Raw genomic sequence first — 57,671 nt, forward strand, 5'->3', positions numbered from 1 at the left:
TGCCCCGAGCGTGTGGCGACGGTACTGGCAAGGCGGCGCTGCTGAATCGTCGGAGAGTTAATACCAGATGTCGATGTTTCGGCGACGTCGCTGACCTCCTGGGAGATGTCGAGGATAATTGTCCCGCTGTCATTGACCCTCGGTGTGACCTGCAAGATCACTCCGGTATCGCGTAGCTCGATGTTGTTGATGATAGGCGCGCCGGGCGATACAACGCCTTGTGATTGTTGGGTCACTATGGGCACCTGATCGCCGACCTGTAGCGTGGCTGGCTCATTGTTTAGCGTCAAAATTTTCGGTGCCGATAAAACCCGTACATTTGTTTTCGATTGCAGTGTATTGAGTACAGCAGATGCGGTTGATCCGATCACAGATACAGAAAACCCGGGAAAGCTAGGAGATGGAGTACCGCCAGTCGTTCCGCTGCTCGTGATTGTATTGGAACCATTTGAGCCTGAGCGAAAAACTGAAAAGTCCACGCCGAAACGAAGATCGTCGGAAAGGGTAACTTCGGCCAACGTCGCTTCAATAAGAACTTGCGCTACCGGTTGATCAAGCTTTTCCAAAGCATCACGTAGAAAACCATATTCTTCGCCATTCGCGTAGATCAGCAAGCTATTGTTATGGGCATTCGGAACGATCCGTAATCCGCGAGAGGAGAAGGCGGACGTACTTTGACTGACCGACGCATTTTGATCTTGTTCACCCTCGCCTTGCGTAGCGCCTCCTGAACCACCCACATTTACCGTCGACGTTTCAGGGCTCGGCCCGGTGCTCCCTCCACCACTTCCGAGAACAAGTTGCAACGAAGCTGCGATTTCGGCAGCACGACTATTCTGTACTGCATAACTATAGAGTTTCCGCTTCCCCGATCCACCAGCATCAAGCCGTCTGATCCAAGGCTCGATGCGTGTTAGGTCAGTGCGGCTGCTGGCAATTCCTAATACAGAACGCAAGCGCGGTAACGGAACCAGCCTTATACGCGAGCCGATAATGTCAAAAGGCGGCTCGAAAATCTTGTCGAGCTCTGCAACAACCGTATCAGCATCAACGTTTTCGAGCCTATAGATTTCAAAATTCATCTCCGCCAAGGTATCGACATCAAAACGTGATACGAGTTTTTTTGCGGCATCGCGTTCGCTGGCACTCCCTGCGATCAAAAGCTGATTACGTCCATCATTGGAGGGTTCAACAATCTTGCCACCTAAAAACCCCTCGATGAGTTTTGCGATTTCGTCAGCGCTGCCATATAGTAAAGTGACTACTTCAGTCGTAAAGCCGGGCGCCGAAGGTGCGAAGCGCCTTGGCTGTTCGATCGAAGCATCAATCGGAAGATTGCCTGCCGAAGTAATGCGAGATGTATCTATAGGTGCCACGCTTCTTGCTTTTGAACGGTTCACTACCCGATATGTGTCGCCCTGTTTGATTATCACGGCATCAATGCTGGTAAGGGCCTCTTCCAGCAGCGGTATTAAAGATGCTTCCGTTACAGGCTTGACAGTACGTAAGGTAATGTTGCCAGAAACATCGCCGTCAACCGAATAACTTACCCTCAGCATCGAACCCATTACAGCTTCAACCACTCGTTTTACGTCCGCTTCGACAAAAGCCAATGAGTAACCATTGGTTTCGTCATATTGTATGCGCGTACTTTTTGGCGTTTGCGCGACCGCTGGCCCGACTGCGACAATTGTGCACAGCAGGGCCGCGCTCAACCTTAGAGCATACCCCTTCCGGATGACTTTTGATTGATCGCCACTATATTTATAAAAAATCAATTCGGCTCTCCATCTGATATAAAATTGTCTTGAATATTTGATACGGCAACAGGCGAGTTGGAGGGACCTCCGATGGCTTTGTTGCCATAGTAGAGGTCAATGGTCCTCTGCTGACCTGCGTTCGCAAATGTCGCGTCATTTTTTCCAACCTTGATGAGCCGCCAGCCATCACTGCTATCGCCTGCGCTTAAGGTTTTGGTTTCACCGTCATGTGTTTTCACAATTGCAACGGCTTTGCCGCGCCTTTTCGATACTAAGCCTACCAGCGTAGGAATTGGACTGACTGGTTGAGCGATCTCGATTTCTTGTGGTTCTTGTCCAATCACTTCGTCAGCAAAGGCTAGGGGCGCGCGTTCTGCATTGAATATTGGTTTTGCTAAAAATGTATCGACCGCACCGATCTCTTGGATTTGCACCTGAGTAATCAAAAGGGGTTGCGGCTCAGATATGTGGTCCGGCTCGCCTGTGAGCAACCACCATGGCACGACGATCATCGATACAGCAATGGATGCTAACCAAATCCACTCGGACTTTATCTGAGCTGTCATAGCTTAATCCAGGCACCCACGGCCTGTCCTGAAAATTGAACATTCGGGTCACCCGCGTCACCCGCGGTAATCTGCCAGCTGCGAAACCGGATCATCGGCGACCCAAGTTCTGCTTGATTGATGAACCGAGCCACTGAAACCTCTTCACCGATCAGCGCCAGATCAAATGCCAGCATTTTATCCCCTTTTTGACCCGGGCGAGCGGTAATACTGGCAACCTGAAGCCCATTTTGGATTGCTAAACCAGATATAATGGCTTCAAATCCAGCAGCCGCCTCTTCCCGGGTTTTTGAGCCAAAGATAACATCCGCAGGCAATACCTCTGCCCTTTCTGGTTCTGGCCGCGCTTGCAATTTTTCTAACCGTACACGCTGAAAACGGACATCTTCCAATTCAGTGAGACTGCTTTCCATTTGTGCCACAATGGGTGAGAGGATCATCGTCCACACTAAAAGGAGCGCGAGCATCAAGAAGCCAAGCGCGAATAACCTCTGCGTGAGCGGCGAGAATTGAGAAATGAATGCCATCATCGCGATGTCCTGTAACGAATACGAGAGCGCAGACTTTCGCTTTCCAATTCTTCTGCCAGCTCTAGCCGCGATAGAATTGGTATTTGCTTAAGCGCTGATTCCGCTTTTTCGCGGTCCCGCATGTCGGCCACAAACTCAAAGCTCCCATCTGGTTGCTGGGCAGCAGAAACAGTCCAATCCGTTTCTGGGAGACTTCGTGCAAGACTCTCCAACCTGTTGCTTGCACTTGGCATATTCAACAGAGGAGAGGCGGCGCGCCGGATCATTTCTTCCCGGGCAATGGTTTTTTCGACGGCAAAGCGGGGCGCAAGTTCTTGTCTTAAACTTTCAGCACGGTCGTTTTCTATCGAAGTCATCATCTTGGCGCCACCTATGGTCAGCGCCGGTATCATGGCCAGCATCGCCGCGATCAGGATCGCAAATTGCATTTTGCGCTCTTCTAACGGCTTGTGCGATATCTCTAGCGGTCTCCGAAGGGTTAGTACTTTGCCTTCGAGGCGCACGCAAAAGGCAGGCGGCATAAGATCATGCTGTGCGAACAGGCTTTCAAGGACATCTAGCCGCGCGCATTTTGCCATCACCAGCACCAGTTGAATATGAGCAGCGTCGCGGCTCAGCTCGATAAAATCCCACTCGAGCAAATACGGATCCAACGGCACCAAGCTTGGCAATTGCAACTCTAGCGCGGAACGAATCTGCCCGCCCCCCACGCGAGGGAGTTTAACCGGAACCACCAGTAAGTCGTGTTCACCCAGGAACAAACGGGCTTTCCGAACATCTGATAACGCCGCGACTTGCTTCCAGCTCTCGGCAGGAAGATTTTCTAACGCATATGCTTCGCGCAATTTTCGACCGGAGCCGTTATCCACTGACTCTACGAGGGTTTCCTCAGGCAATATAAACAGATCCAACCTGTTTCGCTCAGTTGCTCCTCCTCTCCAACGTTCAGGAAGGATTGAACACAGTTGATCGCTCCACCAGGCCCAGAAAGCAAAGACCGCTTGACCGGCTATTGCGGCTTTGCCCTTCATGTTCGGCACTGCTGAGAAATAAGATCAAACACGCAAGCGCCAAGAGCATTTACATGGGGATGAACGACTATGATTTGCGGCTCAGACCCACTAGAATCATCAACTGCTATTTCGATTTTCTTTAGAAATATGAGTTCCACATTCGCGCTTTGATCCACTGCGTAATGGAATACTATCTCTTCCATCTCCGACAAAAGAACGGTTTCCGATATTTCCTGCCCCGGAAAATCCAATTTCAGACTTTCTCCTTGCGCGTCCCGCTCCACTACTAGCCGCGCATCGATATACCCGCTCTGGCCAATTGAAAGGGGCGCGCGCATTTGAAACTCTAGAATTCGGGGAGAGCGTAAAAGCGGTCTGGACGACGCATCTGAAAAGCGCCCGTCCGCAAGGAGATCATCAAGCAAGTTAGCGACTATCGATGTTTGAAAGTCTCGATCAGACTGTTCTGTCACCTTCAAATCATTGCTTAATCCTGCGATTACCCAACTTATAGACCCAAGCAGCAGGCCACCTACAACGAGTGCCACAAGCGTTTCAACAAGAGTGAAGCCTTTTTCATTCATTGCAAAGTCAAATTTTTGAGATAGCGTTTTTGCAGCGTGACTAGCGCTGGTTTATCTTGATTCCCAGCGCTTATACTGACTTCAACTAGCACGAAGGCCCCTCTCGGATCACGGGCAATTTCCGTTTCCTGTAACTGCCAAGTCAAATGATTCTCAGTTCCATCGAGCCGCGAGGGAACTCCAGATATATCACGTAGATCGTCAATGTGAGATTTCGCTATGGCGAGGGCTTGGCCATGCAATATCTGGGTTACCTGCCTAGACTTTGCAGTCACCGCTCCATCCATAAGGATCGTGACCAAAAAGGATGTGACAATTAGCGCAACAAGCACCTCAATGAGTGTAAAGCCGTTTTCAGATTGCATTTTCATTGGGTGATGCGCCCATCGATCCAGCGGACTGTGAATAGCTGTGTCTCGGCTTGTAATATAACACCGCCATTGCTCGATCCATCCGCATGAAAGATCAAGCTCTTAGAAGCGCCCCCAATAGTCGGACGCAGGTCGAGGGCGTAGTCGGCAACGATCACTTCCTGGACTGCGGCAGACGAAATTGCTTGCTGTCGCGCAGAAGCTATCGCGCTTTCCAATTTCGCAAGATCGCCTTTTGCGGTCGCGCCGGTGCTACTGCCACTAGCACCAACAAACAGCACTGCCGCAAGCGACATAATCGCCAGCACAACCAGGAGTTCGACCAAGGTAAAGCCATACTCGCCGTCCGTCTTTTCGGTATATTGATCGGCTTTAAGGAATTGCGACATGATCAGCATTCTCGCCAGTGCCTCCTTCCTTGTTATCGGCGCCATAGGTGATCAGTTCAAAGGGCTGCCCTTCAGCGGGCGAGCGGTAGATGAAGTCAAAGCCCCACGGGTCTTTCAGCTGTCGCTCCTGACGAACATAAGGGCCATTCCACGCCGGATCAGGATTGGTCATGCTCCACAACACTTGTATACCTTGTTCGGTCGTAGGGAACGCGCCGGTGTCCAACTCAAAATAGCGCAAGCTCGCCGATAGTGTGTCCAATTGAATTTTGACAGCTTTTGATTTCGCGCTTCCTAGCAGATTTGTGATTTGCGGAATTGCTACTGCAGCAATCAATCCAATCACAACTAAAACCACCAGCATTTCCATCAACGTAAAGCCGTTTTCCCGCTGCAGATTAATTTTCCCCTTTGAGGTGCCACCTTTTTTGTGTTTGTCCATTATCACCCTACAAAATCTCCTAAAGCAAATATGCCCAGCATGACACCAGCGACTAACATCGCAACCATTCCGCCGAGCACAATGATTGCTATTGGATTAACCAGCGATACGATCCGTTCAATCCGCGCTGCCGCGGCCTCGCTTATGATTTCAGAAGCATGCCCGCACGTTTCACCTAACTTGCCAGTGCGCTCACCAACTTCGATCAAGCGGCTAGCCGTGTGGGGAAAAACTGTAGTTTTTTCCAAAGCGAATGACATACGACTACCTTCACGGATTTGCGTTTCCACTTTCAACAGTTCTATTTGCCAACGTCTACTAGAAAGTGTTTCGCGTGCGAGTGGCAGCGCTTGGACCACGGTCAATCCATTGCCTATCAGCGTGGCCAATATTCCAGTAAACTGACCAGCGAGATATTGATTACGCAATTGCATGCCGGGAAAGTAGTGCGCTGCGGACGAAAGTATTTTTTGCAATGCAGCAGATTTTAACAGCAGCCACACTATAAGGATGATAATCAACCCGGCGGCCATGATCATCAGTCCGTAGTTTCGGACAAAACCGGATAGCAACAGCACGAAATTAGTCAGCGCAGGTAGCTTGTCTTCATTACCGGTAAAGATAGGTTCGAATTGTGGTACGACATTTGTCAACACAATGAACAATGCAATCATGGTAGCGATCAGCACTGCTACAGGATACGTAAGAGCAGTAGTTAGTTTGCGCCTTGTTTCCGTTGCCTTGGTCATACGCTGTGCGACAGAAGTCAAAGCCGCACCAAGCCTCCCACTTTTTTCAGAAGAGCGGACAACACCGACTACATATGTTGGAAAAATTTTGGAAGTCTCCAATGCTACTGCAAGTCCTCGGCCATCCTTTATCTGAGACAAAATATCGGCGAGCAATTGTTTCTGACGCGCATTGGGGGCTTGGTCGCGCAAGAGATCGATTGATCGATCGACCGGCAATCCTGAGCGGACCAGCAATGCCAATTGATTGAGCATCAGCGCTTGTTCGTTGAGACCTACACCAATAGAAAGATGCATGGGTTGATTTAGGCGCTCCGACAAGGTCATAGCGCCGGAAGTAACTTGAAGCGGGGTAAGTCCGCTGCTCAACATCATCTGAACACATGCTTGCTCATTGGCAGCTTCAACTTGCCGCCATTTTTTCTGACCTGATCCATCAATGGTGAGACAGCGATATTCGGTCATGTAAAGCCGACCACGCGCTGCACTTCTGCAAGGCTTGTCGCGCCCTCGTTGACCAAGGTCAATCCATGACCAAGCAGAGTTTCTGAAGGATTGAGTTCGTAACTCTCTGCACTGCTTTCACGGATTTTGGTGCGCAGTTCTTCGTCAACGTTAACGATCTCAATCAGAGGACGGCGACCGGCATAACCAGTTTGATGGCAGTTTTTGCACCCATTGGCGCGATAAGTTACAGATGGGGATTGGAGGTCATAGGCGGCAAATAGTGCAATCTCATCAGCGCCTATATCCATAGCGATTTTGCAGTCATCACAAAGACTACGGACCAGACGCTGGGCTATGGTCGCGATGACTGTGGAGGCGACCAAAAATCGCTCCACCCCGATATCATTGAGCCTGGTATAAGCTCCCAACGCACTATTAGTGTGGAGGGTCGATAAGACCAGATGGCCGGTGAGAGCAGCACGGTGCGCAATCTCTGCTGTTTCACCATCACGGATCTCTCCGATCATGATAATATCCGGGTCCTGCCGCAAAAATGCCCGCAAACTGTTTGCATAACTTAAACCAATTTCTGGATGGACCTGAACCTGATTAATCCCATCCAGCATGACTTCGACTGGATCTTCTACGGTTAGTATTTTTACTTCAGGACCTCGAAGCGCATTCATCGCCGCATAGAGCGTGGTAGTTTTTCCGCTTCCCGTTGGCCCGGTCAGCAAAATGATCCCGTGCGGTTTTTGCAAGGCTTCTCGTAATTTTTCTAAAGCCAGCTTCGGCAATCCCAAGGAATTCAGCTCCAATGGCAAACTTGCACGGCCCAACAGCCGCAAAACAATGCTTTCACCACTGGCGATCGGAGAGGTTGAGACGCGGATGTCCACGTCCTCACCGCGCACGGTCAACTTGATGCGGCCATCCTGCGGCAGCCTGCTTTCGGAGATGTCTAGGCCTGCCATGACTTTGATCCGCGACGCAATCGGCTCGGCAAGACCCACGGGATGCCGCCCAACTTCGCTAAGCCGCCCATCAATCCGGTATCGCACAGAGAGATGCCGTGCCATAGGTTCTAAATGTACGTCCGACGCCTTGCGTTTAACGGCCCCGGTCAAGATCTCATGGACTTGGCGAATGATCGGTGCCTCGCTAATGCCATCACGCAGGCGTCCCAGTTCTTCATCCAGATCTGTGCCATATTCATTATTCAATTCACCAAGGGAATCGGAGCCCTGACAACTTGCTAGCCGGTCTTCAATATCGCCAAGGCGCGCCAATCGGGGTTCACAATTTATCCCGCAAGCAAAGTTCATGGCTGATAGAGCGACTTCATCAAATGGGTCGCTGGTTAACAGGTGCAAGCCGTGGGAATCTGACTCAATCGGCACTATCTTGTGTTTCTTGAGGAACGCCGTGCTCAGACCTTCAATCATGGCCGGCTCCTTTGTCAGTAGTTCGTCCGATGCAATGGCGCAGCCGCTCGCTTTTTGCAGACAGTCGAGCAAAATATCGTCGCTCACCAAACCCATCTGCGATAAAATCCAAGGCAAACGCATGCCGGTTTCGGCTGCTATTTCCAGCGACCGATCCAGTTCTCCCGAACCGATAATTTGTTCCGCCAAAAGATGCTCAGCAAGATTCGTCAACACCAGCTCCCTTAATAACTGATACTCGCCTGAATCTCTTCTTTTTGCAATGCTATTCCAGGGAATTTTGGTGTAGATTTTGCTAAAGAACTATTTGATAGTTATTGGTCAGACTACAGCATGGCCGTAATATCGGCGGAAGCAGCAATTGGGCGTTCAATATGGCCTTTAAAACGGTGGAAACATGGGAGGTTGAACGGTCTTTTCTACCGGCGATGAACCTTGACCGGTTGCCATCCCTGCCCTCTGAAATGCCCTATCGTAATCATTTGCTAAAGACGCTGAGCGGCGGCTTCAGCATCCTGTTCAATGGTCTCTTCTTCTATTTTTTGATCACCGCTGCCTTTAACCGCGCTTATGATGAGGGGCAGGTGCAGACAAATAGTGACAAAAATACAATCACGGTGATTGAATTGGGAAACAGCTTGGCAGATTCTCCTGAGCCTGAGTCGGCCGCAGGCGGAGGAAACGGCCAACCGGCGCCGGCCAGTCAAATCCCGAGCGATATCGATACAACTATTGAAACTGAGCTACCAGCTGAATGGTCTGTTGGTCGTATCCGGGTTCCACGGGCGATTGCGGTAACCCCTGGTACCGATATCGTGAATGGAAATAGCTCGGGCTTCGACGATGGAGGCAGTAAAGGCGGCGGGGTATATGATCCCTTCGCGGGAGCCGCACCCAATCGTAAGCCGGAAGAAGAGCTGGCCAGGCGTAGCGGAAAGCCGAAGCAGCCATCTTTGGTCGAGCAGGTTACTGGATTTTTTGGTTTTGGTATGGGCGAGGAAGGAATTGATCCCAGCGCGTTTGAACAGCTCGTCGAAGGTTTAAAACGGCGGCTTCCTCGGGCTAAGGGAAGCGTCGAACTGACTGTTGTCGTTGATAGCGAGGGGATGGTGCTGTCTGCCGAGATTATCGGCGGTACGGCATCGGCGCAGGTGAAGTTTTTTGTGCGCAATGCAGTCGTTGGCAAGCAGCTAGCCAGCAGGCGATGGTCGCAGCAGGACGGCGTCAAGTTGCCAGCCATCAATTTTGGTTGAGGCTGTTGATTTGACCAGCGATGCTGTCGAATCTGGAACCAATAGGCGGCTCGGACATCAACTCCTGAATAGGAGGGGGCATCAGGATGAAGGAAATGGTTTTACCAACGCAGCGGCCAGCTGCACAAAGGAGGGACTAAATGAAAAAGAGGTTGTTACAAATAACCGCAGGAGCAATTTTGCTTGCCACTGCGGCTCCAGCTTTCGCTTTACAGTGCTTAGGTACACTAACTAATGTATATCTCAATGACGCTGGGGCTGTCATTATCCTGCCAAGCTATGCGCCAAGCTATACTCAGATTTGCAATATAAAGACTGACTGGAAAGGGATATCCAAGGATATTTGTTGGGGTTGGTTTTCGCAGGCCAATAATGCCGTTGTTGAGTCTCGTCAGTTCCGAGTTTCCTATCAAGACACATCAGCGACTTGCGGTACTTTGCCGGCCTACAGCAACGCGCCGGCGCCCTATTATATCATGCTTTATTAACGCTTCGACAAGACGCGTGACCGGAAGCACCGTTCTTCTTCGGTTTCTCGTCGCAATGTATGATGTATTTAGTGCAAAGATATAGGGATTCCAACCATGATAAAGTTAATGCAATTCATCACATTATTTCTGGGATTGGCCGGCAGTACCGCCGCAGCAACGACCACCGGTCCCCTTGCAGAGCCGTTAAAGGTAGCTTCGATTTATCACACAACTGGCCCCGCCGTATACGTCTCGTTTCCAGCCGGCACGATGCCGCAATGCTATAATAATAGTGGGGGTTACCTGTGGAAGTCCCATCCAAATTTTGATCAGCTCTACGCGCAAATCCTGACGATGATCGGAACTGGTGGAATCCGTGGCCATGTGATTTTTGACACAATAAATCCAAATGCAGGACAATGGGATGACTGCAATATTTTGGGGTTCTACTTAAAACCAGAATGATTGATTTTCAGGACGAAATCCATGGCGCGAACATTTCGGGGGCTGAGCCGGCTTGGTTCGACAGGATCATCTGCGTCGCCAAAATGCGGTGAACCGGGCTGCTTCTACAATCCAAATTTTCATTTTGAGTGGTCACTCAGCTAAAGTGACATGACATACCCCGGAGCCGGTGCATTTCCGTACGATGGGATTGTACTACATTGACCAGAAGGGATTGTCGGATAATTTACAAGCACGTTCCGGGATTCCATCAGAGCATTATTGACTTGCGCAAACCAACCCCAGCAAGCTTGTACATCCACACCCTTCCACACGGCCTGCAAATTACAGATTTGCGTATAGTCGCTAGCATAGCTAAATCTCGCATATACGTCGCCGTTGGCTGTTGTGTAGACATTAGTGACCTGTCCTTGGCAGTAGGCGACTGCCATCGCCTGCGTTGAGAATGTCATTCCCATTGTTAGCACGGCTATCATTCCATAGATATTTTTCATTAGATATCCTCTTGTTTGTTTGTCGGCTGACCGGCCTGGGTTGGACAACAAGCACTACCCTGAAATGGCAAGCCACCACCCCAACTTTAGTTAGTGAGCGAACTGAGATAAAGGCCGTAGTCCGCTTCGCTAACGAAAGTCTGTGCATGGCCATTTCCGCACTGCACCTGTCAGTTGGCTCTGCATTTTAATCATCTGGATACAGTTATCTTCGTTTTTGAGCAATATCTTGATATCGAATATCAGTTTACCGCTTTCCAAGGTCTGGTTTTCACGCTTTAGCGTCACAGCTCGACCCCAAGCGCATTGTCGAAACGCGACATCATGGTGAGAGAGTTCAACAGAAGGAGCCACAAGAGACGTAGACAGATAAATCCCTGTATCAGTGCCGCCGTCTCCATCACGGACGGTATTGGGTGATGGAGGTGTCAAAACTTAGATTGGTCAAAAACAATGTCGGTCCGTTACTTATCGTCACCAAAACTCCGGGTCCGCTTGCACGAATCACTGTCAGGATATCATTGTCGGGATCAGTGTCATTGACGGCCCTCGACTCCACTAGAAATCGGAAGCAAACCGGTATCTTCGAACCAATCTGACCCTTCGTTTCCGCTTGACCCCAAGTGATCTGTAACCCACGCGACGTCTGATAAAGGCAATGGGAATTGCGGCAAGCAGCCGATGCGCAACAAGCCAGCATATCCGTCGCTGCCAGAGCGTCTCTGGCACCCGAGCCATTGAACCAACGGCGCGCAACCCACGAACATTGCGCGACAATATTCAGGCATCCCCTCCAAATCTAAGTAGTTGTTTTCAAAGGAGACAGAATGGTGCGCGACGCAGATCGTTGAGAACGGGTCTCAGGTGTAAATTTCTCCGTTAATCGGGGAATGTGCAGGGAAAACTCCGCAATCACCCATAAATCCAAGCTGCACCGACGTCCTAAACGTCAAAATTCCGCGAGCAATGCACTCCATGTGGATTCCTAGACCCCAGCAAATGGAGACTGGACCGCGGCATCGCCATGACCAGCTTTGACTGGCGCGGCATGAGATTACCACAGCGGTCATGCCCTATCGTTTCTTCCTGCTCCAGCGCCTGACCGATTGGGTCGAAGGCCTGGGCGAGGCAGATCAGCGGTCCGTTCGAGCGCTCTTTGCCGAAACCGACCTTGAAGCAATTCTGGACCTGAAAACCAGCCGCCGAGTTGAACGGAAGAACCACTTGGAAGTCTGGGCGGATTGATCAACAGACCTTTGCTTTCGGGACATAGCGGACGTCAGGGCGGCGATAATCCTATTTTGTTAAGTCTGGAACTGGGCCGATTGCGGACAGTCTAGTTCTGACTGCCTCGGGCGCAGAAAGGGACTTAAGCTCGGCATTTATTAGGTTCCGGTCGCGCGATCAGCTTTTGATCAAGAATGACAGCTAACCTCAAGCCAAGCCTGACATGCCCAAAATGGCATGCGAGCTATAGAAGAATCCCTGCCGCAATAGCTTGTCGCTGGAATTTGGGGGATAGACCCCATTTTCTGCCGGACCTGTATCAGGCAATAAAGCTTCAATCTCGGGAGTTTGATTGATGATATTTGCAAAAAAAAGCGGGCGTGGGTTCGGGTTCTGTCTTGAATTGTTTCTTCTGTTTGCCCTTCTGATTGGGCAAATAGGCCCCGCCATGGCGCAGGATGGCCGTCCGTTGGCGGATCTGGTTCAAATTGATGAAGTAGACCCCGAGCAACCACTCCCGATCGATGGTATCTGGCGACTTCGCGAGTTAAACAAGCAGGTGGCTATTGAAAATGGTCATGTGTTCGCACTGGAAGGATGGACGCATCTATTCATTTGGACCGTCGAACCCGGCATGGTCACATCCACCAGACTGCGTCAAACCGACCGGCAAAAGCTGACGGCCTATGACGCGTTGTTGAAGCGCCAAATGGAATGGACCGTTCGGGAAGATGGTACGATTTTCGCCTCCGGTGGCGAAGGGCTACTTGCACCGAAATTCTCGCTTGAACCCGTAGAGCTTTCTTATCCGGAGGCGTTCGAAGCGGTTCGACTGGGGCACGAATTGCTGCTCACGCCCGATGGTTTCGCCCTTGCCGATAGACCAGATCGGCTTGAGATTGACCTTGATTTCACTGGCCCGGTTACCAGCGCAGACGGCATGTGCCTAGACCTGCATAATCCCGACGTCGGCAAGCAAGGTGGCCGGATCCAGGTCTGGAAATGCCTTGGCAGCGAGAACCAGCGGTTTATCTTTCTGCCCGATAATGGGCTATTGGTCGCCGCCAGCGGCATGTGCCTGGAGGCCGTCGGTCCCGACAAAGGAGCCCCTGTTCGCGCCTTTGGCTGCGATGGCAAAGAGACGCAAATATGGGAAGCTCGAGAGACTTCTGAGGGGGGTATCGCCTTTGTCCATAAGTCCACCGGACGCTGCCTTGATGCCCACGGTCCTGAATCAAAACGTAACGGCGGAAGAATTCACATCTGGGACTGTTTCTATGGTAACAATCAGCGGTGGAGCATGTGATGTTGAACCGTTTTACAGGCCTGGTTGCAGCCGTCATTATATGCGGTGCGAACGTGGCTGTAACCCCCGTCAGTGCAGGATCGAAACACCGACCAATAGAATTGGTCAAGTGCAAGGATACGCTGGGCACGATTGCCGTTATCGAAGGAGAGGCCCGCAGTTGGGTCGACAAGAATCTGGGTAGCCCTAAAGCGATTATCGAGGCCCTGATCAATCAGTCAGGCTGCTTTACTCTTTATGACCCCAATAGCGCACAAGCGGCAAATTTTCTACTGACTGTCGTAGCAGGGGATAGGTTTGAAGTCGCAAAAGCGACCAATTTGAACAGCGCGGGATTCGCCAATGCCGCTGCGCTTGCGCAGAACAGCAGTTATCGCAGCGGGATGGGAACCGCTGGCGATATTGCAGGGGTGGTTCCTCTCGCCGGAGCCGTTGTAAACGGCCTGGCGGGGATGGTCGGGATTGGTAAGAAGAACACCGTGGTCACCGGCCTGACATTGATTGAAACCTCGCAAAGTAGCGCTATCGCTGCCGGAACCGGACTGGTTCAAAAGACCAAACTCAAATTTCACGACGATGACGATGATGCCATGGCACAAACGCCGGAAGGCTATTGGATGCACGGTGTTGAAACAGCATCCGCAGAACTGCGCTATACCAAGAAGGAGTCCGGACGGGAAATGGTTCAGAGCTTTGTCATCGCCTATAACAACATGGTCCGGCAGGCCAGGGCTCTTGGAGTAGGACAAAAACTGGACGAGCAAATTGAAGAGACTTCAACAGTTGAAGAAGGACCAACTCCCGTACTCGCGGCGGCAGATTCCTTTCTTTATCTGGAGCCATCGCGCGAGGCGGAAACTATCCGAGCAATCCGCCCCGGTGTTGCGCTAATACCAATAGGAGAGTTGAACGGCATTTTTCTGCCCGTCAAAGACGCTTATGGTGTGTTGGGCTGGGTCAGCGTCGAAGATCTGCAATAGGTCTTTTGTGCACTGGTCGTCAGATTTTGGCTTAAGAAACGCTGGGGTCCACCAGCCCTTCCCGCAGCGCATAAGCGATCAGTTCCGCCGCCGATCGGGCATTGGCTTTATGCATCACATTGGTGCGATGCCGATCAACGGTCTTCACGCTGATTCCAAGAGTTTCGCCAATTTCGCGATTGGTCTGCCCGGAAACCACCAGATTCAAGATTTGGCGTTCGCGGGCCGTCAATGGTTCGACATCGCCGACAGCCTCAAGCATCTGCGAAAAGCGAGAACAAATAATGCGCGCGCCTTCCATGATTTTTGGGATCGCATCTGCCAGTTCATCCATCTCATCGGATTTGCAAAACACGCCGTCCGCACCGGCCTCAACAAGTTCGGCTATTTTTCCGCTGGCCTGAACTGCCGTAAACACTATGACTTTGGTGTCAGGCGACCATCGCCGGGCTTCAATCAAAACTTCCGTCCCGCCAGCATGCGGCATGGTCACGTCCAGCATCAGAAGGTTAGGCTGATGCTTGCGCATGGCACCAATCGCACGGATTCCATCCGACACCTTATCGCAAATGGTAAAATTATATCCGTCAAGCGAGTCCGCATTATAAAGCAGTTGGGACAGCGCATCTCGAACTATCGCGTGATCATCTGCGATTATAGCAGTGCGATTGCGATCAAAGCTCATCGTATCCAAGCCAGCATATCCCACACCCCCTTCTGCCGATCGGAAAGATGTGTAAACATAACATGATGTCAAGTCAGCATATAATATGGCGAGCGTTCGCATTATGGATCATTTTGTGCGCAGTCGATGCTGCCCCAACAGCTGTTTTTGCACAACCTTCCGATATCGACCCTGTCATTGTCCATGAAGGACAGCCGACCGAACAGGTGGAAGGCAAGGCGCTGTATTTTTCTAACACTCACGAGCAAACCGTCGATGTCAAAGAGGCGTTTGCTGCTTATAAAAATGGCAAATTTTCGACCTCGTTTCGTCCGCAAAGATCGGAAATCAAAGAGATACGTGATCTTTGGATTGCACTCCCGATCAAGGCCGCGTCCACCAACCAGGGATCTATTCGTCGTAGCATTGGCCTCGGCGGAATTTTCTATGTTGTTCCTGAGATTTATATTGCACGGCAAACTAGTGACTCAGAGAAAATTCTTGGGGGTTTGGCGAGTAGGCGCGGTGAGCTGTTGCCGCGCAAGCTGACTTATCTCCATTCGGCAAGCTTTGAGTTGGATCCCGGTCAATCGGAACTGATACTGATCAATCTCGCCGGGGTAGATCGTCCATCAATCGGCTTGTTTCGTGAGGGTGAACTGGGCCGAAATCAGATTATCGGAACGCTCCTGAAAGCAGGAGTGATCATAACTTTTCTGGCGGTTGGCATTTCACTTATCATCCTTGGGATATTGGCCAGAAGATGGGTGACCATATTGATTGCCGTCGGGTTTTCACTGGCCGCCATTCAAAGTGATGTTTCGTTGTTTACAACCATATTGGCCAATGATTTTGAGCAGGCCCGTCTCGTATGGCGCAGCTGCATCACATTTGTGTCATGTTCACTGACAGCCATCATTTTTACGGCTTTTTGGGAAAAAATAGCCGCCGCAACTAGCAGAGTTGCTCAGGCTTTTTTGATTTTACTACCATTCGCGGGCTTAGGCATACTTTTCTGGTATAGACTGGACTCAGAGCTGGTCGCGGTATTCTATTTTCTTGTCCTCGGATTGATTGCGGTCATCGCATTCCGGCTAGAGACGACGAAAAGGCTGAGATGGATCGCGGTCGCCGCCATAATGATTGGCTCGGTCGCGATAATATTGGTCGAACCAGCTCTGGTCGGCACGGTTGTCCCCGAGTTATTTTCAAATTTCGTCAGAGACATGATGCGACTGATCATCGCGGCTACTCTGCTGGTGATTGTCATTGTCGATATCCAGCGCAATCTGAAAGAACGCGACCGGTTAACCCACGAACGCATTGATGCCCTGAAAGCGCAGTCCGAGTCTGATCGTCGGCTTCTTGTGACAGAGCGTCGCTACGCCCGTGCACGCGATACCGCCCGGATGCGCAAACAGCAGCTTGCTTCTGCCAGCCATGATATCCGCCAACCCCTGATGGGACTGCGTGCCGCAATCCGCGAAGAAGCTGATAATCTCTCTCAGGGCCTGCAGGGACGGCTTGGTGAGGCCATCGACTATCTGGAGGAGTTAACGCACGAATATAGCGACCGTGATCAGTCAGCGATGGCGTTGCACGAGATCGAGGAAGACGCCTATTCGCTCGAACTAATCGTAGAGACGGTCGATGATATGTTCAGCGGGGAAGCAGCCAAGCTCGGCATCTCGCTTGAAACACATCGCGCTCCATGTCGCACCCAGCTACCAGCGCTAGCTTTGATCCGGGCGACAAGCAATCTGGTAGCAAATGCTCTACGCCATGCCGATGCAGAACATGTCACGCTTGCAGTGTTGCATGAGGAGCACTGCATCATCGAAGTATCGGATGACGGCTGCGGCATGGATGCTGAACAATTGGAAGAAGCGCAGCAGCGCGGAACAAAAAACGAAGATTCACAGGGAGATGGACTGGGGCTTGCCATTGTTCACGAACTGGCAGTCCGCCATGGATTTAAGATTTTAATTACATCAACGGTAGGTCACGGAACGATCGCCCGGATCATTTTGGCGGCCGCCTGATTTTCCCATCCTGACAATTGGGGTATTCACCTCATTCTAGACTTATCGTGTCTCGGCTACACAAAATGCCAAGGGACCCCATTTGGCGGGCCGCTACGAAGGATCGAGGAGCAGGACTGTGAGAAATTCAAAGATGTTTTGGGGATTGGGCGCGTCCGCCCTGGCGATGTCGATGGCTTCAACGCCCATACTTGCGCAGGCATCTCAAGGTGCCCAGCAATCGGCCAACACAGCGATCGATGATGAGTTGAGCGACGAAGAAAAAACGCAAATTGGTGTGATTGTCGGCGGCGGCGTTTTGGCGGCAGCTGCAACAAAGCTACATTCAGACCCCAAGCCAAAAATGCGTAAGATTTCCAAGGCGGAGATGAATCGCTTTTCAAAGACCTCTCAATCAAGCGCAAGCCAATCACGTCCAACGAGCCTCAAACAGTTGAAACAGCGTGGTGACGCGGCGCGCGCCGCTCGCGCAAACAGAATTGCAGGGTCAGCCGACGATATGGCAGAACTTGAGCGTCGCGGAAACGCCGCAAAGAGTGCACGTCAGGTAAAGACCGCGCCCCGAGCTCGCCCGGCCAATATCACAAATTCCAATCTTGCGCGCATGATAGAGAGGGGCGAAAATGCCCAACGTGCCCGCGTCAATCGCGTTGCTGGCTCAGCTGATGATCTCACCGAATTGAATCGTCGCGGCAATGCTGCGAAAAATGCAAGGCTGAATAAAACCGCACCGGCTCGCAAGGGTAACGGCATGAAGGTTACCTTCCGGGATCAGGTTCGGGCAAAACCAGCGCCGTCGAAACTCTCGACCAAAGGGGCGGACAGCTTCGGACGGAAGCTCATTAGTCCCAAAGGTGCAAATGCCGACGTTGCGCGTCTGGTCCGCAAAGGAGACGCCGCACAGGTGGCTCGCGGTAGAATGGTCAATGAAGGACAGGTAGTACGCAATATTGCCAATAAAGGCGGCGATATCTCGAAGTTGAACAAAGCGGGCCGTTCGGCACAGGTCGCTCGCGGTGCTGGTGGTTTGAAAGCTGCGTCTAAGGCGACTGATGCTGCCAAAATGGCAAAAACCGCAAAACTGGCCAAGACTGCCAAAGTTGGAGCGACGGCAGCGAAAATCGGCAAAGGCGGACGTGCTGCGTTGGCTGGCACCGGCGTTGGAGCAGTGGTTATCGCAGCGGAAATTGCCGGCAAAGAAAGTGTGAAAGCTCTTACTGGCGCTGAGGTGCAGGATCCAATCAGCACCGGCTTTCAATATGGAGCTGCAATTTTTGACAAGGACGTCTCCTTGCGCGACGTCGCTGCACAGCGGCGGGCGCATCACCGCGAGAATTTCCGCAAGCTTGGCCAGACTTTCACGACCAAAGGCAAGCTGAAAGAAAATCTGAGTACATACGGTCAGGAAAAGGGTGCGCAAATCAGAAAAACGGCGGTGAAGGTCGATCGATTTGATCGTAATGTTCGTACAGGAATCAAGGACAAAACCGGCCTGACATTGGAACGTGGGAGTGATGTCAGAAAGCGCTACGGAGCGGCGGCAATGAGCAAAAAGCCGGTAAAGGCTGTTGCTCAAGTCGCAAAAGGTCGAGCCGAGCATCATATCAACAATGCTAAAGCCGTAGGCAAAAAAACGAAATGCGGCATCGGCAATCTGTTCCGGTCAAAAAAGAAAGACAAGAAGTGCTGAACTCCAGTCGCTCTTCCGGAACAACTTAATGAAGAACCGCTTTCTCAAAAAATGCGCCGGCCTGATCCTCTCCTTTGCAATAGCGATCTGGATCTCGCCGGTACAAGCCCAGATATCAGCTTTTTTACCCATGAAGGAGAAGGTTGCTGCAGGCGAACCGAGTGCGGTGGACGGCACCTACCGAATTTCGAGCATTAACAAGCGCATCACCATTGCCAATGGCCGTGCCTATGCAATTGATCCCTGGGTCCATGCGCTAGTTTTACAGGTAAAGCCCAATATGGTGGTTATGCGGAATTTTCGACAGGCAGCGCCTAATCGTTTCATTGCTGATGATCTGCCACTATTAGGTCAGGCGGCATTTGTTCGTCAGGCTGACGGTGTGCTCGACGTTAAAGTGGCCGGCGCGTTAGGTCCGGTGCGCTACAAGTTAATCCCGGTCGATTATGTTGAAAATCCCGTGGTCGATGACCTCCCGGCGGACGATACTCCAATAACCCCAGAGCAGGACCGTGAGTATCATCTTTATGTTAATGTCATATCATGCGACGGGACTGCACTGCTGAGGAAACGATATCGCGGATATTATTCTCTCAGTGTGACCGATGCTGAAGGAAAGGAAATTCGTTCCGGCAATCGCAACTTCGATGTCCGTTGCACCAAAAAGGGCTCCCGAAGGCAAACACTCAGCCACGATGCAAATGGAAAAGGATCGCTTAGAATCGCCGTTCCGCCAGAGCAGGATGGATTTTCCAATTTTGTGATCTACACAACGCTCAACGATCTGCTCGGGCCATTGGATCTCAAGAACGACAAAAGCAGCCTGTTGCTCAAAGCAAAAAATTTGCGACGCGATCTCGATCCCGGAGAATCAATAGAAAATGTAGAGCGTATCGCCAGCGGAAAGGCGCAACTGCTTTTCCGCGTGCAGTTAAAACGTGTGAGATGAGCACCGCAAGGCTTCGAAAGTGTAATATCGGCTCTTGTGCCCAAAGCGCATTGGATACGCAAAATCAACTTCTAGCGGACTCCAGCAAAGTCGTTACAACTCCGCGAATCTCAGCAAGTCCCTTCATTCGTCCGATCGCAGAATAGCCGGGATTGCTATCACCGTTAATGTCACTCATCATCAGATGACCATGATCCGGGCGGATGAATATTTCCCGCTTCAGGCGCTGCTCGTTTTCCAGCAGATGCCGAATAACCCGTATCATATCGATATCACTGTCCAGGTGACTAGCTTCGTAAAAGGAACGCTGTTCCTGAGGGTCGCGGATCACACCGCGCAGATGGGCGAAATGGATGCGTTCTGCATAGTCGTGGGCCATTTGCGGTAGATCGTTATCGGGCCTGCTGCCATAGGTGCCGACGCACAGAGTGATACCATTGGCGGGGCTGGGCAACGCTCCAAACAGCTTGTCGAGATCGGCAGGTGTGCAGATGACACGTGGCAGACCAAACATGTCCCAAGGCGGATCGTCGGGATGGATGGCCAATTTGACGCCCGCTTTTTCCGCGTGTGGGAGGACCTGTGCTAAAAACGAAAACAGGTTCTGCCGCAGCCCGTCATGGTCAAGATGGGCATAACGCTCTAGCACCCCGCGAAAATCCTCAAGCGAATAAGCGTCGGTCATTTTCCCCGGCAGGCCGGCAATGATTGTGCGGGTCAGTTCGCCCTGTTCATCTTCAGACATCGTGTGATAAACACGTTCGGCGCGATCTACTTCGTCCAACGTGTAATCGGCTTGCGCATTTTTGCGCCGCAAGATGAACAGGTCGAACGCCGCAAACCTGTCCTGATCAAAGCGCAGTGCGTATGCACCGTTTGGCAGTTGATACTTCAAATCCGTGCGCGTCCAGTCGATGACCGGCATAAAATTGTAGCATATCGTTTTGATACCTTCTGCCGCCAGATTGTTCAGTGTCACAATCCAATTATCTATATATATTTCATGCCCGTGTGCCGCGAGTTTGACGTCCTCGTGCACGGGGATGCTCTCTACCACGGTCCAGTGCAGCGGCGTCATTTTGTCATTATGTTCTTCAATCAATTCCTTGTGGGCTTTGATGGCATCCTGGTGCCAAGCATCACCGATCGGAATATCGTGAAGTGCACTGACAACATCGGTTGCACCGGTCTGGCGGATGTCAGCCAGGCTGACCGGGTCGCTCGGACCAAACCATCGCCAGGATTCACGCACTAATTTCTCTCCTCAGTCAGCCTGCCAGCATGTCCGTCAGGCCTTGGTATCCCATATAGCCCGTTACCAGCGAAAACAGGAATATCCCCGACAGACCGACATTGGTAAGCAAGCTATTGCGATGTGTTCCCATCAGGTCCGCGCGATTGCCAAGATAGAAGATACACGCGACCGTCAACGGTAGTAGTACCACGTTAAAAGCTTGTGACAGGATCAACACAAAGACGGGTCTGGCGTCAAACAACGGGACGATAAGACCGAGAAGTGAGATTAGAAACACAAAGATCCGATATCTCCACAAGGTCATGTCACGGGTTGTGCCAAGAAAGTCGCAGAGGAGCCATGGGACCATAAGCAGATTTGGAAACTGCGATGAAACGCCTGCGGCAATGATACCGACGGCGAAGATTGTAACCGCTAACGGGCCAGCGAGGGGCTCCAGCAAGCCAATCATTTGTGACGCGCGGTCTAGTCCAATTCCTTCGACAAAAAGGCTGCCTGCCGCCGCTGCCATAATTGAAGCGCTGATTACGAACATCATGATTGCGGCAAAAGCTGCGTCGCGCCGCTGCTGTTTGTCCTGTTCGATTGTCCAGCCGGCTTCCTTGACCAATGTGGTCCTGATGATGAACAAACCGGAGAAAATCGTTGTGCCGACCATCGATGCGATGAGCAGAAGTGGCCCTGTATCGTTGGATGACACTTCCGGCACAGAGGGCACTAGTCCCGCCGCCATATCTGCCACCGGCGGCATCAGAATGAAGAAGTTGAGGACAAAGCAACCAACCATGATCGCAACAATCACGGCCAGGGCCCGTTCAAAAGCTTGCGTGCGTCCACTCCAGAAGATGAAATAGGCAATCGCACAGAAAAACGCCGCCCAATAGATCGGCCCGACACCGCCTTCTATAAAGGTTTTTGACCATTCATAACTGATTTCAGCCACGATCCCCATCACGCCCATCACACTGCCGCAAACACCTACGCCAAGCGCAAGAATGAAGAATATGCCGACAGCTGGATGAATATGTTTACGGAACGCCTCGAGCGCAGTTTGGCCTGTCACTAAAGTGAATCTGCCGTAGGTGGCGATCATCAGATAGGTCGCTGCGCACGAGATTAACACAGTCCAAAGAAGAGTCATCCCGTAATTGGCACCCGCAGTCGCCATGGTTGTGACACTGCCAGTACCGATATTGAAACCTAAGAGGAAAATTCCGGGTAGGAATGCCGCTAATGCTGTTTTCCACCTACCCTGCGATCGTGATGCAACCATATAGCGCCGTCCGTATATCGATAAGGTTGGAAGGGGACTTTGTCTTGGTCACTTGTTTTTCTTGTTATTGTCTTTGACTAATCCACCCAGTTCACGTTGTACGCACTTTTCAAAAAGCTCCTGCTCGCGGCACAAATTGTCATTCGCGATAGGATAGCCATGTTTTTGTGGCTTGCCTGCCGAACGGCCGACGGTAACGAGGAACCTAGTTGGGGACATACACGTCTTACCTTTGAACCCGGCCGGATTCATCACCGGACATTAGTTTTTCAACTTCACCTACCGATACCCGGTTGAAATCACCAAGAATGGAATGTTTCAGACAACTGCCCGCCACCGCAAATTCCAGCGATTGCTGACGATCTTCATAAGCATTGAGGCCGTATATCAACGCGGAAGCAAAGCTGTCGCCTCCGCCGACCCGGTCGACGATATCGGTGATTTCATAGCGACGAGATAATTTGAAATCGCTCCCGCGTTCGCGCAGGCAGGCAGACCAGCCGTTGCGATCGGCACTCATGCTTTCGCGCAATGTGATCGCGATTGTGGACATATCAGGATAAAGTTCGAGAACTTTTTCGGACAGTGCTTCATATTTCTTGGTGTCAAGTTTGCCGGCTTCGACATCGACATCGACACTGATACCCAAGGACTTCTGGCAATCCTCTTCGTTGGCAATGCCCACGTCGACATATTTGACCAGCTCCGTCATCACTTCCGGTGCGGCCTTTCCATATTTCCACAACTTGCCGCGAAAGTTGAAATCGCAAGATACAGTCACTCCAGCCTTCTTCGCTGCCTTCACACATTCTAAACTAAGGTCTGCGGCAGATTGACTTAACGCCGGCGTGATACCGGTGATGTGCAACCATTTTGCACCAACATAGATTTTCTCCCAGTCAAAATCCCTAGGACCACATTCGCAAATCGAAGAGGCGGCGCGGTCATAGACGACTTTGGATGGTCGTTGGTTCGCGCCCGATTCCAGGTAGTAGATACCCACCCGGTCGCCGCTACGGCGGATCATCGAAGTATCAACACCAAAGCGGCGTACTTCATTAATCGCGTGCTGACCGATATCATTGTCTGGCAGCGCGGTCACAAAACCCGAATTCAAGCCGTAGTTGCTAAGCGCAACCGCGACATTGGCTTCGCCGCCGCCAAAGGTTGCTTCAAATTCCGGTGATTGGAAAAACCGTTCATGGCCGGGCGCCTTCAGGCGCAACATGATTTCTCCGAATGACAAAAATTCTGCCATGATATCTTCCTTATGGTCGTGCAGCGCCGGCGATTTCCACCGCTTCGCGCGCCAAATTTGTGATAACTTCATAGTCTCCAGCATCGATGGCTGCTGCGGGCGTTAACCAGCTGCCCCCGCATGCGATAACCGATGGTAGGGCCAGAAACTCGTCAAGATTAGATGCCGAAACGCCGCCGGTCGGCATGAAGCGCATTTCACGGAATACCGACGACAACGCCTTGAGCATCGGCACACCGCCTGCCAGCGAGGCAGGGAAGAATTTCACTGTGCGTAAGCCCAACGCATAGGCGCGTTGCACTTCACCCGCAGTCATAGTCCCCGCATAAAGTGGGACGTTTTGCTTCAGGCAATATTCCGCCACTCCGTCGACCAGTCCCGGGCAGACCACAAACTGCGCGCCACGTGCGATAACTTCTTCCGCCTGAGCGACTGTTAAAACCGTTCCGGCACCTACTATCAGGCCAGACGTTTGCTTGACGATCGCTTCCATGCAATCGACAGCCTCGTCGGTGCGCAGAACCACTTCGATGATACTCAGGCCACCGGTGCTCAAGGCATTCGCTGTTTGCACTGCAACGCCAATATCGCTCGCGCCAATAAGCGGCACAACGGGCGCAGAGGCGAGCCGGGCTTCGAGATCCTGTTCTATGCTCATCTTCTTTTCACTACCGTCCTTCGATCAAGAGAAGAATAGACCGCCATTGATGTCAATGTTGGTCCCGGTGATGAATGACGCATCATCCGATGCCAGATAGGCCGCCGCATCAGCTGTCTCTTCTGCAAGACCCTGTCGACGTAATGGAGTGGAATTGGCTACATTCTCGCGCACAGCGTCGGCAGTAAACGTGTCATGAAATGACGTAGCGATCATGCCGGGGCAGAGCGAATTGCAACGGATGCCTTTTGGTCCGAGATCTTTCGCCATTGCCCGCGTGAAGGTCATCACAGCTCCTTTGGAAGTTGCATATGCCGCTGCTCCAGGCCCACCACCATCACGGCCAGCTAGGGAAGCAAAGTTCACGATTGATCCGCCTTCTTTCATATGCGGAACCACGGCCTTGGTTGCGAGGAATGTCGAGGTAACGTTGAGCCGCATTACGTGCTCAAAGAACTCCATGTCCATTTCGTCTAGCCCTTTGCGTTGAACCATCCCGCCCGTCACGTTGACCAAAATGTCTACGCCATCACCAAAGGCAACCTGTGCAGCAGCGACCATGCCATCCACATCTTCCGGCTTCATCATGTCGCCTTTATATGAGATGGCCGTCCCGCCAGCTGCCCTAATTGCAGACAGAGTTTCATTCGCAGCTTCTTCATTGTTGCAATAGTTTACAACGACCTTTGCGCCTTCGCTCGCAAGCTTCTCCGACACGGCCCGGCCAATATCGCGACTGCCCCCGGTCACGATTGCTACCTTATCTTTCAATTTAGTCATGTTTTCCCCTGTCTATAAATATAATAAGATTTTTATGCGGTTGCAGTTTTCGGTTTTAATGGTCTGATCTCGCCGCACAGCACCCAGACACTGGCAATGGCCGTGAGTGCGAGAAATGCGCCGAGGACGAAAACGGAAAAGTAATTGGCTCCAGCGGTCATAATCGGAACAAGAAATGTCAATGCCGCCGCGGTTAGCTTAGCCGCCATGCCTGAAATTCCTGACAACGTGCCGACTGTCTGCTTGCCATAAAGGTCACTTGGAAGAGTTTGCACATTCCCAATAGCGGTCTGGAAGCCAAACAATATCGTGAACATTAAACCCAAAGCCAACCACGGTGTCGATGCCCCCGCCAATGCCAAAAGCGCGGGTAACATGATGAGGCAACCAAGCGTGATGGTGAATTTTCGTGTCTTGTTGACCGTCCATCCCGCATTGAGTCGGTTTTGCGCCAGCAATCCGCCGAACCATGCACCAAACATTGCACCCACATATGGCAACCAGCCGGACGCAACCAGATCTTTGACGTTAAAGTTATGGACTTCGAACAGATATGTCGGGATCCATACAATGAACAACCACCAGATCGGGTCAATTGCGGCGGATGCTATGATAACGCCCCAACTTTCCTTGCGTGCCAGAAGCTCGCCAGTTGTCGGGTTGTACCCGTCATCATCCTCACCACCCGCGTCGTCAGCTTTTTGTCCGGTGAGAATGTAATCGCGCTCTTCATCCGACAGCCAATCGTGATATTGGGGCGGCGCTTTCACGATGACCATCCAGGGCACAAGCCAAATCAGTCCCACAAGGCCAACCAGGATGAAGATAATCTTCCAATCAAAAAAGAGCGCCATGTAGCCAATCAGGGGAATCGAAATAATTCCGCCAATAGCGGCACCGGAATTGAATATCCCTTGTGCCAGAGCGCGCTCTTTTGTTGGGAACCATTCGGCATTCGCCTTAGTAGCGCCCGGCCAGTTACCGGCCTCTGCGACACCGAGAACGGCACGGAAAAAGCTAAAGCTCAGAACGCCCTGTGCAAAGGCGTGTGCCGCAGTAGCCAATGACCAAACCCCGATCGACAGGACGAAACCCAATCGAGTACCGATCCAGTCAAAAATTTTCCCGAAGATCGCCTGGCCAGCCGCATAGGCAAATATAAACACCGTGGAAACGATACCCAGAATATATTTATGGCCATCGGCGTCCATTTCTGGAAATAAATCCGGAGCGATATGTGCGGGCCACAAGACATTGATCGTTTGGCGATCAATATAGTTGATGATTGTCGCCAGCGCGACAAGCCCAACCACCCACCAGCGAAGTCCGGTCATTTTCATTCCTGTTCCCCCTCACCCATCGAGAAAATCTTCTCTGACGGGATTGAATATATCGAGCAGTGACCCTGCCTCTATGCATGTAATTCCATGATCGGTATCTGGCGTGATGGCGACGCTGTCACCAGCGACCAGTTCGCGTTCCTTACCGCGCATCATTGCTCGAAAACGGCCGGATTCTATATAGCTGATCTGGCTGTGAGGATGTTGGTGAACAGTGCCAGCGATGCCGGAATCAAACCACAATCGGCAGAGCATCAGATCTGGACCATAGGTCAATATCTGCCGCTTGATGCCGGGCTCCAGGTCTTCGATCGGAGAAGCTGATGCGTGAACAAACGTATCGCTTTGACGCGCCTGCGTTGCTGTGTCGGTCATTTGGCGCCTCCGCCCAAACGGATATGATCTGCGAAACCTGTCCAGCTCACCTTCTTGCCATCAATCGTCGCGTTATGCTTTTTTGCTTCGTCCTGATCATAGGAAATCGCGAGCACCGATTTCTCACCGGCCAGGGTTTCGATCAGAAGTAAATCTGCTTCACCGTCGCGCACATGCTGAATGGTCTTGATCTGGCTATCACTGTCGGTCGTGCGTTCAGCGGCACCGTCATAGCGGCCATGTGCCTCGAGAACCCCAGCGAACACGGTGTTCTTTCCGTTCTCTAACCGCTGAATAAGCATCTGTTCTCGGCGCAGGTTGAACTTCGGATCGTTGGCACCACTCTCGGCAAGAATGGTCTCAGCGCCAGCCTGAGGCACCCAGCGCGATGTGTAAAACCTGTCGTCCTTGATCCATGTCACAAAAGCAGTATCCGCACCGGCAGGCTTGCCCTTCGCGTCGACCCAGATATGCTGATAGCCATGATCTTCGCCGAGCACCGGACGGCCCTCGACGTTAGAATTCACATCAAAACCAACCCGCATGATATGACCATTGTAGTGAAGCGGCAGATCATATTGATGACGCCCCTCGGCGTTCACACGCATCACATCGGCGACCAGCGGTTGACCCAGTCCTTCGACATCAAGCAATGCTAGAGTCCGGGTAAACTCGACCCCGGGATAGGCACCGGTCATTTTGGCGCTACTGATCTGACTTCCCATTTTGTCGGAGAAGTAGAGTTGCTCTGGGGCCAGTTCGCTGGCAATTTTCACATCGCCGCCAAAATGACTTTTCTCGTCTACAACCAGAGAGTTATGCGCGATGCTCTGCTTCGCCCAACTCTCGTTCTCCGGCAAATAGCGCCCCCCAAATTTGGCTTCGATATTCAGGAACCTTGCGGCACCATAATCACCGACAATCTCATAGCCATTGTCATAATATTGCCAGCTCATTTTATCGAAATGGCCGTGCCCCATGCCCTGCGAACTATTCTTTGCGACCAGCGCCTGTCCGGTCATGCCATCACCTTTACGCATGATGGCAACCGCACCCTGCTTGCCTTCCGGCCCGTCGGAAAGCAGCTTGGATTTGAATGGAAAAGGCTTGGCCCTACCCGCTGCCAAATCACTGGCGAGCAACATTCCCGCATCTGTCAGGACAGTACGCCCCTGCCAGTTTGCAATATTCAACAGCCCGGGCTCACGCGTCTTACTGTAGGCCACAGCAACACCGTGAAACAGTTCGTCGGTCTTCAAACTCTTATCCCGAATAGCGTCATTGAACGGGAAGAAACGACCCTCATAAGTCAACTGAACCGTGGTCGTCAGCGCCTTCAGCAATATCCCGTCGCGATGTTCGAAAATCTTGCGTGCCGGATCATTCCTTTCGATCGCCCCAGCGAAAACAATGAACGGCTTAAGCGCAAAGCGTTGATAATAGGGGCCTTCAGTATAATAACCATCCGGCGAAAAGAGCAGTTCGCTCTGACGCAAAAATCCGCTCTCGCCTGATTTGTCTAGCCCCAACAAGGCTATGTCCACCAGCTCCTTGTCATCCAGAACATAGCCCGTCATCCCGACGCCGGCCGTTGCCCATGTGGCATGATTGTGAATCTTGCTGAAGGTCAATGCCGATCCAGTGGACAGGAACGCTGCTGCTTTACGGAACAGATTATCATCGATATTTTTACGATCAGCTTCTGAAAGCGTATCGCGAATGGCTTCATAGCCTTGAATGCTGTCGACCATCCACATGGCATCGTTCAAAACTTGCCAGAATATCCTACCAGAGCCTTGGGTATTCTTGCGGGCAGGATGTTCACCCAGTGTCGGATACAGCTTTGCATAGGCCAGCAATATGTCACGCACATAGTCAGCATATTTCGGCTCGCCAGTCAGTTTGAAGAGCTGGCCGCCCTGATAGATGATCTTGAAATTCTGCTTATGCTGCTCGTGGGTATAGCCGCCGCCCGGGTCTTTCGGAAACGGGACCACAACGCCGGCTTCCATCATCTGATCGACAAACGCCCGCGAGCGATCAATTTCGTTCTGGAATAACGGCGCATATTGCTGTGCCGCCGTGGAGGACCCAGTCTGGGAGGACTGAACTGGTCCAGCCACAGCGACCGAAGATGCAACTCCGCAAAGTGCGATCGCTAGGATCTTAACCCTCATGGCTTTGCTGCGCCTTCAAACTGATTGCCGGAAACTATGGCGCGATGGGCGCCTTCGTAGTTCAACTCTTCAAGAACCGGCATCGGCATATTTTTTGCTTTGTTATTTGATATGCGCGTTTGTGGACGCCCTACGGTGTGCACCACCTTTATCGAGGCGGCGTCGAGGAAATTATTGTTGCTGATATCCGCATGTTGAACGCCATGAAGAATCATGGAAAAGCTAGATGGGTTGTTTTTGCTTCGTCCGACATTCATGAAATTTGAATTCGTCACCAAAAAATGCGGCCCGAACGTGCTTTCATCTCGCCCCCCGCGATAGACGTTGAATAGCGCACCGCCGATGTCCTCAAAGTTCGAATTTGAAACGTCGAAATATTCGACATTATACTGACCGTAATCCTCTGTTTCGGCATTAGCCAACAGGATCGAACCAGAAATATTGCTGAAATTGCTATCCTTGATCGTAACACGATCCGCCATGGAACTTTTACCCAGCGCAATAACGTGGAACGAACGGTTCACATCCAGGTTGGTCACGGATACGCCATCAAGTTTGATCATGAAGTTCGACTGGATCGGGTAAATGGTCGTGCGGATCATGGCGTTGCCAACAGAGTCAGGCGACGCTGCACCATCGATCTGCAAATTGGCTAGCTTGACACTTCCGCCCTCTCGGATTTCCAGCAACGAAGGTCGAGAAAACAGAAGTTTGGTACGTCCATCCTTTGCCCCCCTGATTGTAATCGCACGATCCAATAAGAGCGTTTTGTTCACGAGATATTCGCCGTCACCCAACAAAAGTTGGTCACCTTCGACGGCCGTCGCAAAAACATCAGTCAGCGTATCTTCACCGGGCGGGACTGGAATCTCTTTCCCGGTGCCGAACCGCTTGCCGATTGCTGGCTTGGGATACCAGTCAACGCCCACCTGATCGCGGGTAAGAGGCTTAATATCACGGGATACGCCCGTGGTCGCCCCAACAGGATATAGCAGGCCATTTTCTGCCCGTTCCATCTCGACCGATGCTTTTGCGACGCCAGCAATCTCCTGCTGGGCCGAATCATTGAATATCATATTGTCTAAAAGTTTGATGCCGCTGATATCATCCTGTACCTTGATAAACTCACCTTTGCCTGTTCCGCCAAGCAGGTTTCCGGCAATACGGCTGTTGATCGGCGCAGCTGAACGCTCGGTATCCGCACCGGCATTGAGCGTAATGCGTGTGCTGTCGACAACCGTGTTATTCTCAATCACCGCATTGTCGACCTGCACGTAACGGTTAACTGGAGAATTGGGCACACCGTTCATCACTGTCAGTGCGCTGGCGAACCCTGTACCGCGGAGGCCTTCCATATAATTGTTGCGGATGGTCTGGTCCCGGTTGATCACCCTAATGCCGCCAGTATGGGCCTTTCCGCCGCCCATAAACACATTATTCTCAACCAGGGTACCATCACCATGGCGGAACACCAACGCACCGCGCGACCGATCAAAGAAATTGCCACGAAAGACATTGCTGCCCGACTTGGAAGAGATGATTTCGACTTCACCATCACAGCGGTCGAAATAGTTATTTTCCACTGTCGTGTTTGAATTGAACATCGAATAGTGGCTGGTGCCTATGCGTAAGGTTTCTCCGCCATTCGATCCCAACACCGGACGCGGCCCGAAATAATTATGATCGATGCGGTGGAAGTTTTCCTGACTCTCGGAAGAGTTAAGTCGCACGGCAAAAGTCACACCCTTGTTGGTCTTGCCCTCGAGATGACTGTGATCAAAACGGTTGTGCTTGCCGTACATGCCAACCCAATAGTCGCTTTCATAGCGGTCGGGTTTGCTGAAACTGTCGATTACGACCTGCGTGACGCGGCTGTGATGAGCCAGATTGTCTTTTGATCGGCGGAAGGAAATAACTTCACCGGTCGGACTGTAGCCGTTCTTGAACACCAGCCCGGTTACCAACATATGTTTGCCACCAATTCGGAGATTGGACTGGCCGGACAGAATCACCTTGCCGACCTCTTGCGGGCGCAGAGTGATTGGTTTTTCCTTGGTGCCTTGACCGGAAAATTTAATTTCAAAATCTTTCCATACGCCGTTCGCCAGAACGATCGTATCGCCAGCTTTCAAGAGCTTCTCGGTGGCGACATAGTTTTTCTTATCTTTAACCAGATAAACTTCTGCATAGGTGGGAGCTGAGGCAACCACACTAGTCAGCAAAACCAGGCTAAGCCTGAACATCATCCCCAAAGATCCTCTTGTTGTCTTTCTATCGGCTATCAATCTATTCAAATTGAGTCAACCAATTGGTACTACCAAATTGACATACCAATTTGTCCGCGATCCAATCGACGCTTAACTTAAGCAAGATCGGCGCGGCAGGTTCAAGCTCCCACCGCGCCAATCCCTTGCTCGAACCGACAAACTGCAAACTATTAGCTTGTCGTTCAAACTTGCCTGAGCCGCTTTGACCTTCATCTCTGTGCCGGAGGTTAGGGTCAAAAGCTTGCGGCTCAAGATTTTAAACGATTCCGTCTCGCCTAGTAAGTGAAGCTAAAACCAAACTGAACTCTACGATCGGTGATGCCTTCGTAGCACAACAATGCACCATCATTCACGCAAGAGATATTCTGGCTGGACTTGGTTATGTTAGTTGCCTCCACACCAATGTTTAACTGGTCGGTGACTGCATAGTTTACGCTAGCGTTTAGCTGCCCTCTAGGTTCAACAGCACCACGGAAGCCAAGCGGCTCAAACACGTTACCCGTGCCAGGCAGATCGTTCGTTCTAAACGTGTCACGCCACGTGTAACGTACCCGCGCCGATATACCGTATTTCTCGTAGAATGCTGTCAGGTTATAAGCGTGCTTGGACAGGTTCAGCAAAGTAGCGGTTTCACGCTGCACAGGATTTACAGCAGGATCGAAACCTTGTTGTGCAAAGATTGCCTGAGCTCGGCCGCCAGAAATGTCGGTAAAACCAGTATCGTTGCTTTCCGTTTGGTATGTGTAATTGGCCACAAAACCAAGACCGGAGAGAAATCCGAAGCTGCCAAGCCTATCTTCCCAATCACTTAAGTTATATTGGAAAGCGACTTCAATACCTTGTTGAGTGGTTGTCCCATTCGAGTTGAACGGGGTTTGAAGTCCAACACAGACACCTGTCTCGCCGTTACCGAAGATACCTGCTTCCGTCCCTGGAGAGAAAGTCCCGCCGCCTTCACATACCGGACCAACAGTGTCGCGTGTGTTAGGCGCAATAACGCCTGGAGCACCCGCATTACCCGGCTCATCAACGACAACTCCAAATAGCCCGTCGCGCTCTTTGCGGAAATAGCCGACGCTAAAGACCGCTTCAGGTGCAAAATACCAGCTTGCCGAGAAATCATAAGAGGCAATCTCTTCCGGTCTCACATTGGGGTCACCAGCTACAGCGTTACTGTTGACGCCTCGTGAATTCGGGAGTGATATCGCAGATGATATGTTCGTGAAGCTAGGTCGATTGATTTCCTGAGAAAAAGACGCCCGCAGGACAATGTCATCAGTCACATCAAAGGCGAGGTTCACGCGCGGCAAGAAGTGATCGTAGCTGCTTTCATTCGTGTTCAGGAATGGAGTACCAGTACTCAACACGTTGGCGGTTTCCGCTATCGAGGTTTTAACCCAGCGCACACCGGCATTTCCGCGGAACCTATCATCTTCAGTTCCAAAATTGATCTGACCGTACAGAGCATGCGTCTCTTCCGTAATATCAAAGAACGCATTTGGAAGCGAGTTTAGCCCTGAGGTGAAGATCGGTCCGAGACCTTGAGCCGCAGCGGCCGCATTGATCGCCGCTACTGCCTCTTCTGGATTACCGACAATGCCAGGATCTACTTGCAATACACCCGAGACAAACAAATCGCTGCCCGTGCCATCCCCAAAATTATCAGGAATCGGCGTGAGGAGGCTTGCGATACCACCCGCATTCAAACTGTTACCCAATGTGCCGGAACCGCTAGCAGACGCCTGCCTATTGTCTCTAAGAGTCTCGCGACGACTATAACGATAGCCAGCATCGATTGACTTAATAAAGCCTACCGAGCCAGTGAAATCGTAAGAGGTATCAAAGCGAAATGCCAGTTCCTCATTTTCCTGTATATTGGCGGAATATGTAGGAGTACCGTCAAACACATAGTTGCTTCCATCCAGCAACTGGGCGGTTGTTGGCGCAAATGGGTCGGCAAAATTGATGCCGAAGGAAATGCCATTCGTGAAGTCAAATATGACCGGAATGCCATTTTCGTCCCGGAAACTGGTACCAGCAGTATTGTTCGGGGCAATATCCGAGTTCGGATTGATAAAGTTAAGAGTTGTAGCGAGGTTTGGATTGACCGTTTCTGATGATACCCTGGAGACTTCAGCAGCTATGCTCAGTCGATCATGCTGCCAGTCAAGCCCGGCTCTAAATACATCGCTTTGAGTTTCGCGTGAACCATTGTCACTGGCCACCCGCAGGAATGGCGCACCGCGCGCGTTTCTAAAGTCATCGTCGGTAGCAAAATCCGCTCTCTGTTGCGGCGTAAAAGTACCTGCCGTGACGGCTTGAATGCTGCCAAGATTTTGACCCGTGGCGTCGAGGCCCAAATCGAACGTCGCAAAGTCCGTGAAGTTAATATTACCGCCGTTGGTTCTATCGCTTGCACCATTCAACCGGCTCACGTTAGAAAACTGAACTCGTGAACCTGCCAAATTTCGCGTCTGGTCTGTATAAATATAGTCAGCATAAAGCCTCAGATTATCGGTCGGCTTGGCTTCAAACGATGCCGCTACGTTGATTGTTTCATAATTCTGATCCTCTTGAACCTGGTTCAAGAACTGAACCCCGAGGAATCCTGGCGCTCCAGCCGGGCATGAGGTCGGCGGAGTGGCACCCGAACAGTCCGTCAGATTATCACGATCAAGGCGTGGACGGAAAGCGGTGTTGTTTGATTTGGTGTAACTACCACTCAAAACAAACCCAAATTCTGCTCCAGAGGAACTTTCCCATGTTTTACCAAACGCGCCTGAAACCCTCGGGTTTAGACCGCCAGATGAAAGGCTACTATCTTCCATTTGCCCGCGGACACTGAGGAGAGTTTCAGACAGATCAAGCGGACGAATGGTTCTGAGGTTAATCGTACCGCCAACGGAACCTTCGATCGTGCTCGCTTCAGGCGCCTTGGTAACTTCGACACCCGCGATGATAGATGGATTCAAATCTTCAAAGTTAATACCGACCCGTCCGTTACCCGCGCCGACGGTTGATACACCATTAACTTCGAGGCGGTTACTACCTGTACCCCGGATCTGAACGCCGGTTCCAACGCCGTTTTGGCGTGTGATCAGAACACCGGTGATATTCTCGAGAACCTCTGCAAGGTTTTGATCGGGCAGCTTACCAATATCCTCGGCCTTAATGACTTCGATAAGGCTATCTGCCTCACGCTTTTCGTTAAGCGCACTGGCCAAAGAACTTCGAATACCGGAAACGATAATAACGTTTTCATCAGACTCCGCGGCGTTATCTACTTGCTCATTTTGCGCATATGCTGGCGAAGCGACCATTGCCATGGCTGTGCCCGCCATAAGTGCCGTTGAAAACCGAAAACGTGAAAATTTACTATGTGCAGAAATATTGATCTGATTCATCGAATCCCCTCCCTGTTATTTTTCTATTTCCACCATATTTGGCTTGGCAGGTTATAGGTGTCAACCTTTAATGCAAACCTATTGTATAGTTTTTGTCATACCAATTTAGCATACCTTACAAAAAGGCCAGATTTAGAACCGCTTACCCACCCCGATGACTCTTGCCGGATTGAACATTCTGTTCGAAATATGTCGGTGTGTAACATTTTGGTGACATATCAGAAAAGCGCACAACCTCATCCACAGCCCAATGCCGCTAGAGGAAGCCAATGGTTTTCTGAAATTTGTGACCCAGGCCTAAAAACCTGTTCAGCCCATGCGGGCAACGTCAAGAAAGCGTTCCCGACTCTCAATCGCACGCTGCTGAACTGCCTTCAGTGCTTCCTGTTCAGTAGCATCCAGCATGGTGCCAATTAGGCGCAAAAAATGCTCGCGCATTGCGCGGCGGGCAGCGGCCGGATTGCGCGCCTTTAGCGCATCCAATATATCTTTGTGCTCCTTGGCACGGGCTTCGGCATCTTCCTCGCAAACCGCATCATAGCTATGCTTCACTTCGGGAAGCTCTTCACGCATACGCCATAGGGATTCAATCGAATGGACCATCGCACCATTTCCGGAACATTCTGCTATTGTTGCATGAAATTCTCGATCCGCAGCCAGCGATGTTTCTTCATCGCTATTGCCCATGGTATAAATCAAATCCTCAAGCTTCTTCAGGTTTTCATCAGAAATGATTTTGGCAGCGAGTGCTGCAGCCTCCGCTTCGATCAGCGAACGGGCCTCTGTTACCTCAAAAGCGCTTACTGCGGGAAGCTTACCAGGCCGCAGAGACTGATCTTCGCACACATAGACGCCAGAACCCGTCTTGATCTCGATACGCCCAATGGCCTGCAATGCAATTTCAGCTTCGCGAATGGTGACCCGGCTAACTTCAAACCGCTCCGCCAGTTCCCGCTCTCCGGGAAGGCGCGTTCCGGGGGGAAATACACCCTCGTCAATAAGCAGTCCGATTTGCTCGGCAACGCGATGAAAAAGTCTCTGCTCAGCCATTTCGCAAAAATCCCTTTTAGTTGCCTTGCTGTAACGGTCAGGGCGACCAATGTCATCCCATAACCAATCACTCCGTTGGCGCAGTATTGCCATTCAATACTGCGCAATAGATTGTTGAAACTGGCGGATTCCCCTATGCTTGTCAATCTCTTTCCATACCAATATACCTATTATAAGGATACCAATTTCCCTCACCTTTTCTTCTGCAGGATCGTTAAACTGGCCGCAAAGTAGCGCCATTAATGCTGAGAACGGCCCCTTTGTGATTGGCGTATGAACTATTGCCCGACTAGCATTGATTGAACACAAGCACTCGGAATAATGGCGGGATTAAAAGTCACACACAGTCTGCTAGCCGCCCAACATTTTGAAGCATCCCCCTTTTGGGCCGATTGCGGACATTAGAATTAGACATTTTCCGCAAGTGCCAAGGCATCCTCGACCTCAACGCCCAGATATTTAACAGTGCTATCGATCTTTGAAATGCATTTGCAGCACGAGACTATCTGATCGATGGAATAGCCTCGCCTCTAGTGTCGGATTATTCCCAGAGGCATCTGAGAAAACTTGCCAAGCTGAGTTATCTAGCACCTGATATTGTGAAAGCGATCGTCCAAGGATCGCAGCCTGTCAATCTGACCGGAAGACGCTTTTTGCGTGCGGGTAAAATCCCTCTCGACTGTAACGAGCAGCGCACCCTCTTTGGGTTCACATAAGAACAAAATCACTCAAATTTCAAAAGCGCATCTGGAATCCGCGTTTCCGGGCGTCGAGATAATCCGGCTATTAGTAGCAACACAGCGGGTGCCAAATGGTCTCTGGACCGCAGTTCACACAACGGGCAGAAGCTAAGCTACGGAAACTTCGGGACTAAATACGTAAATCACTGACGTCATTGGAGACGCTCGAAATCGTGAAGAAAAATGGTGCTGCTAGGGAGAATTGAACTCCCGACCTCGTCATTACCAATGACGCGCTCTACCACTGAGCTACAGCAGCCGGACCATTTTGATGCGCTAGCACTAGGTACCATGTCAGGCATATTCCAGCGAACCGAGGGGCTAAGACCAAATGCTTTGCATCTTGTCAAGCGGAGTTGCGTTTTTCATGGGATAATGCAATCAGGCGCCATGCCAAAACCACAGTCAAAATCTGAAAAAATGCGCAAAGAAGCGGAAAAAGCAGAGCGTCTCGCTGCGCAGCTGCGGGCCAATCTACGCCTTCGCAAAGCCCAAGCGAAACAGATGGTCCCTAACGACTCCGACACAAAAGCTTAGGCGTTCGCTGCCGCCCGTTCCGGCTTGATAATCTCAAACTCGCTGACGGCTTCGATAAATTTTTCGGCCACAGGAGCAACTTGCTCAGTGGCCGGGTCGAACCAGACATAGGTGAGCTTGATAACGTTCAAGAGCTCGTCACCGCGCAATATATGCACCAGCAACGCATAGCTTGTCCGACCGAAACGGATAATCCGAACCGCAACGTCGATAAGATCATCCGCTTTTGCAGACGCACGGAAATCGACATCGGCATGGCGCACCCAATTATCGCCGCCAAAATGCTGCATGAACCCGCCAAGCATATCGCCTTTGCCCTGAGGCGCGTTATCCACCATCAGAGCGCGCATATATTCGGTCAAACCGACATCGGCAAAAACCAAATAATTGGCGTTAAAGACGATGCCCTGCAAATCGCATTCGGCATAGCGCACACGCATTGGGGTAATCAGGCGAAAGCCATCACGGGGATTTTTCTGTTCTGTCATGATGCTGGCTCTTTCCCCAGCGTCATGAGACTGTCAACCGCCTTAGCCCGCGTTCATGCAAAAGGCATTGAGCTTGTTGCCATCCGGATCGCGAAAATAGCCAGCATAGAAGCCTGCATCGCCACGTGGCCCCGGTGCGCCTTCATCGCTGCCGCCGTGGGCTAGCGCGATGTCATACAGCCGCTGCACCTGATCATTGTCTTTGACTTCGATCGCCACCATCACCCCATTGCCAACGCTAGCAGCCTGACCATCAAAAGGTTTACTCGCTGCTATGCCCGGCGCGCCGCCCATTTCGCCCCAAGCGATAAACTGGTCGGAGTCCATCATCCGTCCAACGCCCATTTCCTTGCCAATCGCGTCATAAAATTTTGCCGCTCTCTCCAAGTCATTGGTACCCAATGTGACATAGCCAATCATGTTCTTCTTCCTTCTTGTTGAAAAAGAACATTATGAGAACATTTGATTCGCGTCAACAGATTCAGAGCGCTGTCGTTTGCGCCTCTAACCATTGCAGCGCGTCGCCGTCCAACTGCGGCGCGATCGTTGCTCGCACTTTCGCATGATAGTCATCAACCCATTGGCGCTGGCTCTGCGAAAGCATCGCAACGTCGATCAAACGACGCTCAAGCGGCGCGAACGTTAGTGTCTCGAAACCGAGCATCGACTGTTCAGCGCCATCAATGATACGTTCTTCGACCAAGATCAGGTTTTCGATGCGGATGCCGAATTCATCGGTCTTGTAATAGCCGGGTTCATTGGAACAAATCATACCGGCAACCAATGGTTCGTTAAACCCGCCAAATGCGGCAATCCGTTGCGGTCCTTCATGAACCGATAGATAGGCGCCAACACCATGGCCGGTGCCATGCGCATAGTCCACGCCATCAGCCCAAAGATATTGCCGCGCCAATATATCCAATTGCCCACCGGTCGTCCCCTTCGGGAAGACGGCCTGTGCCAAGGCGATATGGCCTTGCAGAACCTGCGTATAGCGTTTGACCATTTCAGCGGTTGGCTCTCCCACCGCCATAGTACGGGTAACGTCGGTCGTGCCGTCACGATATTGCCCGCCGCTATCGACCAAATAGAGCGTACGATCCTCTATCTTGCGATTGGTTTCTTCGTTCACGCTATAATGACAAAGCGCACCATTCGGGCCGGCACCGGAAATCGTACGGAAAGACAGATCTTCGAGCTTTTCGGACTGCCCTCGAAATTCAGCAAGCTTAGCCGCGACCGACAGTTCATCATGGCCACCGCTCAGCGCCTCATTGGAAAACCAGTGCAGGAATTGACTCAGCGCGGCACCATCGCGCGCTTGCGCCGCTTTGTGACCATCAACTTCGGTCTCGTTCTTAATCGCCTTGGCAAGGATTGTCGGATCGCGTTTTTTGACAATATTGGCACCGGCCTGCGCCAGTTGTTCGAATATCGCGGCCACGGAACGCTCGGGATCGACGCCCACTGCTCGTCCTTTATACTCGGCAAGTGCATCAGGAAATTCGCTATAGTCCCGCAACGCAACCGCATTGCCCAAATGAACCCGAACATCGTCGGTTAGTTTTTCCGGCGCCACAAACAGTTCGGCACTGCCATCCGCTTTGACAATCGCATAGCCACGCGGAACCGGCGTGTTGGCGATATCTTTGCCGCGAATGTTGAATGCCCAGGCAACAGAATCAAGCGCTGCAATCACGGTGGCATCAAGGCCTTCCGCTTTGAGCCATGCCGCAATGTCAGCCCGTTTTTCACTGGCACTTTTGCCCGCAAATTCATCTGGTTGGACATCGAGCTTCGCCAAGGACGGTTCCGGTTGATCTTCCCAAACCTGATCCAGGGGATTGTCCTTGACCGTCACCAGGCTTGCACCTGCTTTGCCTAGCTTAGCGGCAGCCGACTTTGCCCAGTCTTGCGTATGCAGCCATGCATCATAGCCAATTTTAGAATCGTGCGGCGCATTGGCGCCCAGCCAGTCGACGATGCTCTGATCCGCCGTACCGACATATTCATATAGATTGCCATCCACCTGATCGCGCACCTGAATAGTATAACGCCCGTCTGTGAAAATCGCTGCCTTGTCTTTGAGCACCACAGCAGAGCCAGCAGAACCGCCAAATCCTGTCAACCAGGCCAGCCGTTGTGCATAATCACCGACATATTCACTCATATGCTCGTCGCAGATCGGAACGACAAAGCCGTCGAGACCGTCTTTTTGCATTTGCTCCCGCAGGGCCGCGAGCCTGGCTTCATAAGTAGACATCAACACTGGCTGTGAAACTCCTTGAATTAGCTGCTTGGTAAACACATAGGTATTTTAGACGTTTTCCGCCACCCACTTCCCTGAAAAGAGGCGTCATGAAACAGATATTCCTTTCGTTGATGGCAATCATCATATTGCCCCCCACCCTTTCATCGGCTCCAGCCGTCGCTCAAACTGAAACAGAAAAGACCATGACAGAAAAAATGGAAAATCCTCCGGTCGCGGCGCAACGGCCATATAGCTATCAACGCCACGGCTATACCGTGAGCGATCCCTATCACTGGCTGAAGGATCAGAGCTATCCAACGGTCGATGACGAGGATGTCCTCGATTATCTGAAGGCGGAAAACCGCTGGTTCGAACAGAATATGGAAGGGCAGAAAACGTTTACCGAATCGCTGTTCGCCGAGATGAAAGCGCGGATCAAGGAAGACGACAGCTCGGTGCCGCAAAAGGACGGCGACTGGCTCTACTGGAGCAAGTTCGAGGAGGGCATGCAATATCGCCAGCATTGGCGCAAATCGGTCTCTGGCGGCAAAGACCAACTCATGCTGGACGAAAATATCCTAGCCAAGGGCAAGGAATATTTCCGTCTGGGCGCGGCGTCCGTCTCCCCTGATGGTCGTTTGCTGGCCTATTCCTATGATGACAATGGTTCGGAACGGTTTGAAGCCCGGATCAAGGACCTGTCTAGCGGCGAGCTGCTGCCCGACGTCATCCCCGGCACCTTGTCGAGTCTGGTCTGGTCCGCCGATTCCAAAATGCTGCTCTACGGCCTCGCCAACGAGCAATGGCGCACCGACAATGCCCGTCTCCATATCTTGGGCAGCGACATCGTCGATGATGTCGAACTATATCGCGAAGATGATGAGGGTTTTCGGGTCGGCATCGGCCTGACCCATTCGGAAAAATATATCGCGATATCGACCGGCGATCACCAAACCAGTGAAGTGCGGCTGGTACCCACCGACGATCCGCTGGCTGAACCGATATTGGTTTCCGCGCGGCAGACCGGCCGCGAATATGACATCGAAGAGCATGACGGTACGCTCTACATCCTGACCAACGACGATCATGTGAATTTCCGGCTGGCCACCGCACCGGTCACCGATCCGGACAATTGGACGACTTTGATCGCCGGTTCGGACGAATTTTATCTGACCGACATGACGCCGTTCAAGGGTTTCTATGTCACCGAAGGCCGTGAAAATGGCCTCGATCAGGTGGAAATCCGCTCTTATGCCGATCCATCAAAGGTCGAGCGCATCGCGTTTCCCGAAGCCAGCTATAATGCCGGTCTGGACGACAATCCGGAATATGACGTCCGCACGCTGCGGCTCAGCTATGAATCGATGGTCACGCCGGATACGGTCTATGACTATATCCTGGCCGACAAGACGCTCGAGACGCTAAAAGTACAGGAGATTCCATCCGGTTATGACGCCAGTCAATACACCACCGAGCGGTTGACCATCAAAGCCCGCGACGGCGCGATGGTGCCCGTCTCTCTGGTTTACAAAAAGGGGACCAAACTGGACGGCAGCGCGCCGCTCCATCTCTATGCCTATGGCGCCTATGGCTATGCCGTACCGCCAAGCTTCTCGACCACGCGTCTGTCGCTCGTGGATCGCGGTTTCGTCTATGCCATTGCCCATATCCGCGGCGGTGATGATCTGGGCCGCAACTGGTATCTCGACGGCAAGCTGACGAAGCGGACCAATACGTTCCATGATTTCGTCGATGTCGCCAAGGGATTGATCGCCAGAGACTATACCAACACGGGCCGGATTACCGCTTCGGGCGGTTCGGCCGGTGGCGAGCTAATGGGCGCGATCGTCAACAGCGATCCGGAACTGTGGGGCGCGATTGTCGCGCATGTGCCCTTTGTCGATGTGCTCAATACGATGCAGGACGAGAGCTTGCCACTCACACCGGGCGAGTGGCCGGAATGGGGCAATCCGATCACCGACAAAGCGGCGTTCGAATATATCCGCAGCTATTCGCCTTACGATCAGGTCAGTGCGCAGCACTATCCGCCGATGCTGATCACCGGCGGCCTGAACGACCCGCGCGTGACCTATTGGGAACCCGCCAAATGGACAGCCAAGCTACGTGCGACCAAAACCGATGAGAATATCCTGCTGCTCAAGACCAATATGGGCGCCGGCCATGGCGGCAAGTCCGGGCGCTGGAATGCACTGGAGGAAACGGCGGAGGAATTCGCCTTCATCCTCTGGCAGATGGAGATCGCCGAGTGAAACCGCCGGAAACGGCCTTCGCTCTTTCGATCACCGCCCAAGCCGAAGACATAGACGAACTCGGCCACGTCAATAATGCGGTCTGGGTGCGCTGGATCCAGGATATGGCGACAGCTCACTGGAACGCAATCGCGCCAAAAGATGCCATTGATCAATATATCTGGGTCGTGACCCGGCACGAAATCGACTATCGCGGCAATGTCGGGAGCGGCGAGACCGTGACCGGCCATACCTGGATTTCCGAACCGCCCAAGGGCGCGCGTTTCTGGCGCAACGTCAGTTTCACCGGGTCCGATGACAAGATCAAAGTTATCGCAAAAACCAACTGGGCAATCATAGACAGGCAGAAAGGCCGGGCGGTTCGCGTCCCATCAGCCCTCGCAGACCTGTTCCTGAAAGACTAGGGCGCCGGTATCGGCGCAGCCGGAGCAAGCGGCGAAGGTTGATCTACCTTCTCGCCTTCAGCCGTCCGCAATTGCTGCGGTTCCAGTATAGCCGCGGTCTCGATAACGTCTAGCGCGCGCCGCGCCTCGTTATAGCGACGGGCCTTTTCCATCCATTGAGAAGCATCCTCATCCTTCTCAACACCGGTCAACTTCTCAACTTCCGCAATGGCGGCCTCGACATTACCAGTTTCAACATAACGCTTTGCCCGGACCAGGCGCTGTTGCGGTGCAGGAGAAGGGGTTCCCTCACGACGAATAACGAATAGTTCGGAGAGCTCCTGCCGGAAATTGGTCCAAAAATTCGCCTCTCCTGTGCCGGTTGTCAGCGATGGTCCTATTTCGTTCAATCCGGCAGATAGTTCTTCTAGTGTAACGGGCTGGCGAGAAGCGTTGACGATGGTCGTGACGGCCTTCGGTTGTGCATCGCCAAAACGAAGCCGCAACTGGGGATCAATATAACCAAGCGAAGACCCGCGATCCAGAGCACGGCGAGCGGCAAAAGCTATCAGCAAACCTTCCGCACGGGCGGCATTCCCCGATGCTGCCTGAGCTTGCACATTGATCCGTGATAAACGATCTTCCAGATCCGCGACCCGTGCGGCAAGCGCTCGCTCTATTTCAGGTGTCAGGACCGGAGGAGCCACTTCTGCAGATTGCACGGGTGCTGGTAATACACTACCATCCGCGTCAATTCGATTGGCAAGGGCAGTCGCGGCATCCGGTTCCGCCACTGCAACAGCGTCACCATTGGCAATGACCGCTGTCTCGGTCTCCGCACTGCTATCGAACGGATTGTAACGGGATAGAATCCAGCCGGTCAGAATCGCACCCCCTATAAAGGCTACGACCATCAAAATCAGTACATTGCGCGTCATATTGCTCTTGCCTGTTGATGGCGAAAGCCTTTCATAATCCCGGCTCATTCCCGTTCCTTTTCTCGGTCCAGCCGCTAAGCGAACCAAATTTTCCTCATATCATTGGCATAGTTCGCTCGCCCGAGACAGTAAAGCGTCGTCATCCGGATGCTCGGCGGTTTGGATGCTTTTCCATCCCTGCCCCGCCGCTTCCGCCACCTTCCTAGAAAAGGCCAGAACATGATGACTATTTTTCGACAATCCCAAGCGATCCAATTCCGACACAAGATGCTCCGCTGCACGAACGGAGTGCAATAGAATAACGGCCTGATCTGCGAGACAGGATTGGGCCCGCGCACCCAAAGCAATCGCCTTCGCTCTATAGATTGGAATGATATGCACGTGGCGTTGCTTGGCGGAAACGTCCGTATATTGCTCGCCGGTCAACCATAATATGTTCTGATACTGCCCGTCCTTAAACTGACGCAAAAGGTCCTGTGCGCCCGATTTCCCCGTTTGCGCCACATCAAATCCGGCGCTTTTTGCGGCCATCGCTGTTTTAGCGCCGACCGCCAGCACCGGTAAGGACCGATAGGATTCCAGTTGTCCGCCACCATATTTGAGCGCGTTGGCACTGGTCAGCAGTAAGGCATCGAAATCCTGTGGTTCGGGACCAAGCCACCGGATCGGTTCGACCGCAAACAAGGGATCTACAACCGCCGTCAGCCCCAGATCTTTCGCCCGCTGTTCGGTCTGTAGTGCCCCATCGAGCGGTCGTAAGATCAGCAGCGGCAGGGTCATCTGCCAAAAATGGCCTTCAGCGCCGCACTGGCTTGGCCTAGCAGCTTGTCTGCCAATATGCCGGGCGCGGCAACGTCTCCGCTATCGAAGTTAGACTGGCCATCGACGGACTCGGTTCCGTCAGGCAGCAAAATTTCGGCCCGCAGATGAACGGTCCTGCCATCAATCGCCGCCAATGCGGCAACCGGACTATGACAATCAGCAGTCAACCGTTCCAAAAACAGCCGTTCAACCGTGACCGCGCGAAATGTACTGACCGACGATATCGCCCGCAATAACCGGCGAACATGGCCATCATTGGTCCGCGCTTCGATACCGACAGCCCCTTGTGCCGGCGCGGGAAGCATGACTTCATCGGAAATCTCACTTCCAACATCTTCCATATCCAGACGGTTCAACCCGGCAGCGGCGAGCAGAGTTGCATCATAATCACCATCTTCGATTTTTTGCAGGCGCGTTTGCACATTGCCGCGGATCAATCGCACGTCGAGATCGCCTCTTTGCCGCAAAAGTTGCGCTTTACGGCGTGGCGACGCGGTACCCACGATCGCCCGCTCGGCCAACGCATCAATTGATTCTGCTCCGATCAGTCGGTCGTGAACGTCCGCCCGGTCCAACAAAGCCGCAAGAATAAACTCCCCCGGACGGATCGTTTCAACATCCTTCATACTGTGCACCGCACAGTCTATTTCACCGGTTCCAAGCGCGCGATCCAGCTCCTTGGTCCATAAGGCCTTACCGCCCACCTCTGCCAGCGAACGATCAACTATCTTGTCGCCGCTCGCGATCATCGGCACCAGCTCCACCTGATCGGGGCGCCAGCCATGAAATGATAACAGGGCGTTTGCGGCCATTCTGGCCTGCGCCAAAGCCAGTGGTGATTGACGCGTACCTATACGCAGCGGTCGATCTAGTCCGGCTAGAATCTCTTTTTTGACATCTTCGTTCATGATAGCGCTTGTTCTAATGGTTTGAGCGCCTAAGTAAAAGCGTCATGAGCCTGATCTTGGGAATTGAATCCAGCTGCGATGAAACAGCAGCCGCGCTAGTTACTTCTGAGCGCGATATTTTGGCGCACAAACTAGCGGGTCAGGAAGCGGAACATGCTCCCTACGGCGGCGTGGTTCCCGAAATCGCCGCCCGCGCCCATGCCGAAATTCTGACGCCGCTGATCTCCGCCGCACTGGATGAAGCCGGGAAATCTCTGGACGATGTCGATGCCATCGCTGCTACCGCTGGCCCCGGCCTGATTGGCGGGGTGATGGTCGGCCTAGTCACCGGAAAAGCGCTCGCAATGGCAGCGGACAAACCGCTGATCGCCGTTAATCATCTGGAAGGCCATGCACTTTCGCCGCGCCTGGTCAATCCGAACCTCAGCTTCCCCTATCTGCTGATGCTTGTCTCCGGCGGCCATTGTCAGATTTTGCGCGTTGAGGGCCCCGGTCAATATCGGAGACTGGCAACGACGATCGACGATGCGGCTGGCGAAGCATTTGACAAGACAGCCAAGATACTCGGCCTCGGCTATCCGGGCGGCCCCAAGGTCGAAGCTTTTGCTCAACAGGGCGATGCCAAAGCTGTTCCCCTGCCCCGGCCGTTGCTCAAATCAAAAGAACCGCATTTCTCTTTTGCCGGACTGAAAAGCGCGGTCGTCCGCGCCCATCAAAGCGGTACGCACCGGCCCGAAGATATTGCCGCGTCCTTCCAGCAGGCCGTGGTTGATTGCCTGCGCGACCGACTGAAGAAGGCTATTCGTGATCATGGCAGCTGCAACCATCTTGTGGTTGCGGGTGGCGTCGCCGCCAATACCCCGATCCGCGCTATGCTCGAACAGGTCGCTGAGGAAAATGACATGGTCTTCACGGCACCGCCGCAATGGTTGTGTACCGACAATGCAGCAATGATTGCCTGGGCAGGTGCCGAGCGCTTTGCTGCCGGCCTGACCGATTCACTGGATTTTGTCGCAAGACCACGCTGGCCTCTCGACCCGACAGCGAAAAAAGCACGTGGCGCGGGGGTAAAAGCGTGACTGTTGCAACCGCAAAAATTGGTGTCATCGGCGCAGGCGCTTGGGGCACGGCTCTCGCACAAGTGCTTTCGGAAGATCAGGACGAGCTCCTGCTCTGGGCCCGCGAACCTGAAGTGGTTGAGCAGATCAACAGAAGCCATGAAAATCAGTCCTTTCTCCCAGACCATCAACTTCGCGACAACATAAGTGCAACGCAGAATTGGGACGCGATGGCGGCCTGTGATGTGTTGTTGATGGTAACACCGGCGCAGCATCTGCGCTCGACCCTTGAGGCGCTGCCCAATTCCAACGCAGCCCTCCTGCTATGCTGTAAAGGTATCGAGGCACAAAGCCAGATGCTGTTAAGCGAGGTAGCCAAGCAAGTGCGCCCGCAGAATCCACTAGCGGTCTTGTCCGGGCCAACATTCGCCCATGAAGTGGTGCAAGGTCTGCCAACGGCCCTGACGCTCGCTTGCGAAAACGAGGCCTTGTGGGATCGGCTCAATCCGCTGATCGCCAAGGCAAGTTTCCGACCCTATTATTCCGACGATGTCATTGGCGCGGAAATTGGTGGGGCAGTCAAAAATGTACTGGCCATTGGTTGCGGTGTTGTTGACGGCGCCGGCCTTGGTCAAAATGCGCGTGCATCGCTGATCAGTCGCGGTTTTGCCGAAATGCTTCGCTATGGTTCCGCGCGTGGCGCAAAAGCAGAAACATTATCAGGCCTATGCGGTCTCGGTGACTTAGTGCTGACCTGCTCGTCAACCAGCTCGCGTAACTTCTCTCTCGGCAAGGGATTGGGACAGGGCCAGTCGGCAGAAACGCTACTGTCAGACCGGACCACGGTCGCTGAAGGCGCCTCCACCGCGCCCGTCCTTCAGCAGGATGCAAAGGCCCGCCAAGTCGACATGCCGATCGTCGACGCAGTTTGCGCGATGCTAACCGGGAAAGCTGATGTTCAGTCTGTGGTCAGCGAACTCATGAAAAGGCCGTTGGTTTCTGAACGCGGATAGACCGGCAAGGCTTGATGATGACAAAATCCCGAAACTGCTATAGACAGATTTCCCTGATGCGAGCCAGCCGGAGAGCGATTTGAACAGTCCTGAACCATCAGGCACGGCTGATGCAGCGCCAACGGATGGCGACACGCCTGCGGACAAAAGCAAGGATGATATCGCCGCGCTGGCCAAAGGTGGGCGAACCAATATATTCGGCTTTCTGCTGCGCCTTGCCGCACGTCTACCGTTTTTGTTCATCGCGGGACGCATCTATGGTGCCGAAGCACTTGGCCGCTTCGCCTATGCAATATTGGTGGTGGAATTTGCGGCTCAATTGGCAACACTCGGGCTGAAGCGCGGCCTGGCGGCCCAGCTAAGCAAGACACAAAGGCCCCATGTGCATGTTGTCTGGGATGGCCTGCTGGTCAGCTTTCTAGCTTCAGGGGTCGCGGCTGGCATATTGATCGCCTTTCCGTTCATCATGTTTCCCAATAGTGAAATCAACGGCCTCGACCGGTTTTTACCCTTGGTCATATTCACGGTCGTGGGGGCCGACATCGCGCTCGCCGCCCTCGCCTATCGCTACGATATTGCTTCTACTGTGCGCGCCCGCTCAATCGTCGAGCCCTGGACGATCAGCATCGCCGCGTTTCTTTTCTCCTATTATTCGCTCCGCGACGGCCTGATCCTGTCCTATGTTGTGTCAATGATCGCGGCGCTGGCGGCATCGCTCTGGCCCCTGTTCAAAAGCTACGGTCTGCCGCACGGCTGGCGACCGGAGCCCCTGAAAATTGCCAGAATGGCCCGCCGCAACATGCCGCTCGCCGCGGCCGACGCCGCCGAATGGGGCTCGCGCCGGCTGGATCTGGCGATCCTAGGCCTGTTCGCATCCCCCGCAATCGTCGGTATCTATTATATCGCGCAGCAAGTCGCGAGCCTGCCGCAGAAGCTAAAAACCAGCTTTGATCCTATTCTTGGTCCCGTCATCACTCGCAATCTGGAGGCGGGCAATATGAAGGCCATTGCCCAACAAGTCAGCCAGGTCGGTTTCTGGATCATAGCGGCCCAAGTCGGCATTGCGCTAGCTCTGGCAATCCCAGGCGAAGCCGTGATGGGACTGGTTGGCCCAGGTTTCGTCGGAGGAACTGGCGCTCTGGCGTTTCTGCTGGCCGCCGAAGCCGTGGCCGCAACCGCCGTCGTCAGTGAATCAGCGCTGGTCTATATCGCACGTCACCGCAATTTGTTGATTTCGCTATCGATGCTCTTGCTGCAGGCCGCGCTCAGCGTCGCCTTCATCCAGATTTGCGTCTATCTCGGCTGGGGGCCATTGTTTCAAGCAGCAGCGGTCGCGGCGGCGCTGATGGTCGCACTCGCTTATGCTTCGATCGTCAAAGCAATTTTCCTGTCGAAGCTGCTCGATGCACCTGTCAACGGCTGGCGCTGGACCTTGCTAATCGCCATCGGTGTCGCCACTGCCATCGGCTATCTGGCGACCTACCTCCCGGAATGGGCGGAACTGATTATCGGCATACCGATGATATTAGGCAGCTATGCCTGGGTTATCTGGAAATGGGGCTTTGGACCGGAGGACCGGAAGCTTTTCAAAATGAAAAGCTGATTACCCCAGCCGTTTTTTCACCAATGCCCGCAGATCGGCTTCGGGACGCGCGCCATAGTGAGAAATCACTTCCGCTGCAGCGATGGCCCCGATGGTCAGGCATTCTGCCATCGGACGTTCTTCGATATAGCCGCTGAGGAAACCGGCAGCGAAAAGATCGCCTGCCCCTGTCGTGTCAACAATCTGGTCGACCGGTTCAGCCGTCACCGCCGTTGTCTTGCCATCACGAACCGCAATCGCCCCTTGTTCGCTTCGCGTCACCACCAAAGTTTCCACCTTAGCGGCGGTTTGCGCGACTGCCGTGTCAAAATCCTCGGTCTCGGCCAGCATCATGATTTCGGCTTCGTTGGCGAATAGAATATCAATCTTGCCGCCGTCGATCAGGCCGACGAACTCATCCCGGTGCCGGTCGATACAAAAACTGTCGGACAGAGTGAAAGCTACTTTCCGGCCGTTTTTGCGGGCAATATCAATTCCCAGCGCCATCGCCGCCTTGGGTTCGTCGGCATCCCACAGATAGCCTTCGAGATAGAGGATCGCTCCACTAGCGATCAGATCGGCATCCACCGCAGCTGGCGGCAAAAATTGCGACGCGCCCAGAAAAGTATTCATCGTGCGCTGCGCGTCCGGCGTGACAAAAATCAGACAACGACCAGTTGGTGGCTCTTTGCCGATCGGCGGCACATCAAAGTCGATTCCCGTTGCGCGGATATCGTGGGCGAAGACTTCGCCAAGCTGATCGTCAGCCACTTGCGCGATCAGCGCGCACTGGCGCCCCAGGGTGGATGCACCGGCAAGCGTATTGGAACCGGAACCGCCACTGATTTCGCGCGCCGGCCCCATATCGCGGTACAGTTCCTCTGCCCGGTCAGCGTCAATGAGGGCCATAGAGCCCTTGACCAGTTGTTCCTCTTCGAGGAAATCATCGTTGGACTGAGAAATTACATCAACAATTGCGTTGCCGATGGCGACGATATCGTAACGGGCTTCGGTGGTCATAAACAGTCCTTTTGGGGCAGAGTATAATCTTCCGAGTGCGTTAGGGGTTTGACTGAATACCATCAAGCAGAATTGACGCTGGCCGGGCAATCATGACATGAAGCACAAATGTTTCAGGCCTTTTCACGTTCCCTCGCGCAACTGACCGACCAAGCCATATTGGCGATCCTGCTAAGGGTTGTTCTGCTTACCCTCCTGCTATTCGTCATCTTCGGTGTTGCAGCCTATTTTGCTTTGGTGTGGCTATTTGCCTGGCTCGGCTGGACGGACGGCGGCTTTGCGGCCGCGGCGGCCGCAGCGGTCATCGCCATATTGACCGGGCTTTTGCTGTTCCGAATTCTTGCGATTTTTGTGCTCAACATCTTTTCCGATAACATTGTCGATGCTGTCGAACGGCAATATTATCCGGATCGAGCGGAAACGGCCAAACCGCCGGGCTATATGCTCGGCATCAAGATGGGCTTCGCTTCCGCTGGCCGCGCCTTGGGCTACAATATTCTCGCGGCACCCTTGTATATATTGCTCCTCGTCACCGGTATCGGCGTTCCGATCGCCTTTTTTTCGGTCAATGCCATCTTATTGGGCCGGGACCTTCAGGATATGGTCGCTGCTCGCCACATCACTGATCTTCAGAATTTTGACGCACCATGGCGCTTGCCCAAGATCGAGCGCTTCATTCTCGGACTGGCAGTAGGCCTGTTGTTGGCTATACCCTTCATCAATTTCCTTGCGCCGGTATTAGGAGCGGCTATGGCTACCCATCTGGTTCATGGGAAAAAGGAAGAACAGTCCACATGAAAACCAAATATCTCATATTGTTGAGCCTGCCAGCCCTGGCCGCCTGCGCCTCGACCACGACAGCAACAAGAAGCCCGAACCTACCAGCCGTTTCCGCTTCGCCGCTCAATAAGATCGCTGGCCTGGATATTGTCATGGGAAAGACCGCTGGTCAGCTCATACGCCTTTTCGGGAAACCACAGCTCAATATATCCGAACCACCGGCTCAAAAGCTGCAATTTGCTAGCGGCGCATGTATCCTTGATGCCTATCTCTATCCGTCAAAAGATGGCAAGACCAGTCGGGTCACCCATATTGACGCTCGCCGAAGCGATGGTGCGGCGGTTGACCGGGTCAGCTGCGTCAATGCGCTAAGGTTGCGCTGACGCCAATTCTTCTAACGCCCAACCAGCCGCGTCTCGGACCGCATCATCACCGTCATCCAAAAGCGCCTGAACCGGAGCTATCAAAGCCGGGTCTCCGCTATTTCCAGCAGCAATAAGCGCATTGCGCACCATCCGATCCCGGCCTGTTCGCTTTATCGGTGATCCCGAGAACACTTGCCGGAAACCAGCATCATCTAGCGCCAGCAGGTCCACCAATGCGGGGGCCGCCAGCTCAGCCCGTGGCAGGAAAGCCTTATTCGCCGCTCCCGCCTGAGCAAACTTGTTCCAAGGGCAAACAGCCAGGCAATCATCACAACCATAGATATGATTGCCCATTGCCTTGCGATATTGCTGCGGAATGGGGCCTTTATGCTCGATCGTCAGGTAGGAGATACAGGCTCTGGCGTCGAGCTTATAGGGCTCAGAAAAGGCGTTCGTCGGACATATGTCCTGACAGGCCGAACAGCTACCGCAATTGTCTTTACCCGGCGTCGATGATGGAAGGTCCAAGCTTGTGTATATCGCGCCCAGAAACAGCCAGCTCCCGTGATCCCGGCTGACGACATTGGTGTGTTTCCCCTGCCAACCAAGGCCCGCCGCTGCGGCGAGCGGCTTTTCCATCACCGGAGCGGTATCGACAAATACCTTTACCGCACAATCCGCCTGTTCCACCAGCCAACGCGCGGTCCGCTTGAGCGCGCCTTTCACAACATCGTGATAATCCTTGCCCTGCGCATAGACCGAAATACGGCCGTGATCGGAGACATCGTCCAAAGCGAAGGGATCCGTTGCGGGCGCATAGCTCATGCCGAGCATGATCACGGAGCGCGCTTCTGCCCATAGATTTGTAGGGTTGGACCGCTCATCCGCGCGGTTCTCCATCCAGATCATGTCGCCATGACAGCCATTCGAGAGCCACTGTTTCAAGCGTTGCTGCGTTTTGGGTGCCAGCGTTGCCGGGGCTATACCGAAGGCGACGAAACCTTCTTCCTTCGCCTTTATCTCAAGCGCTTTTTCCAATCTTAACTTGTCATCCGCCATAGGGTTTCTCTATCAAACACTCCCGTCAGATTTGAAAGCCGTAAATGCACGCACCCCATTCCGAATTTGCCATTGAAGCTCGCAATATCGTCAAACGATTTGACGAAGAAACGGCCGTCGACGGCATAGACCTGACCATCGAGAAAGGCAGTATATTCGGGATATTGGGGCCCAATGGTGCTGGCAAAACCACGACGTTGCGGATGCTGCTTGGAATAATCGATCCCGACGAAGGGGAGCGGTTTCTACTAGGGTCCCCGGAACCAATTTCCAAGGCCCATCAGGTTGGCTATCTTCCCGAAGAGCGCGGACTCTATCAATCGATGAAAGCTTTTGACGCCATTGCGTTCATGGGGGCTCTGCGCGGACTACCGCTGGCGGAAGGGCGACTGCGCGGACGCAAAATGATGGAAGATCATGGCCTTGGTGATGCAGCAGACAAACAAATCCGCCAGCTTTCCAAAGGTATGGCACAGACAGTACAATTGCTCGGCACCTTAGTCCACGAGCCAGATCTGATCATTCTCGACGAACCATTTTCCGGCCTCGACGCGCTGAATCAAGGCAAACTGGAACGTCTAATCCGCGATCAGGCTGATAAGGGAGTGACAATCATTTTCTCAACCCATGTGATCGCGCATGCTGAGCGGCTATGCGAAGAAATCGCCATTGTAGCCGACGGAAAAATCCCGTTCAAAGGCAAGGTATCAGCAGCACGTGATCGGTTGCGTCCACAGGTTCATCTCGAAACACGGAATCTCGATGGGCCTTGGCGCGCTGCCATCCCAGCGGACTGCAAGCCGCTCGGCCACAACTGGCATTTCACTTTACCGGAAAGCGGCGTCGAACCCTTGCTCCATGCCTTGGTAGAAGGTGGCGCCGGAATTGAATCCCTGTCGATCGAGCGCCCCGGCCTGCACGATGCCTTTGTTCAAATCGCTGGTGAAGCCGCCGCCCAGAAAATGGATGCCGATGCCATAGCTAGCAATATGGATGCAGCCACATGATTGAGACAATCCGCGCAGCCTTCGTCATTGCTCGCCGTGATTTCACCGCGATCATATTTTCGAAATCCTTCTTTTTCTTTTTGTTGGGACCGCTGTTTCCGCTCGGAATTGGCGTTGCTGCCGGGGGGCTTGGATCGCAAGTTTCTCAAGATATCGACAATCCTGTTGTCGGCGTCTCGCTCAGCGCAGCAGAAGCAGAAAAACTAACGACGGCCCGCGTTCGACTTTCTCAGAGTCTCGGCTCCCAATCCATGCCAAATCTCATTATACTGAAGGACTTCTCCGGTGAAGAAACCGACATTATTTCTAAGCTGGATAGCGAAAAATCACTGACGGCTATCCTATCCGGTACACTTTCTTCACCCGTGCTCACAGGCTCGGAACGAGACGTTAAACGATGGCGGGGTAAGATCGCATTGCTTGCGGAGACCGCGCTCTCTCAACCCGCAACCGTTGACGTCCAAACGAACTTCGTCAAACAAACCCAGAGCTCCAGCAAACGAATTCAACTGCTAACCGCACAAGCCGGCCAAGCCATTTTGATACTCTTGACGATGATCTTGGCGGGCATGGTTCTGTCCAATTTGGTTGAAGAAAAGACGAACAAGATCATCGAGATTCTTGCGGCAGCGATCCCAATGGATGCAATATTTCTAGGCAAGCTTTTTGCGATGCTAGGCATGGCCTTGGTCGGTATCACCGTATGGAGCACAATGGGCTTCTCAATGGCCTATCTCATCGGCGGTAACTGGAGCGCTTTGCCATCTCCCGCCGTCGGCTGGCCCTTGTTCTGCCTTTTGATGGTCGTCTATTTTTCGATGGCTTATCTGCTTTTAGGATCACTTTTTCTCGGGATCGGAGCGATGGCGACAACCGTGCGGGAGGTACAAACTCTGTCCATGCCCGTGACTATGGGACAATTGCTTGTCTTCTTTCTCGCCTATTCCTCGATCACCAAATTGGGCGAGCCGCTCGAATGGTTTGCCGTGCTTTTTCCATTCAGTTCTCCCTTTGCGATGATCGCGCGGGCAGCCCAGATGGACAATGTCTGGCAGCATGGCCTCGCGTTGGCATGGCAAGGTCTTTTCACGCTGATCATCATCCGCTTTTCGGTAATGCTCTTTCGCCGCAACGTCATGAAATCCGGACAGGCCGCCCGCAGAAGAAGCCTGTTCTCTAGAATCACTGGCAAATAGTCATGAGATTCACGGCATTTGCCGAAAAGGCGTTGACATTGCTGTTAATAGAGGCAGATTGAACAAGTTTTGAAACGCAACCGATTGCTGATACAAGCAACGGCAGGAGAGACTTATGGCATCCGTTCCGCAAATCGACCTCGACAATCTGACCACATCCCCCACTGCCGACGAGGCGCTGGAAGAATGGTACAAGAGCCACCCTTCGATCGCGGACAGCGACGCCAATCCCTGGGATGTCAGCCGCGCCGAACTGTACAGCAAGGACCTGTGGCGCAAGCCGTTCGCGGAAATGCGGGAACAGGCGCCGATCAACAAGGTCGAGGGCGGCGTCCATGGGGACTATTGGAACATAACCACATATAAACCCATCCAGCATGTCGAGGCACTGCCTGACATCTACTCTTCCGACGTTTCCCATGGTGGTATTACCATCGCGGAACCTGATTTCGATGATACCGATTTTCAGCTGCCGATGTTCATCGCGATGGATCGACCGAAACATACCGGTCAGCGCCGCACCGTCGCACCGGCCTTCACGCCGACCGAAATGAAGCGGATGGAAGACGAGATCCGCCAGCGCACCGAGGAAGTGCTCGACAGTCTGCCATGGGGCGAAAAATTTGACTGGGTGGACAAGGTCTCGATCGAACTGACGACCGGCATGCTGGCGATCCTGTTCGGCTTTCCCTGGGAAGACCGCCGGCTGCTGACTTACTGGTCCGACTGGGCTGGCGACGTGGAATTGTCGGTTGCGGAAGACCTGACCGAACAACGCCGACAGATTCTCTATGAAATGGGCGCCTATTTTACCAAGCTCTGGAACGAGCGGGTCGATGCGGAGCCAACGCCAGACCTGATTTCCATGATGATCCATTCGGAGCATATGCGCGATATGGACCCGATGGAGTTCATGGGTAACCTCGTGCTACTCATCGTCGGCGGCAATGACACGACCCGAAACACCATGTCCGGTGTCGCATATGGTCTGGGCCAATTTCCGGAAGAACGCGAAAAGCTCCAGCAGAACCCCGACCTGATTCCCAATGCCGTGCAGGAAATCATCCGCTGGCAGACCCCGCTTGCCCATATGCGGCGCACCGCTCTGGAAGATCACGACCTGTTCGGTAACCAGATCAAAAAAGGCGACAAGATCGTCATGTGGTATATTTCTGCAAACCGCGACGAAGAAGTTTTCCCTGAAGCCGACAAAATCATTGTCGATCGGGAAAATGCCCGGCGTCATCTAGCCTTTGGCTATGGCATCCATCGCTGCGTTGGTGCCCGCTTGGCCGAATTGCAGATCCGGATATTACTCGAGGAAATGCATAAACGGCGGATGCAGGTCAATCCGACTGGCAAAAATCGTCGGGTCCATGCCTGCTTCGTTCATGGTTTCCGCGAGTTGGAAGTCGAGCTCTCGAAATATTGATCAGTTCCCTTTCAGGCTTATCTCTGTAACCATTCTTCTTCCCGCTTCGAATGAAACGGGAATATTGAAAAGGACCGCAGATGAAGCTTCTTGATCGCCGTGCCGTGATATCCGGAACGCTGGTGGCTACTGGCGCTATTACCGTTGGCGGCCTTTCAGGACCGTTTAACGATGCAAAAGCACGAGCTGACGGAACGTTCAAAATCAATCGCACGCCGGAACAGTGGAAACAGAGACTAGGCGCGGCCCGCTATAGGATATTGCGCCGCGCAGGTACTGAACGTGCCTATTCCAGTCCCCTGAACAACGAAAAGCGCAAGGGTGTATTCGCCTGTGCTGGCTGCAATCTCGGTCTCTATAAATCGGATAAAAAATATGACAGCGGCACCGGTTGGCCAAGCTTCTGGGCACCGATCGCCAAAGACCGGATCGGCACGACCACCGATTATAAAATCGGCTATCCGCGAACCGAAGTCCATTGCGCGCGCTGCGGCGGGCATCTTGGGCATATTTTTAATGATGGTCCCAAGCCAACCGGCAAAAGACATTGCATCAACGGTCTCGCGTTGAAATTCATTCCTGCGTGAGCCGAGTGATCAGGTTTCCGGCGCATCTACCTGTTGCCAGAATTCCAATTTGATGCCGTCGCAATCCAGTATCCAAGCAAACTTGCCATATCCTTCATCAATCTGCCCCAAAATCTCTAGGCCTTTGTCTTTGAGGCGCTCGACATAAGAATCCAGATCATCAACCCGCAGATTGATCATGAACTTTGCCTCGCTGGGCTTCAGATAGTCACTATCCTCAGGAAAGTGACTAATAAGGCTATACGGCTTTTCGCATTTCTCTTCTGACCAATTGAGCATCGGACCATATTCACCATCCAACCCCAAATTGTCCTTATACCATTTGCGTGTTGCCGCTGGGTCCTTCACCAAATGAAAGACTCCACCGAGCCCTGTGACCCTTGCCATTTCAATCTCCATGGTTCTGATTCTTGTGCGCCCAATGGTCAAAAGCTATCATATTTTACAGTTTGTTACGCAAGTCTTTTGACACTATTCGCCAGACCCTCAGGCCATTGTCCCGTAATTGGACAGATTGAAGCCAGTCCGGTTTCTCACCTTTGATCAATTGGGCCCAGAATCCTTCCGGATATTTCCTCACGTAGAGTTCCAATTCCGGATCCCCATCACAGGTGACGATGTAACGGATATTGTGTTCTTTCAATAAGTTGCGAGCCACGTCTGTTGACGAGGTAAATATCCGTATCTGGTCACCCATTGCTTTATCATTGCGGTGGTGGCTGGTGGCGAGGACGCTATGCGGGGTCATCAACAAAATACGGGGCCCAAAATTAAATGGGGCGACAATGTTGGATCGAGGAAAGCGATTGAGCGCGGCAAGCGACTCATCATTATTGCACCTAGCGATATCAGCCGATGAGTCGGTTTGCTGATGGCCTCCAGCCACAATATCGAAAATCCCAATGGCGAGCGGTCCCGGCATGATTAGAAACACAATGGCTACGGTGGCCAAAATACGCATTACAGGTCGTTTGACCGTGCGTGCCCGGACGAAGGCCTGATGGACTGCCCATGCCATGAACGGCAACGCGTAAGCCGCAGCAACAGCCGTCGCGCGCTGAACAAACAAGGACAAAACCAACGCCCAAAGAAAGGCATAGCCGAGCAGAAACAGTTTGCTACGGTCCATCGCAACCGGCTGCGATCGCAGGATATATAGCAAGCTAGCCAAGCCGACGATGATCGAACCACCGAGCAAGGTCACCATCGTCTTCCATTGCTGATACCAGATAGGCAGCCCCTCAAGGACATTGACCAGCCAATGGTCACGCACCAATGGATCCATCGTATTGAATGCGCCGCCTATACATTGCGGAGCGGAGGCATGAAGAACCGCCAACGCAGCCCCTCCTGCGATCGCAAGAGCACCAATACGCAAAGCGATATTGGATGGTAGAAGCTTTATCGCTGGCAAAATTACAACAGCGCCAGCGGTGCAAGCCCATAGATGGGCCGGAGAAAGCGCGTCGCAATAGTTGACGGCCCTATCAAAGCCACCTTGGGTAGCGAGATATAAGACAAAGCTGGATAGCAAGAAGGACAGCAACGTCCAGAACAGCCGC

Annotated in this window: 52 protein-coding genes and 1 tRNA gene (2 of these 53 cut by a window edge); 20 read left to right on the plus strand and 33 right to left on the minus strand. The window is 52.7% G+C overall.

Translation table 11 applies throughout. From position 1 onward, the window contains the following. The 10 genes in view from gspD to ABJG22_RS04695 are tightly spaced (at most 2 nt apart) and all read right to left on the minus strand, a layout consistent with a single transcriptional unit that may run on beyond the window. On the minus strand, positions 1 to 1,778 hold the 5' portion of the coding sequence (gene gspD, locus ABJG22_RS04650) for a type II secretion system secretin GspD (protein WP_348019086.1). 280 nt of this gene lie to the left of the window's left edge; the window shows 1,778 of its 2,058 coding nt (coding positions 1-1,778); its start codon is at positions 1,776 to 1,778; its stop codon lies off the left edge, out of view. Beyond that, positions 1,775 to 2,326, minus strand: coding sequence for a hypothetical protein (locus ABJG22_RS04655; protein WP_348019087.1), 552 nt, complete (start codon positions 2,324 to 2,326; stop codon positions 1,775 to 1,777). The genes gspD and ABJG22_RS04655 overlap by 4 nt, the downstream gene beginning before the upstream one ends. Then, positions 2,323 to 2,856 (minus strand): hypothetical protein, encoded by a 534-nt coding sequence (locus tag ABJG22_RS04660; protein ID WP_348019088.1) that lies wholly within the window; start codon positions 2,854 to 2,856, stop codon positions 2,323 to 2,325. The genes ABJG22_RS04655 and ABJG22_RS04660 overlap by 4 nt, the downstream gene beginning before the upstream one ends. Then, positions 2,853 to 3,887: a hypothetical protein gene (locus ABJG22_RS04665; RefSeq protein ID WP_348019089.1), complete on the minus strand. Its 1,035-nt coding sequence runs from the start codon at positions 3,885 to 3,887 to the stop codon at positions 2,853 to 2,855. The genes ABJG22_RS04660 and ABJG22_RS04665 overlap by 4 nt, the downstream gene beginning before the upstream one ends. After that, the gene (locus tag ABJG22_RS04670) at positions 3,884 to 4,453 is read right to left on the minus strand and encodes a type II secretion system protein (protein WP_348019090.1); all 570 of its coding nucleotides are present in this window, start codon (positions 4,451 to 4,453) and stop codon (positions 3,884 to 3,886) included. Before ABJG22_RS04670 ends, ABJG22_RS04665 begins: the two co-directional genes overlap by 4 nt. After that, entirely contained in the window at positions 4,450 to 4,824 is a 375-nt protein-coding gene (locus ABJG22_RS04675) for a type II secretion system protein (protein ID WP_348019091.1), read from the minus strand. Before ABJG22_RS04675 ends, ABJG22_RS04670 begins: the two co-directional genes overlap by 4 nt. Beyond that, positions 4,821 to 5,213: a prepilin-type N-terminal cleavage/methylation domain-containing protein gene (locus ABJG22_RS04680; protein WP_348019092.1), complete on the minus strand. Its 393-nt coding sequence runs from the start codon at positions 5,211 to 5,213 to the stop codon at positions 4,821 to 4,823. Before ABJG22_RS04680 ends, ABJG22_RS04675 begins: the two co-directional genes overlap by 4 nt. Beyond that, entirely contained in the window at positions 5,197 to 5,655 is a 459-nt protein-coding gene (gene gspG, locus ABJG22_RS04685) for a type II secretion system major pseudopilin GspG (protein ID WP_348019093.1), read from the minus strand. Before gspG ends, ABJG22_RS04680 begins: the two co-directional genes overlap by 17 nt. A gap of 2 nt (positions 5,656 to 5,657) precedes the next feature. Beyond that, on the minus strand, positions 5,658 to 6,869 hold the full coding sequence (locus tag ABJG22_RS04690) for a type II secretion system F family protein (protein ID WP_348019094.1): 1,212 nt from the start codon (positions 6,867 to 6,869) through the stop codon (positions 5,658 to 5,660). After that, positions 6,866 to 8,485, minus strand: a complete 1,620-nt coding sequence (locus tag ABJG22_RS04695) for a GspE/PulE family protein (RefSeq protein ID WP_348019095.1) — start codon at positions 8,483 to 8,485, stop codon at positions 6,866 to 6,868. The genes ABJG22_RS04690 and ABJG22_RS04695 overlap by 4 nt, the downstream gene beginning before the upstream one ends. A 185-nt stretch (positions 8,486 to 8,670) precedes the next feature. On the opposite strand from ABJG22_RS04695, the gene ABJG22_RS04700 reads away from it, so the two are divergent. The 6 genes from ABJG22_RS04700 (at position 8,671) to ABJG22_RS04725 (ending at position 14,491) form a co-directional block, all read left to right on the plus strand. Further along, positions 8,671 to 9,549: a hypothetical protein gene (locus ABJG22_RS04700; protein WP_348019096.1), complete on the plus strand. Its 879-nt coding sequence runs from the start codon at positions 8,671 to 8,673 to the stop codon at positions 9,547 to 9,549. 140 nt (positions 9,550 to 9,689) lie between these two features. Next, the gene (locus tag ABJG22_RS04705; RefSeq protein ID WP_348019097.1) at positions 9,690 to 10,037 is read left to right on the plus strand and encodes a hypothetical protein; all 348 of its coding nucleotides are present in this window, start codon (positions 9,690 to 9,692) and stop codon (positions 10,035 to 10,037) included. 96 nt (positions 10,038 to 10,133) lie between these two features. Beyond that, the gene (locus ABJG22_RS04710) at positions 10,134 to 10,484 is read left to right on the plus strand and encodes a hypothetical protein (protein ID WP_348019098.1); all 351 of its coding nucleotides are present in this window, start codon (positions 10,134 to 10,136) and stop codon (positions 10,482 to 10,484) included. A gap of 1,562 nt (positions 10,485 to 12,046) precedes the next feature. Then, positions 12,047 to 12,223, plus strand: coding sequence for a hypothetical protein (locus tag ABJG22_RS04715; RefSeq protein WP_348019099.1), 177 nt, complete (start codon positions 12,047 to 12,049; stop codon positions 12,221 to 12,223). Positions 12,224 to 12,560: 337 nt separating this feature from the next. Next, complete coding sequence (locus ABJG22_RS04720; protein WP_348019100.1) at positions 12,561 to 13,511, plus strand: RICIN domain-containing protein; 951 nt, start codon at positions 12,561 to 12,563, stop codon at positions 13,509 to 13,511. Then, positions 13,511 to 14,491, plus strand: a complete 981-nt coding sequence (locus ABJG22_RS04725) for an SH3 domain-containing protein (RefSeq protein WP_348019101.1) — start codon at positions 13,511 to 13,513, stop codon at positions 14,489 to 14,491. The genes ABJG22_RS04720 and ABJG22_RS04725 overlap by 1 nt, the downstream gene beginning before the upstream one ends. 31 nt (positions 14,492 to 14,522) lie before the next feature. On the opposite strand, the gene ABJG22_RS04730 is transcribed toward ABJG22_RS04725, so the two are convergent. Continuing rightward, positions 14,523 to 15,176 (minus strand): response regulator transcription factor, encoded by a 654-nt coding sequence (locus ABJG22_RS04730; protein ID WP_348019102.1) that lies wholly within the window; start codon positions 15,174 to 15,176, stop codon positions 14,523 to 14,525. Positions 15,177 to 15,289: 113 nt separating this feature from the next. On the opposite strand from ABJG22_RS04730, the gene ABJG22_RS04735 reads away from it, so the two are divergent. The 3 genes from ABJG22_RS04735 (at position 15,290) to ABJG22_RS04745 (ending at position 19,836) form a co-directional block, all read left to right on the plus strand. Continuing rightward, positions 15,290 to 17,197: an ATP-binding protein gene (locus tag ABJG22_RS04735; protein ID WP_348019103.1), complete on the plus strand. Its 1,908-nt coding sequence runs from the start codon at positions 15,290 to 15,292 to the stop codon at positions 17,195 to 17,197. A 118-nt stretch (positions 17,198 to 17,315) separates the two neighbouring features. Further along, positions 17,316 to 18,887: a hypothetical protein gene (locus ABJG22_RS04740; RefSeq protein WP_348019104.1), complete on the plus strand. Its 1,572-nt coding sequence runs from the start codon at positions 17,316 to 17,318 to the stop codon at positions 18,885 to 18,887. A 28-nt stretch (positions 18,888 to 18,915) separates the two neighbouring features. Continuing rightward, positions 18,916 to 19,836, plus strand: coding sequence for a hypothetical protein (locus ABJG22_RS04745; RefSeq protein ID WP_348019105.1), 921 nt, complete (start codon positions 18,916 to 18,918; stop codon positions 19,834 to 19,836). Positions 19,837 to 19,900: 64 nt separating this feature from the next. Here the strand turns inward: ABJG22_RS04745 and uxuA are convergent, their stop codons facing one another. The 15 genes from uxuA to ABJG22_RS04820 form a co-directional block, all read right to left on the minus strand. Beyond that, a complete protein-coding gene (gene uxuA / locus ABJG22_RS04750) occupies positions 19,901 to 21,088 on the minus strand; it encodes a mannonate dehydratase (RefSeq protein ID WP_348019106.1) in 1,188 nt (395 codons plus the stop codon). A 16-nt stretch (positions 21,089 to 21,104) separates the two neighbouring features. Beyond that, on the minus strand, positions 21,105 to 22,364 hold the full coding sequence (locus tag ABJG22_RS04755; RefSeq protein WP_348019107.1) for an Nramp family divalent metal transporter: 1,260 nt from the start codon (positions 22,362 to 22,364) through the stop codon (positions 21,105 to 21,107). 226 nt (positions 22,365 to 22,590) lie between these two features. Next, the gene (locus ABJG22_RS04760; protein ID WP_348019108.1) at positions 22,591 to 23,622 is read right to left on the minus strand and encodes a sugar kinase; all 1,032 of its coding nucleotides are present in this window, start codon (positions 23,620 to 23,622) and stop codon (positions 22,591 to 22,593) included. 10 nt (positions 23,623 to 23,632) lie between these two features. Continuing rightward, entirely contained in the window at positions 23,633 to 24,280 is a 648-nt protein-coding gene (gene eda / locus ABJG22_RS04765) for a bifunctional 4-hydroxy-2-oxoglutarate aldolase/2-dehydro-3-deoxy-phosphogluconate aldolase (RefSeq protein WP_348019109.1), read from the minus strand. A 24-nt stretch (positions 24,281 to 24,304) separates the two neighbouring features. Beyond that, positions 24,305 to 25,060, minus strand: coding sequence for a glucose 1-dehydrogenase (locus ABJG22_RS04770; RefSeq protein WP_348019110.1), 756 nt, complete (start codon positions 25,058 to 25,060; stop codon positions 24,305 to 24,307). Positions 25,061 to 25,092: 32 nt separating this feature from the next. Next, positions 25,093 to 26,394, minus strand: coding sequence for an MFS transporter (locus ABJG22_RS04775; protein WP_348019111.1), 1,302 nt, complete (start codon positions 26,392 to 26,394; stop codon positions 25,093 to 25,095). 18 nt (positions 26,395 to 26,412) lie between these two features. Beyond that, positions 26,413 to 26,775: a cupin domain-containing protein gene (locus ABJG22_RS04780; protein ID WP_348019112.1), complete on the minus strand. Its 363-nt coding sequence runs from the start codon at positions 26,773 to 26,775 to the stop codon at positions 26,413 to 26,415. Further along, positions 26,772 to 28,952 carry a heparinase II/III family protein gene (locus tag ABJG22_RS04785; RefSeq protein WP_348019113.1) on the minus strand — a complete coding sequence of 727 codons (2,181 nt, stop codon included), beginning with the start codon at positions 28,950 to 28,952 and terminating at the stop codon, positions 26,772 to 26,774. The genes ABJG22_RS04780 and ABJG22_RS04785 overlap by 4 nt, the downstream gene beginning before the upstream one ends. Beyond that, a complete protein-coding gene (locus ABJG22_RS04790; RefSeq protein WP_348019114.1) occupies positions 28,949 to 31,198 on the minus strand; it encodes a polysaccharide lyase 6 family protein in 2,250 nt (749 codons plus the stop codon). The genes ABJG22_RS04785 and ABJG22_RS04790 overlap by 4 nt, the downstream gene beginning before the upstream one ends. Positions 31,199 to 31,494: 296 nt before the next feature. Continuing rightward, positions 31,495 to 34,623, minus strand: coding sequence for a TonB-dependent receptor (locus ABJG22_RS04795; RefSeq protein ID WP_348019115.1), 3,129 nt, complete (start codon positions 34,621 to 34,623; stop codon positions 31,495 to 31,497). Positions 34,624 to 34,932: 309 nt separating this feature from the next. Further along, positions 34,933 to 35,673 carry an FCD domain-containing protein gene (locus ABJG22_RS04800; protein ID WP_348019116.1) on the minus strand — a complete coding sequence of 247 codons (741 nt, stop codon included), beginning with the start codon at positions 35,671 to 35,673 and terminating at the stop codon, positions 34,933 to 34,935. Between the two features lie 924 nt (positions 35,674 to 36,597). Next, positions 36,598 to 36,672, minus strand: a tRNA-Thr gene (locus tag ABJG22_RS04805). A 274-nt stretch (positions 36,673 to 36,946) separates the two neighbouring features. After that, entirely contained in the window at positions 36,947 to 37,438 is a 492-nt protein-coding gene (locus ABJG22_RS04810; protein WP_348019117.1) for a thioesterase family protein, read from the minus strand. 42 nt (positions 37,439 to 37,480) lie between these two features. Continuing rightward, positions 37,481 to 37,858 (minus strand): VOC family protein, encoded by a 378-nt coding sequence (locus ABJG22_RS04815; protein WP_348019118.1) that lies wholly within the window; start codon positions 37,856 to 37,858, stop codon positions 37,481 to 37,483. Between the two features lie 61 nt (positions 37,859 to 37,919). Then, on the minus strand, positions 37,920 to 39,701 hold the full coding sequence (locus tag ABJG22_RS04820) for an aminopeptidase P family protein (RefSeq protein WP_348019195.1): 1,782 nt from the start codon (positions 39,699 to 39,701) through the stop codon (positions 37,920 to 37,922). Positions 39,702 to 39,892: 191 nt separating this feature from the next. Here ABJG22_RS04820 and ABJG22_RS04825 point away from each other — a divergent pair, with 191 nt between their 5' ends. Beyond that, complete coding sequence (locus ABJG22_RS04825; protein ID WP_348019119.1) at positions 39,893 to 41,959, plus strand: S9 family peptidase; 2,067 nt, start codon at positions 39,893 to 39,895, stop codon at positions 41,957 to 41,959. Further along, positions 41,956 to 42,363: a thioesterase family protein gene (locus ABJG22_RS04830; RefSeq protein WP_348019120.1), complete on the plus strand. Its 408-nt coding sequence runs from the start codon at positions 41,956 to 41,958 to the stop codon at positions 42,361 to 42,363. The genes ABJG22_RS04825 and ABJG22_RS04830 overlap by 4 nt, the downstream gene beginning before the upstream one ends. Here ABJG22_RS04830 and ABJG22_RS04835 read toward each other — a convergent pair. From ABJG22_RS04835 to hemC, 3 genes are read right to left on the minus strand one after another with little or no spacing between them, the layout of a single operon-like run. Continuing rightward, positions 42,360 to 43,328, minus strand: coding sequence for a mitofilin family membrane protein (locus ABJG22_RS04835; protein WP_348019121.1), 969 nt, complete (start codon positions 43,326 to 43,328; stop codon positions 42,360 to 42,362). The genes ABJG22_RS04830 and ABJG22_RS04835 overlap by 4 nt on opposite strands. 51 nt (positions 43,329 to 43,379) lie before the next feature. Next, positions 43,380 to 44,060, minus strand: coding sequence for a uroporphyrinogen-III synthase (locus ABJG22_RS04840; protein ID WP_348019122.1), 681 nt, complete (start codon positions 44,058 to 44,060; stop codon positions 43,380 to 43,382). Beyond that, the gene (gene hemC, locus ABJG22_RS04845; protein WP_348019123.1) at positions 44,057 to 45,010 is read right to left on the minus strand and encodes a hydroxymethylbilane synthase; all 954 of its coding nucleotides are present in this window, start codon (positions 45,008 to 45,010) and stop codon (positions 44,057 to 44,059) included. The genes ABJG22_RS04840 and hemC overlap by 4 nt, the downstream gene beginning before the upstream one ends. A gap of 44 nt (positions 45,011 to 45,054) precedes the next feature. On the opposite strand from hemC, the gene tsaD reads away from it, so the two are divergent. From tsaD to ABJG22_RS04860, 3 genes are all read left to right on the plus strand, one after another. After that, entirely contained in the window at positions 45,055 to 46,089 is a 1,035-nt protein-coding gene (gene tsaD, locus ABJG22_RS04850) for a tRNA (adenosine(37)-N6)-threonylcarbamoyltransferase complex transferase subunit TsaD (RefSeq protein ID WP_348019124.1), read from the plus strand. Beyond that, positions 46,086 to 47,081 (plus strand): NAD(P)H-dependent glycerol-3-phosphate dehydrogenase, encoded by a 996-nt coding sequence (locus tag ABJG22_RS04855; protein ID WP_348019125.1) that lies wholly within the window; start codon positions 46,086 to 46,088, stop codon positions 47,079 to 47,081. Before tsaD ends, ABJG22_RS04855 begins: the two co-directional genes overlap by 4 nt. Before the next feature lie 160 nt (positions 47,082 to 47,241). Then, positions 47,242 to 48,684, plus strand: coding sequence for a lipopolysaccharide biosynthesis protein (locus ABJG22_RS04860; protein ID WP_348019196.1), 1,443 nt, complete (start codon positions 47,242 to 47,244; stop codon positions 48,682 to 48,684). Here the strand turns inward: ABJG22_RS04860 and ABJG22_RS04865 are convergent, their stop codons facing one another. Next, positions 48,685 to 49,683 carry an adenosine kinase gene (locus tag ABJG22_RS04865; RefSeq protein WP_348019126.1) on the minus strand — a complete coding sequence of 333 codons (999 nt, stop codon included), beginning with the start codon at positions 49,681 to 49,683 and terminating at the stop codon, positions 48,685 to 48,687. A gap of 108 nt (positions 49,684 to 49,791) precedes the next feature. Here ABJG22_RS04865 and ABJG22_RS04870 point away from each other — a divergent pair, with 108 nt between their 5' ends. Both ABJG22_RS04870 and ABJG22_RS04875 read left to right on the plus strand, forming a co-directional pair. Next, positions 49,792 to 50,481 (plus strand): EI24 domain-containing protein, encoded by a 690-nt coding sequence (locus ABJG22_RS04870; RefSeq protein WP_348019127.1) that lies wholly within the window; start codon positions 49,792 to 49,794, stop codon positions 50,479 to 50,481. After that, entirely contained in the window at positions 50,478 to 50,846 is a 369-nt protein-coding gene (locus ABJG22_RS04875) for a hypothetical protein (protein ID WP_348019128.1), read from the plus strand. The genes ABJG22_RS04870 and ABJG22_RS04875 overlap by 4 nt, the downstream gene beginning before the upstream one ends. Here the strand turns inward: ABJG22_RS04875 and queG are convergent. Beyond that, positions 50,832 to 51,887 (minus strand): tRNA epoxyqueuosine(34) reductase QueG, encoded by a 1,056-nt coding sequence (queG, locus tag ABJG22_RS04880; protein WP_348019129.1) that lies wholly within the window; start codon positions 51,885 to 51,887, stop codon positions 50,832 to 50,834. The two genes, ABJG22_RS04875 and queG, sit on opposite strands and share 15 nt — an antisense overlap. Positions 51,888 to 51,931: 44 nt before the next feature. Here queG and ABJG22_RS04885 point away from each other — a divergent pair, with 44 nt between their 5' ends. From ABJG22_RS04885 to msrB, 4 genes are all read left to right on the plus strand, one after another. Continuing rightward, a complete protein-coding gene (locus ABJG22_RS04885) occupies positions 51,932 to 52,894 on the plus strand; it encodes an ATP-binding cassette domain-containing protein (RefSeq protein ID WP_348019130.1) in 963 nt (320 codons plus the stop codon). Continuing rightward, positions 52,891 to 54,090 (plus strand): ABC transporter permease, encoded by a 1,200-nt coding sequence (locus ABJG22_RS04890; RefSeq protein WP_348019131.1) that lies wholly within the window; start codon positions 52,891 to 52,893, stop codon positions 54,088 to 54,090. Before ABJG22_RS04885 ends, ABJG22_RS04890 begins: the two co-directional genes overlap by 4 nt. 115 nt (positions 54,091 to 54,205) lie before the next feature. Next, the gene (locus tag ABJG22_RS04895) at positions 54,206 to 55,522 is read left to right on the plus strand and encodes a cytochrome P450 (RefSeq protein ID WP_348019132.1); all 1,317 of its coding nucleotides are present in this window, start codon (positions 54,206 to 54,208) and stop codon (positions 55,520 to 55,522) included. Between the two features lie 80 nt (positions 55,523 to 55,602). Beyond that, the gene (gene msrB / locus ABJG22_RS04900; protein WP_348019133.1) at positions 55,603 to 56,109 is read left to right on the plus strand and encodes a peptide-methionine (R)-S-oxide reductase MsrB; all 507 of its coding nucleotides are present in this window, start codon (positions 55,603 to 55,605) and stop codon (positions 56,107 to 56,109) included. A gap of 9 nt (positions 56,110 to 56,118) precedes the next feature. Here msrB and ABJG22_RS04905 read toward each other — a convergent pair whose 3' ends face one another. Continuing rightward, complete coding sequence (locus tag ABJG22_RS04905) at positions 56,119 to 56,496, minus strand: VOC family protein (protein WP_348019134.1); 378 nt, start codon at positions 56,494 to 56,496, stop codon at positions 56,119 to 56,121. Positions 56,497 to 56,551: 55 nt separating this feature from the next. Next, positions 56,552 to 57,671, minus strand: partial view of a hypothetical protein gene (locus ABJG22_RS04910; protein WP_348019135.1) — the 3' portion only. Its footprint extends 653 nt past the window's final position; only the last 1,120 of its 1,773 coding nucleotides appear in the window; its start codon lies off the right edge, out of view; its stop codon occupies positions 56,552 to 56,554.

The organism is Parasphingorhabdus sp. (assembly GCF_039939955.1).
Taxonomy (GTDB): Bacteria; Pseudomonadota; Alphaproteobacteria; order Sphingomonadales; family Sphingomonadaceae; genus Parasphingorhabdus.

Coding starts and splice junctions, on each gene's coding strand:
- ABJG22_RS04760 (WP_348019108.1), bottom strand. CDS start 23,622: ATGGCAGAATTTTTGTCATTCGGAGAAATCATGTTGCGCCTGAAGGCG.
- ABJG22_RS04790 (WP_348019114.1), bottom strand. CDS start 31,198: ATGATGTTCAGGCTTAGCCTGGTTTTGCTGACTAGTGTGGTTGCCTCA.
- ABJG22_RS04780 (WP_348019112.1), bottom strand. CDS start 26,775: ATGACCGACACAGCAACGCAGGCGCGTCAAAGCGATACGTTTGTTCAC.
- ABJG22_RS04655 (WP_348019087.1), bottom strand. CDS start 2,326: ATGACAGCTCAGATAAAGTCCGAGTGGATTTGGTTAGCATCCATTGCT.
- ABJG22_RS04825 (WP_348019119.1), top strand. CDS start 39,893: ATGACAGAAAAAATGGAAAATCCTCCGGTCGCGGCGCAACGGCCATAT.
- hemC (WP_348019123.1), bottom strand. CDS start 45,010: ATGAACGAAGATGTCAAAAAAGAGATTCTAGCCGGACTAGATCGACCG.
- ABJG22_RS04700 (WP_348019096.1), top strand. CDS start 8,671: ATGGCCTTTAAAACGGTGGAAACATGGGAGGTTGAACGGTCTTTTCTA.
- gspG (WP_348019093.1), bottom strand. CDS start 5,655: ATGGACAAACACAAAAAAGGTGGCACCTCAAAGGGGAAAATTAATCTG.
- ABJG22_RS04785 (WP_348019113.1), bottom strand. CDS start 28,952: ATGAGGGTTAAGATCCTAGCGATCGCACTTTGCGGAGTTGCATCTTCG.
- ABJG22_RS04770 (WP_348019110.1), bottom strand. CDS start 25,060: ATGACTAAATTGAAAGATAAGGTAGCAATCGTGACCGGGGGCAGTCGC.
- ABJG22_RS04730 (WP_348019102.1), bottom strand. CDS start 15,176: ATGAGCTTTGATCGCAATCGCACTGCTATAATCGCAGATGATCACGCG.
- tsaD (WP_348019124.1), top strand. CDS start 45,055: ATGAGCCTGATCTTGGGAATTGAATCCAGCTGCGATGAAACAGCAGCC.
- ABJG22_RS04690 (WP_348019094.1), bottom strand. CDS start 6,869: ATGACCGAATATCGCTGTCTCACCATTGATGGATCAGGTCAGAAAAAA.
- ABJG22_RS04720 (WP_348019100.1), top strand. CDS start 12,561: ATGATATTTGCAAAAAAAAGCGGGCGTGGGTTCGGGTTCTGTCTTGAA.
- ABJG22_RS04795 (WP_348019115.1), bottom strand. CDS start 34,623: ATGAATCAGATCAATATTTCTGCACATAGTAAATTTTCACGTTTTCGG.
- ABJG22_RS04815 (WP_348019118.1), bottom strand. CDS start 37,858: ATGATTGGCTATGTCACATTGGGTACCAATGACTTGGAGAGAGCGGCA.
- eda (WP_348019109.1), bottom strand. CDS start 24,280: ATGAGCATAGAACAGGATCTCGAAGCCCGGCTCGCCTCTGCGCCCGTT.
- ABJG22_RS04865 (WP_348019126.1), bottom strand. CDS start 49,683: ATGACCACCGAAGCCCGTTACGATATCGTCGCCATCGGCAACGCAATT.
- queG (WP_348019129.1), bottom strand. CDS start 51,887: ATGGCGGATGACAAGTTAAGATTGGAAAAAGCGCTTGAGATAAAGGCG.
- ABJG22_RS04885 (WP_348019130.1), top strand. CDS start 51,932: ATGCACGCACCCCATTCCGAATTTGCCATTGAAGCTCGCAATATCGTC.
- ABJG22_RS04890 (WP_348019131.1), top strand. CDS start 52,891: ATGATTGAGACAATCCGCGCAGCCTTCGTCATTGCTCGCCGTGATTTC.
- ABJG22_RS04715 (WP_348019099.1), top strand. CDS start 12,047: ATGCCCTATCGTTTCTTCCTGCTCCAGCGCCTGACCGATTGGGTCGAA.
- ABJG22_RS04800 (WP_348019116.1), bottom strand. CDS start 35,673: ATGGCTGAGCAGAGACTTTTTCATCGCGTTGCCGAGCAAATCGGACTG.
- ABJG22_RS04840 (WP_348019122.1), bottom strand. CDS start 44,060: ATGACCCTGCCGCTGCTGATCTTACGACCGCTCGATGGGGCACTACAG.
- ABJG22_RS04710 (WP_348019098.1), top strand. CDS start 10,134: ATGATAAAGTTAATGCAATTCATCACATTATTTCTGGGATTGGCCGGC.
- ABJG22_RS04670 (WP_348019090.1), bottom strand. CDS start 4,453: ATGAATGAAAAAGGCTTCACTCTTGTTGAAACGCTTGTGGCACTCGTT.
- ABJG22_RS04905 (WP_348019134.1), bottom strand. CDS start 56,496: ATGGCAAGGGTCACAGGGCTCGGTGGAGTCTTTCATTTGGTGAAGGAC.
- ABJG22_RS04875 (WP_348019128.1), top strand. CDS start 50,478: ATGAAAACCAAATATCTCATATTGTTGAGCCTGCCAGCCCTGGCCGCC.
- ABJG22_RS04680 (WP_348019092.1), bottom strand. CDS start 5,213: ATGTCGCAATTCCTTAAAGCCGATCAATATACCGAAAAGACGGACGGC.
- ABJG22_RS04745 (WP_348019105.1), top strand. CDS start 18,916: ATGAAGAACCGCTTTCTCAAAAAATGCGCCGGCCTGATCCTCTCCTTT.
- ABJG22_RS04835 (WP_348019121.1), bottom strand. CDS start 43,328: ATGAGCCGGGATTATGAAAGGCTTTCGCCATCAACAGGCAAGAGCAAT.
- ABJG22_RS04775 (WP_348019111.1), bottom strand. CDS start 26,394: ATGACCGGACTTCGCTGGTGGGTGGTTGGGCTTGTCGCGCTGGCGACA.
- msrB (WP_348019133.1), top strand. CDS start 55,603: ATGAAGCTTCTTGATCGCCGTGCCGTGATATCCGGAACGCTGGTGGCT.
- ABJG22_RS04810 (WP_348019117.1), bottom strand. CDS start 37,438: ATGACAGAACAGAAAAATCCCCGTGATGGCTTTCGCCTGATTACCCCA.
- ABJG22_RS04870 (WP_348019127.1), top strand. CDS start 49,792: ATGTTTCAGGCCTTTTCACGTTCCCTCGCGCAACTGACCGACCAAGCC.
- ABJG22_RS04755 (WP_348019107.1), bottom strand. CDS start 22,364: ATGGTTGCATCACGATCGCAGGGTAGGTGGAAAACAGCATTAGCGGCA.
- ABJG22_RS04725 (WP_348019101.1), top strand. CDS start 13,511: ATGTTGAACCGTTTTACAGGCCTGGTTGCAGCCGTCATTATATGCGGT.
- ABJG22_RS04705 (WP_348019097.1), top strand. CDS start 9,690: ATGAAAAAGAGGTTGTTACAAATAACCGCAGGAGCAATTTTGCTTGCC.
- ABJG22_RS04820 (WP_348019195.1), bottom strand. CDS start 39,701: ATGTCTACTTATGAAGCCAGGCTCGCGGCCCTGCGGGAGCAAATGCAA.
- ABJG22_RS04895 (WP_348019132.1), top strand. CDS start 54,206: ATGGCATCCGTTCCGCAAATCGACCTCGACAATCTGACCACATCCCCC.
- ABJG22_RS04660 (WP_348019088.1), bottom strand. CDS start 2,856: ATGATGGCATTCATTTCTCAATTCTCGCCGCTCACGCAGAGGTTATTC.
- ABJG22_RS04675 (WP_348019091.1), bottom strand. CDS start 4,824: ATGAAAATGCAATCTGAAAACGGCTTTACACTCATTGAGGTGCTTGTT.
- ABJG22_RS04665 (WP_348019089.1), bottom strand. CDS start 3,887: ATGAAGGGCAAAGCCGCAATAGCCGGTCAAGCGGTCTTTGCTTTCTGG.